Origin of the sequence: Lysobacter koreensis (assembly GCF_042677045.1) — a bacterium.
Lineage (GTDB): Bacteria > Pseudomonadota > Gammaproteobacteria > Xanthomonadales > Xanthomonadaceae > Lysobacter_K > Lysobacter_K koreensis.
Genome location: NZ_JBHTIH010000002.1, coordinates 227,255 through 281,909, shown reverse-complemented (window position 1 = coordinate 281,909; position 54,655 = coordinate 227,255). Strand labels below are relative to the sequence as shown.

The following is a 54,655-nucleotide window of genomic DNA, read 5'->3' as shown; positions in this document are numbered from 1 at the left end:
CAACGATGGTGCGACGCAGCTGCAACGGTCTCGCCCAACCCAAACCCGGGCGCGCGGCTGGCCGCTATCGTTTGCCGCCGGCCTGGGGTTCGAGTTCGGAGCCGGCTTCGACCGCGACGGACGGCACCCGCGGCGACACCGTGCCGACATCGCCGCACTGCGCGCGATGGCGCAGCGCCTGGTCGATCAACACCAGCGCCACCATCGCCTCGCAGATCGGGGTGGCGCGGATGCCGACGCACGGATCGTGGCGGCCGGTGGTGACCACTTCAACGGTGTTGCCGTGGATGTCGAGGCTGTCGACCGGCAGGCGCAGGCTCGAGGTCGGCTTGAACGCGACCGAGCAGCGCAGCTGCTGGCCGGAACTGATTCCGCCGAGGATGCCGCCGGCGTGGTTCGAGGCGAAGCCGTCAGGCGCGATATGGTCGCGGTGCTCGCTGCCCTTCTGCGCGACGACCGCGAAGCCGTCGCCGATCTCGACGCCCTTGACCGCATTGATGCTCATCAGCGCCGCGGCCAGCTCGCCATCCAGCTTGCCGTAAACCGGCTCGCCCCAGCCCGGCGGCACGCCGTCGGCGACCACGTCGACGCGCGCGCCGACCGAATCTCCGGACTTGCGCAACGCGTCCATGTAGCTTTCCAGCGCGGGTACCTGCGCAGCGTCGGGCCAGAAGAACGGGTTGTCCTCGACCACCGACAGGTCGTAGCCATGCGGCACCACTTCGCCGATCTGCGCCAGGTAGCCCTGCACGCGCACGCCGTGCTTTTCGGCCAGCCACTTCTTGGCGATCACGCCGGCGGCCACGCGCATCGTGGTCTCGCGCGCGCTGGCGCGCCCGCCGCCGCGCGGGTCGCGGATGCCGTACTTGTGCCAGTAGGTGTAGTCGGCGTGCCCCGGCCGGAACTGCTCGGCGATCTGTGCGTAATCCTTGCTGCGCGCATCCACGTTGCGGACCAGCAGCGCGATCGGGGTACCGGTGCTGACGCCTTCGTAGACGCCGCTGAGGATCTCGACCTCGTCGGCCTCGTGGCGGGCCGAGGTGTGGCGGCTCTTGCCGGTGGCGCGGCGGTCGAGGTCGTGGCGGAAATCCTCCGGCGCGATCGCGATCCCCGGCGGGCAGCCGTCAACCACACAGCCGATCGCCGGTCCGTGGCTTTCGCCGAAGGTGGTGACGCGGAACAGCTGTCCGAAGGTGTTCATCTATCCAATCAACCGCGCGCGTCGGCCAGTGCCTGGATCTTGTCGTGGTGCTCGACCAGGTCGGCACGCTCGACCACGAAGATGCCCATCTGCCCGACCTTGAACTCGACCCAGGCCAGCGGCAGTTCCGGCAGCAGCGCGACCAGCGCCTGTTCGGCCTCGCCGACCTCGCAGATCAGCACGCCGTCCTCGCTCAGGTGCTCGGGCGCGTCGCGCAGGATCCGCAGCGCCAGGTCGAGGCCATCGAAACCGGCGCGCAGGCCCAGGTCGGGCTCGTGCGCGTACTCGGGCGGAAGCGCATCGGTCTCGTCGTTGGTGACGTACGGCGGATTGGTCACGATCAGGTCGTAGACCTCGCCCTGCAGGCCGCCGAACAGGTCGGACTTGCGCAGGGTGACGTTGTCCGCGTGCAGGCGCGCCTTGTTCTCGGCGGCCAGCGCCAGCGCGTCGTCGTTGATGTCGGCGCCATCTACCTGCCAGTCCGGGTGGTAGTGACCGGTGGCGATCGCGATGCAGCCCGAGCCGGTGCACAGGTCGAGCACGCGGTGGACCTCGCGGCCGCCGAGCCACGGCTCGAAGCCCGACTCGATCAGCTCGGCGATCGGCGAACGCGGCACCAGCGCGCGGGGGTCGCTCTTGAAGCTGAGGCCGGCGAACCACGCCTCGCCGGTCAGGTACGCGGCCGGGATGCGCTCGGCGATGCGGCGCTCGAACAGGGCCAGCACGCGGGCCTTCTCGTCGCTGGTGACGCGCGAGGCGCCGTACACCGGGCTGAGATCGTGCGGCATGTGCAACGCGTGCAGCACCAGCTGGGTCGCCTCGTCGAGGGCGTTGTCGTAGCTGTGGCCAAAGGTCAACCCGGCCGCGCCGAAGCGGCTGGCGCCATGGCGGATCAGGTCGACGATGGTGAGTTGTTCGAAGATGACGGAGTCGGCAGACACGGCGGTTCCAGCACGGCGCAAGGCGGCCATTATAGGGGCCGCCCCGCCACCACGGCCTGCGGCAGGCGCGGCCGGTATCATGCGCGCACGTCGAACCCGGGATCGTCATGCTCACTCGCACCACCGCCATCATCCTTGTCGCCGCGTTGGCCGCCGCCCTCGGGCTGTGGGCGTCGCGGCACTACTTCGGCCAGGCCGGCGGCTCGGCGTGGCCGGCGACCCAGGCGGTGCAGCTGTTCGATCCGCCGCGCGAACTGCCGGCGTTCTCGCTGCGCCAGTCCGATGGCACGCCGCTGGTCCCGGGCGAGCTCAAGGGCCACTGGACGCTGGTGTTCCTCGGCTTCACCCATTGCCCCGACGTCTGCCCGACCACGCTGGCGCAGATGGCGCAGGCGCAAAAGCAGTGGGCCGCGATCCCCGAGTCGACGCGGCCGCGGCTGCTGTTCGTGTCGGTCGACCCGGAACGCGACAATCCGGACCGGATCGGCGAGTACGCGCACGCGTTCCACCGCGACACCCTGGCCGCCACCGCCGACGTGCCGGCGCTGGAGCAGTTCGCGCGTTCGCTGAGCATGGTGTTCGCCAAGGTGCCGGCCGCCGAGGGCGTGCCGGCCGACCAGTACACGCTCGACCACAGCGCCGGGATGGTGCTGCTGGATCCACGAGGGCGCATGTCGGGCGTGGTGCAGCCACCGTTCGATCCGAAGGCGATCGGCGCCGACCTGATTTCCCTGACCAAGGCGGCGACCCCGTGAGCCTGATCACCACCCTCACCTACCTGCTGCCGCACCGGGCGATGTCGTCGCTGGCGCGCAAGCTCGCCTACTCGACCCATCCGCGCACCAAGCAGTGGCTGATCGACACGGTGACGCGCAAGTTCGGCGTCGACCTGTCCGAAGCCGAGCAGCCCGACCCGACCGCGTACCCGAGCTTCAACGCGTTCTTCACCCGCGCCCTAAAGCCCGGCGCGCGCGTTGCCGAGCCGGACGCCAATGCCCTGCTGATGCCCGCCGACGGCCGCATCAGCGAGTGCGGGCACATCGGCCGCGCCGACGAGGGCGTGCTGCACGAGGACGCCAGCCATATCTTCCAGGCCAAGGGCCACGGCTTCACCACCGCCGAGCTGCTCGGCGACGAAACCGCCGCGCACGCCTTCGAGGGCGGCGTGTACGCCACCGTCTACCTGTCGCCGAAGGACTACCACCGCGTGCACATGCCGTGGACCGGCCGCCTGCGCGAGACCGTGCACGTCCCCGGCCGCCTCTTCAGCGTCGGCCCGGACGCGGTCGGTACGGTGTCGAAACTGTTCGCGCGCAACGAGCGCCTGGTCTGCCACTTCGACACCGATTTCGGGCCGATGGCGGTGGTGATGGTCGGCGCGCTGCTGGTGTCGGGCGTGGAGACGGTGTGGGGCGGCGTCGAGATCCCGCCCTACGGCGGCCCGGTCACGGTCAAGGACTACCGCGGCGAGCACATCGTGCTCGAGCGCTTCGCCGAGATGGCGCGCTTCAACTACGGCTCGACCGTGATCGTGCTGCTGCCGCGCGGCGTGGCGGAGCTGGCACCGGCGCTGTCGGCGCAGGTGGCGGTGAGGCTGGGCGAGCGGCTGGCGACGCGGATCGGCTGACGCGTCGGCGGGTTGAAACCCGCCCTGCAATCCGGCCGTCGTAGGGCGGGTTTTAACCTGCCTTCCGGATAGTGAGGAATTGTTGGGCGGGATGGGTCGCGCACCGCCCAACCCATCCGCCTTGGCAAGCCTAGTTGCGGCAGCCCGCCAACTTGAGCTGCTGCCCCGGCTGGATGGTGAAGCGCGGCGCGGCGATGCCATTGGCCTTGGCCAGCACGCCCATGTCGCACTCGAACTTCTGCGCGATCGAGGTCAGGGTCTCGCCGCCCTGCACCTGGTAGTCGCGCGTGGACAGTGGCGCGGGCTTGCCGGTCGCCACGGTGGTGGTGACGGCACCGGCGGCCGGCACGAATGTCGACACCGGCGGCTCCACCGTCTCGACCGGCCCCATCCGCACTATCGCCGACTGCGGGTCGCTGAGCACCAGCGTGCGCGCCAGCTCGGCGCGCGGCCCCTGCGTGCACCAGCGGTTGTACAGGCCGGTCATCTTGGTGGTGACGTTGAGCGCGGTGCCGGCCGGCAGGAAGCTGTCGGCCTCGTAGCGAGGATTGAGGTTGCGCAGCACGCGCATGTAGCCGTCGCGGGTGCCACCGTTGCCCATGCAGATGGTCAGCTGGTAGATCGACGACGGCTTCGTCAGGCGCAGCGTCGCCGGGCGCGCGTCGACGCGCGGGAAGCTCAGGCCGTACTCCTTCGGGTGCAGGTACAGCCACGCCGCAGCGATCACCATCGGCACGTAGTCGCGGGTTTCCGGCGGGAACTGGCTGTAGACGTCGGCATCCCAGAAATTGCGGCCGCCGCTGTCGCGGAACACGCGCGCGGCGCGGCCCTCGCCACCGTTGTAGGCCGCCAGCGACATCTCGATGTTGTTGTTGAGCGAGGCGAAGCGTTCGTTGAGGTAACTCGCCGCCGCATCGGCCGAGGCGCGCGGGTCGTAGCGGGTGTCGAAGCCGGTACCGTCCGGCCCCAGGCCGAAGCGGCGACCGGTCGCGGGCATGAACTGCATCGGCCCGACCGCGCCGGCACGCGAGCCGACGTGCACCTTGCCGTTGGATTCCTTGGCCATGATCCCGAACAGCAACGCCTCGGGCAGGCCGTTGCGCTGGAACGCCGGCGACATCAAGTGGCGCATGTACTGGTAGTTCTCGTGGCTCTGGATCAACGCCACGCGCATGTCGGTCAGCCAGCGGCGGATGCCGGCCTGCACCGCCGGGTTGTACTGCACCATCTTCACGAAACGCTGGCCGTCGGGGCTCAGCAACGCGGCGGCACCGGCAGCGGCCGGCACGTCGCTGGCCGCATCGATCGGCTCGGCCACCAGGGTGGTGTCTCCGTCGTCACCGCCTTGCGCATCGGCATCGGCTTTGAGCAGCCGCTTGAACGCCGCCAACTGCGTCGCGACCGAGCAGCCGCGCTGCTTGCCGCAGGCGGCGATGACGTCCTCCATGTCCTCCAGCGCCGAATCGGCCTGGCGCTGGCCGTCGGGGTCGGCATTGCGGACCTGCACCATCGCCTCGCGATACTTGCCCTCCGCGCTCGCCATGCGCTGGTTCAACGCGTCGACCGCAGCCTGATCGCGACGCGAGAGCGCGTTGGCATCCAACGGCGCGATCAGCAACAGCAGCAGGGCCAGCGGGGCGAAAGCTCCGGGAAAACGAGCGGATCGGGACATGGAAGGCAACGACGACGGGGGAGCTGCAGGGTAGCCCCGTCGCGCAAAAAGGGGCAAGCCGTCACGCGCAGTCGCGGCCGGCAGGTGGCGTGGCGTTCATCTGGCGAATTTCACTTTCGCGTCATCCCGAGCGCAGCGAAGGACTTGCCGTACGCCTGGCGCCCCACACGACAGTTGCCCCCACTGCGCTCGCGACCGCATGTGATGGCGCGTGCTGGAGCGGCGGAGCACGCGACAGACGTTCGCGCGCTTCCCCGCATAGAATCGGCCACACCTATCGACGGATGCAGACATGGACCCGAACGCGCTCGCGATCCTCCTCGGCAAGGCGGTCACCACGCCCGGGGCGCTGCCCGAGACGCAGGGCAAGGTGTTCCTGCAGGCCAAGCTCGGTAATCGCCACGGCCTGGTCGCCGGCGCCACCGGCACCGGCAAGACCGTGACGCTGATGACGCTGGCCGAGGGCTTCTCGCGAATCGGCGTACCGGTGTTCATGGCCGACGTGAAGGGCGACGTCGCCGGGTTGGCCGTAGCCGGCACGCCCAACGAGAAGCTGCAGGCGCGCATCGCCGAGATCGGCATCGACGACTACACCCACGAAGGCAGTCCGGCGGTGTTCTGGGACCTGTTCGGCAAGCTCGGCCACCCGGTGCGCACCACGGTCAGCGAGATCGGTCCGACCCTGCTGTCGCGCATCCTCGAGTTGAACGACACCCAAGCCGGCGTGCTCGACATCGTGTTCAAGCTCGCCGATGACCGCGGCCTGCTGCTGCTTGATCTGAAGGACCTGCGCGCCCTGCTCGCCCTGGTCGGCGAGGAGCGCAAGACCATCTCGACCGCGTACGGGCTGGTCAGCACGCCGTCGATCGGCGCGATCCAGCGCGCGCTGCTGCGGCTGGAATCGGAGGGCGGCGACGTGTTCTTCGGCGAGCCGGCGCTCGAGTTGGCCGACATCATGCGCACCACCACGAATGGCCGCGGCGTGATCAACATCCTCGCCGCCGAGACCCTGATCCTGAAGCCGCGGCTGTATTCCAGTTTCTTGTTGTGGCTGCTCTCGGAGCTGTTCGAGACGCTGCCGGAAGTGGGCGACCTCGACAAGCCCAAGCTGGTGTTCGTGTTCGACGAGGCGCACCTGCTGTTCGAGGACGCACCGCCGGCGCTGCAGCAACGCGTCGAGCAGGTGGTGCGGATCATCCGTTCCAAGGGCGTGGGCGTGTACTTCTGCTCGCAGTTCCCCGACGACGTGCCCGACGACATCCTCGGCCAACTCGGCAACCGCGTGCAGCACGCGTTGCGCGCGTTCACGCCGCGCGACCAGAAGGCAGTTCGGGTCGCGGCGGAGACCTTCGTCGCCAACCCGGCGCTGGACGTGGCCGAAGCCATCTCCAAGCTGGGCACCGGCGAGGCGCTGGTCTCGACGCTCCAGGACAAGGGCGTGCCGATGCCGGTGGAGCGCACCTTGATCGCGCCGCCGCGCTGCCGCATGGGCGCGATCACCGAAGCCGAACGCGCGCAGGTGCGTGCCGGCAGCCCGGTCGGCGCCAAGTACGACGCCACGGTCGATCGCGAGTCCGCGTCCGAAATGCTCGCCAAGAAGGTTGAAACCGTGGCCGAACAAGCCAAAGCGCCGCCGGCCAAGACGCGAGAACAGGACGACGCCGAACCAGGCGGCATCGGCCAATCGGTCAAGGACGCCGTGTTCGGCACCAAGCGCCGCCAGGGCATGGTCGAGACCATGGCCAAGCAGGCCGCGCGCACGGTCGGCAGCCAGATCGGCCGGCAGATCCTGCGCGGCGTGCTCGGCGGCATCTTCGGCGGTCGCCGCTAGACTCGCTGCTTCTCGCGAATATGTCCCCCCAACGTGTTTCCCACCTACCGGAGTCTTTACGGATGAAGTTGAAACTGCTCGCCCTCGCCTGCCTCGCCACCCTCGCCATCGCCGGCTGCAAGCCGCAGCCCCCGGCCGAACCCGCGGCCCCCGCCGCTGCCCCCGCGCCGGCCGAGGTTGCCGCGCCCGCGGTCGCCGACGCCCCAATCGAGTTCAGCCAGAAAGCGTTCGCCGGCTCCTTCAGCGGCGCCGACACCAAGCTGATGCTGGCCGCCGACGGCAGCTACCAGATCGCCGAGACCCACCAGGGCGAGAAGAAGGGCGACGGCACCTGGACCGCCGAGGAAAACGGCAAGCGCGTGCGCCTGGACCCGAACAGCAAGAGCGAGGAAGACCGCCTGTACGAGATCGTCGGCAACGACGAGATCCGCCTGCTCGGCAAGGACGGCCAGCCGGCCGCCAGCGGCCCCAGCCTGAAGCGCGACGCCGCGGCAAAGTAAGCCGACCGGCGCATCGCAGTACCGGAAAGTGGCCCGCGACCCGGGCCACTTTTTTTTGTGCCTGCCATGCCAGGCTTGATCGACGCGGCGACGCGGGATCGCGCCTTGATCGCTGCCGCGGCGTTTGGCATAAGTCCCTTCCATTCCTTCCGAATCCGCGCATGAGCCGTTGGCGCCCGCCCGCAGAACACAGCACCGCGTTGATCACGCGCGAGGGCCACGCCCGCCTGAAGGCCGAGCTCGAGGAGTTGTGGCGGGTGCGCCGCCCGGAGGTGGTCAAGGCGCTCGCCGCTGCCGCCGCCGAGGGTGACCGCTCCGAGAACGCCGAATACACCTACCGCAAGAAGCAGCTGGGCGAGATCGACCGGCGCGTGCGCTACCTCAGCAAGCGGCTGCCGGCACTGCGCGTGGTCGAGACCGCGCCGACCGACCCGGAGGCGGTGTACTTCGGCGCGCGCATCGAGGTCGAGAACCTCGCCAGCGGCGACAGCCAGCGCTACCGCATCGTCGGCCCCGACGAGACCGACGCCAGGCTGGGCTGGATCAGCATCGATTCGCCGCTGGCGCGGGCCATGCTGAAGAAGCGCCTCGACGACGAGTTCGAAGCCACCCTGCCCGGCGGCCCGCAGCGCTTCGTGATCGTCGATGTGCGCTACACCGACTGAGCGCCCGTTGATGGCGCAGGCGCGGATCCAGATACGGCGGGCGACGAGCGACGACGCAGCGGCGATAAGCGCCCTGACCTCGCGGCTGGCGCTGCGCCACATCGTTCCGGATTGCAGCGCCGCCGGTGCCGCCCGGCTGCTCGCATCGATGGACGCGGCCGCGACCGGCACACGCCTGCGCGGCGACCATCGCGCCTGGGTGGCCATCGATGCCGAGGTCCATGCGCTGGTCGCGATACTCGTGCTGCGCCCGCCGCACCACCTGTACCACCTGTTCGTCGCCGACGACTGGCAAGGGCGAGGCTTGGCGCGACGGTTGTGGGCGCAGGCGCGCACCGTGCTGCTGGCCGAAGGCGTCGGCATGGTCACGGTCAACGCCGCGCGCGGCGCGGTGCCGGCTTACAAGAAGCTGGGTTTCCACCGCCACGGGCAAGCCACTGGCGACAACGACATCCCGTCGCTGCCGATGCAGTGGCTAGCAGCAGACCACGCCGGCGGGCAGTGCCCGCGCGCGGCGGGACCCGATCAAGGCGATTGCGCGGACTGTCCGCGCTGGTCGGCCGCGGTCACCGAGCGCGCGCTGCGCTCGACATCCAGCAACCGCGTCGGGTTGGGCGCTTGTTCCATGTACACCGGCACGACCGGGCGCGACAGGCGTTCGGGGGGCGCGTACACGTAGACCTCCTCGCCGGTGTCGAGCTTGACCACGTCGCCGTGCTCGACCAGCAGTTCGCCGCGGCCGAAGTCCCAGCTGATCCGGCTGCTGTCGTGCCGCAGCGTCGGGCTGTACTGCTCGCACACCAGGTTGAACAGGCGCATGCGCTGCTGAGAGTTGTCGTATTGGTAGCGGTAGTGCGCGAGGGTCGCGGTGTCGGTGCCGGTCAGGTCGTCGACGCTGAGCACGCCGCTTTTGAACGCCAGCGTGACCGGCAGTTGCGCCGGCAGGTCCAGCGCCGCCTCGCCGATCACGCGACGACCGATCGGCACGTCGCGCTCGCCAGCGGCGATCACGCCGAGCACGCGCGAGTTTTGGTCGCCCGCCACGTAGACCGTGTCGGTGCGGCCATCGCCGGTCACGTCGGCGTCGAGACGCGCTTCGACCTGCAGGTTGCCCAGGTAGGCGAGCAGGTCAGCGTCGCTGAGCGTGCTCGTCGGTTCGCGCGCGCCGGCGTCCACCATCGGCGCCAGCACCAGGCACCACGCCACCGCCCATTTCATGCGACCTCCCGCGACGGGCGTTCGCGTCGGTCAGGCGACCTCGCCGTAGAGGTCGTGCTCGTCGCTGCCCATGATCCTTACTGACGCGAAGTCGCCGGGCTTGAGGCCAGCCTCGGCGCCGTCCTGGATCTGAACGAGGCCGTCGATTTCCGGCGCATCGGCCATCGAACGCGCGATCGCCAGCTCGCCGTCGAGCGCGTCGACCAGGCAGCGCTGCACCGTGCCGACCTTGGCTTCGAGCTTGGCGGTGGAGATCTCGGCCTGGCGCTCCATGAAGCGTGCCAGCCGCTCCTGTTTGACCTCGTCCGGCACCGGGTCGGGCAGCGCGTTGGCCTGGGCGCCATCGACCGGTGAATAGGCGAACGCGCCGACGCGGTCCAGCTGCGCCTCGTCGAGGAAGTCGAGCAGTTCCTCGAACTCGGCCTCGGTCTCGCCCGGGAAACCGACGATGAAGGTGCTGCGGATCGTGATGTCCGGGGCGATGCCGCGCCAGCGCGCGATGCGCTCCAGCGTCTTGTCGACCGCGCCGGGCCGCTTCATCAGCTTGAGCACGCGCGGGCTGGCGTGCTGGAAGGGGATATCGAGGTACGGCAGGATCTTGCCGTCCGCCATCAATGGGATGATGTCGTCGACGTGCGGGTACGGGTAGACGTAGTGCAGGCGCGTCCACAGGCCCAGCTCGCCCAGGCCTTCGCACAACGCCTTCATGCGCGTCTGGTACGCCTTGCCGCGCCATTCGCGCTCGGCGTACTTCACGTCGACGCCGTAGGCCGAGGTGTCCTGCGAGATCACCAGCAGTTCCTTGACCCCACCCATCGCGAGCTTCTCGGCCTCGCGCAGCACCTCGTCGACCGGGCGCGACACCAGGTCGCCGCGCATCGACGGGATGATGCAGAAGCTGCAGCGGTGGTTGCAGCCTTCGGAAATCTTCAGGTAGGCGTAGTGCTTCGGCGTCAGCTTGAGGCCGTAGTCGGGCAACAGGTTCACGAACGGGTCGTGGCGCGGCGGCAGCGCCGCGTGCACCGCGCTCATCACGCTGCCGTAGTCCTGCGGGCCGCTGATCGACAGCACGTCCGGGTGCGCGGCGCGGATCTGCTCGGGCTTTTTGCCGAGGCAGCCGGTGACGATGACCTTGCCGTTCTCGGCGATGGCCTCGCCGATCGCGTCCAGCGATTCGGTCACCGCCGAATCGATGAAGCCGCAGGTGTTGACCACCACCACGTCGGCAGCGTCGTACGTCTGCACGATGTCGTAGCCCTCCACGCGCAGCTGGGTGAGGATGCGCTCGGAATCGACCAGCGCCTTCGGGCAGCCGAGGCTGACGAAGCCGACTTTGGGGTTGGCAAGGGACATGAATGCGACCGTGAAAGAAGAAACCCGCCGGCGCCGCCGGAGGGGCGCGAATTATAGCCGCGGGGCTAGAATCAACTCCGGTATTCAGGTCCCCAAGCTGAACCCGCCTTCAACCTGAACGGAGCCGCGATGAGCCATTGGATCGATATCGATACCGCACACGGCCCGATCCGCGGCTGGCGCGCCGATCCCGCCGGGCCGTCGCGGGGCGCGGTGGTGGTGATCCAGGAGATCTTCGGGGTCAACGCGCACATCCGCGGCGTCACCGAGCGGTTCGCCGCGGCCGGGTTCGAGGCAGTGGCCCCGGCCCTGTTCGATCCGGTCGAGCGCGGGGTCGAACTGGGCTACGACGCCGCCGGCATCGCCCGCGGCCGCGAACTGGTCGCTGAACTGGGCTTCGAGCGCGCCACCTTCCTGGTCGGCGCAGCGGCCAAGGTGTTCCAGTCCGAAGGCCTGCGCACCGGCGCGGTCGGGTTCTGCTGGGGCGGCAGCCTCGCGTTCCTCGCCAACACCCGGCTCGGCTTGCCGGCGGTCAGCTACTACGGCGCACGCACCGTGCCGTTCCTCGACGAACCGCTGCGCGCGCCGATGCTGTTCCATTTCGGCCAGCGCGACGCCAGCATTCCGCCCGAGGCGATCGCCGCACACCGCGCAAAGCACCCGGACGCCACGATCCACCTCTACGACGCCGGCCACGGCTTCAACTGCGACCAGCGCGCCGACTTCGCGCCCGCCGCCGCCGCCCTCGCCTGGCGGCGCACCACCGACTTCCTCGCCGAGGCTTTGCAATGAGCACGCACGTGCCCAAGACCGGCTGGCACCTGCACCCGCAGCTGGCGCAGGACACCCATCCGCTCGCCCAGTTCGCGCTGTGCGAGCTGCGGCTGATGGACGATGCCAACCACCCGTGGCTGATCCTGGTGCCGCGCGTGGATGGCGCGGTCGAACTGGTCGACCTGGACGAGGACCAGCAGGCGCAGCTGACCCGCGAGGTCGCCACCACGAGTCGCGCGCTGCAGGCGGCGTTCAAGCCGTTCAAGCTCAACGTCGCCGCGCTCGGCAACCTGGTGCCGCAACTGCACGTGCACGTGATCGCGCGCTTCCAGGACGACATCGCCTGGCCGCGCCCGGTCTGGGGCATGGCCACCGCGTTGCCGTACTCGCCCGACGAACTGGTACGCCGCATCCAGCGCCTGCAGGCTGTCCTGGCGACGTGAGCGGCCACGTGCCGCCGGCTGCTATTGAGCCACTCGCGGACGACGCCTGGCTGGTGCAGCTGGGCAGCACAATCGATGACACCACGAACGCGCGCGTGCATGCGCTGGCGGCACGGCTGCGCGCAGCGCGCCCGCCGTGGCTGCGCGACCTGGTGCCGGCCTACACCAGCCTCGGCGTGTTCTTCGACCCGGACCTGATCGACCCCGACGCGGTGCGCGACGCCGTGCTGCAAGGACTCTACGCCTCGGACAGCCGCGCCGATGCCGCGGTCGCCGCCGGACGCACGATCGAAATCCCGGTCGCCTACGGCGGCGCGTTCGGTCCCGACCTGCTCGACGCGGCCGGCGAACTGGGAATCCCGTCCGACGCCCTCGTGCAGCGTCACGCCGCGGCGACCTACACGGTGGCGATGATCGGCTTCGCACCGGGGTTCCCGTACCTGTCCGGGCTCGACCCGGCCCTGGCGCTGCCGCGGCTGGCGACGCCGCGCACGCGGGTGGCCGCCGGCAGCGTCGCGATAGGCGGCGCGCAGACGGGCATCTACCCGCGCGAAAGCCCCGGCGGCTGGCGCCTGCTCGGGCGCACGCCACTGCGGCTGTTCGATCCGTTGCGCGCGGCCCCGGCGCTGTTGGCCCCCGGTGACCGCGTGCGCTTCCGGGCGATCGACGAGGCCGAGTTCATGCGCCTGTCGGAGCACGGCGCATGAGCCTGCGCGTGCTTGCGCCGGGCCCGCAGACCACGGTCCAGGACCTGGGCCGCGAAGGCTGGCGCCACCTCGGCGTGGCCCGCGCCGGGGCGCTGGATCCGCGCCTGGCGATGCTCGCCAACCGCCTGGTCGGCAATGCCGCGGCCGCCGCGGTGCTGGAAATGACCTTGCAGGGCCCGAGCCTGGAACTGGTGCAGCCGCTGCGCGTCGCGCTGTGCGGCGCGGTCGTGGCGGCGCGGTTCGAACCCGCGGCTGGCGAACCGATTCCGATTCCAAGCGGACGCCCGGTCGACCTGCCGCGCGGCATCCTGCACGTGGGCGCGTTGGCGGGCGGCGCCCGTGCTTGGCTCGCGATCGCCGGCGGAATCGACGTCGCGCCGGTGCTGGGCAGCCGCAGCACCGACCTGCGCGGCGGCTTCGGCGGGGTCGAAGGCCGTGCGCTGCAGCGCGGCGATGCGCTGCCGCTCGGCGCGGCCCCGGCCTTGGACTGCAGCGCACCACGCATTCCGGGCTGGTGGATCGACCCCGACTTCGACGTGGCCCGTGATGCGCCGATCCGCTACCGGCCCGCGTCCCACGCAGCAACCGCGCTCGCCGAGCGTCGCTGGCGCGTGGGCGCGCGCAGCAACCGGCAAGGCCTGCGGCTGGAAGGCGATGCACTCGACGCGCTGGCCGGCGACGGCATTTCCGCGGCGGTCGCGCCAGGCACGATCCAGCTACCGGCGGACGGGCAACCGATCGTGCTGCTGGCCGACGCGCAGACCGTCGGCGGCTACCCGCGGCTGGGCCACGTGATCGCCGCCGACCTGCCGCGGCTCGCGCAACTGCGACCCGGCGACGCCCTGCGTTTCCAGGCCTGCGATGCCGAAACCGCGGCCCGCGCGGCTTGCTCTTGGCGCGCACGGCTGGCCAGAATCGAACTGGCGATCGAGGAGCGGTTTACATGAATCTCCTGCAATGAATGCTTCCGTGCCCATCCGCCGCATCGACTTCAACTGCGACCTCGGCGAAGGCTGCGGCGACGATGCCGCGATCATTCCGTTCATCAGTTCCGCGAGCATCGCCTGCGGCGCCCATGCCGGCGACGACGCCAGCATGCGCGCGACCTTGCGGCTGTGCCGCGTGCACGGGGTCGCCGCCGGCGCGCACCCGGGCTACGCGGACCGCGCGCACTTCGGGCGCCGCGAAACCGCGCTGTCGCGCGACGACATCGGCGCGCTTCTCGGCGCGCAGCTCACGCGCCTGGCCGCCATCGCACGCGACGAAGGCGTGCCGCTGGTGCACGTGAAACCGCACGGCGCGCTCTACAACCTGGCCGCGCGCGAGCGCGACGTCGCCGATGCAATCGCGGCGGCGGTCGCCCGGTTCGATCCGTCGCTGGTGCTGTTCGGCCTGTCCGGCTCGCAGCTCACCGCGGCCGGCAGCGCGGCGGGGCTGCAGGTCGCACACGAGGTGTTCGCCGAGCGCGGCTACGGCAGCGACGGCCAATTGCTGGCGCGCGGCACGCCCGGCGCGGTGCTGGAGACGCTGGACGATGCGATCGCGCAGGCGCGGCAACTGGCGACCTCAAACAGCCTGACCGCGCACGACGGCAGCACGTTGCGGCTGCGCGCCGACACCCTCTGCCTGCACGGCGACCGTGCCGATGCTGCCGCGTTCGCACGCGCGCTGCGCGCCGCGCTGCAGGCCGACGCCATCCACATCCTCCCCATCGGAGCGCCTGCATGAACTACTGGCCCCTGCTCGGCGTCGCCGCGGTCGTGCTCGGCTTCGTGCTGCGCCTCAACCCGGCGATGGTGGTGGTCGCCGCCGGATTCGTCACCGGTTTCGCCGCCGGGCTCACGCCGCTGGACGTGCTCGAAGTGCTCGGCACCGCATTCACCGAGAAGCGCTACCTGCTGCTGTTCCTGCTGACCCTGCCGGTGATCGGCCTGCTCGAACGCCACGGCCTGAAGGAGCACGCGCAGGCCTGGGTCGCGCGCCTGCGCGGGGCGACGATGGGCCGGCTGCTGATCGCCTACCTGCTGATGCGCCAGTTCGCGGCCGCGCTCGGCCTGACCAGCCTGGGCGGCCACCCGCAGACGGTACGGCCATTGCTGGCGCCGATGGCCGAGGGCGCGGCCCAGACCCGCCACGGCGAGCTGCCCGAGGACGAACGCGAGCGGATCCGCGCGATGGCCGCCGGCACCGACAACGTCGGCCTGTTCTTCGGCGAGGACATCTTCATCGCGTTCGGCGCGGTGCTGCTGATCCAGGGCTTCATGAGCGAGAACGGCATCGTGCTGGAGCCACTGCAGATCGCGCTGTGGGGCATCCCGACCGCGATCTGCGCGTTTGGGATCCATGCCTTCCGCGTGCTGCGTTTCGAGCGCCAGCTCGCGCGTCGCGTGGCGGCGGGCACCGTGGACGACGCCGCGTCCGGCACGCCGAAACCATGATCAGCCTGACCTACGTCTACTGGCTGCTCGGCGCCTACCTGGCGGCCCTGGCGTGGCGCGGCTGGCGCGACCTTGGCAACCCGCGCCGGCACACCACCGCGCTGTTCTGGGGCTTGCTGGCGCCGACGCTGTTCGTCGCCGAACACCTGCCGACAAAGCTGGTCGGCGCGATCGTGGTGCTGCTGGCGTTGCTGGCCGGCCTCGGCGGCCTACGCATGGGGCGCTACGCGCAGAGCGATGCCGAGGAAAAACATGCCGAAGCCCGGCGCCTGGGCAACCGCCTGTTCTGGCCGGCGCTGCTGATCCCGGCGGTGACCCTGGTCGGCGCGCTCGGCCTCAAGCGCGTGTCGCTCGGTGGCCCGCCGCTGCTGGATCCGGCCAACGTCACCCTGGTGTCGCTGGCGATCGCCTGCGTGGTCGCGCTCGCCGCCGCGTGCCGGCTGACCCGGCAGACCCCGTGGAGCGCGGTCGAGCAATCGCGCCGGCTGGTCGATGCGATCGGCTGGGCAGCGCTGCTCCCGTTGCTGCTGGCGACGCTGGGCAGCGTGTTCGAGGCCGCCGGCGTCGGCCAGGCGGTGTCGGGCGTGGTGCGCTCGCTGATCCCGGTCGACAACGCGTTCGTGGTCGTCGCCGCCTACGCGCTGGGGATGGCGCTGTTCACGATCATCATGGGCAACGCCTTCGCCGCGTTTCCGGTGATGACCGCCGGCATCGCTTTGCCGCTGCTGGTGCAGCAGCACGGGGCCGAACCCGCGTCGCTGGCCGCGATCGGCATGCTGTCGGGCTACTGCGGCACGCTGATGACGCCGATGGCGGCGAACTTCAACCTGGTGCCGGCCGCGCTGCTCGAACTCAAGGACCCGTACGGCGTGATCCGCGCGCAATGGCCGACCGGCGCGCTGCTGCTCGCATGCAACGTGTTGCTGATGTACTGGATCGTGTTCCGATGACCGCGCGCTCGCCCAGGGCAAGCTCGCCCAAGCCGCGCCTGCCCGGCGTGCTGCTGGCCGGCTTCGAGCCGTTCGGCGGCGAAACCAGCAACCCGAGCTGGGACGCCGTGCGTGCACTGCATGGGGAACGCATCGCCTCGCACCGGGTCGCCACGTGCTGCCTGCCATGCGAGTTCGGCACCTCGCTGGTCGCCCTGCGCCAGGCGATCGCCGAACTGCAGCCGGCACTGGTGCTGTGCGTCGGCCAGGCCGGCGGCCGCGCGCAACTGTCGCTGGAACGCGTCGCGATCAACATCGACGACGCGCGCATCGCCGACAACGCCGGCGCGCGTCCGATCGACGAACCCATCGCGGCCGACGGCCCCGCGGCCTACTTCAGCGACCTGCCGATCAAGGCCATGCTCGCCGACCTGCGCGCCGCGGGGATTCCCGCCGAGGTCTCGCAGACCGCGGGCACCTATGTCTGCAACCACGTGTTCTACGGGCTGATGCACGCCCTGCACCGCTCCGGGGTGCGCGGCGGTTTCATCCACGTTCCGTTTTCGCCGGCGCAGGCCGCTTATCATCCCGGCGCGGCGAGCCTGCCGATCGACACCGTCAGCGCCGGCCTGCGTATCGCCTTGCGCAGCGCGCTGACCCACGCCACCGACCTGCGCATCGCCGCCGGCGCCGAACACTGAATCCCCCAGGAGCTCCCCATGCGCAAGCCGCTGTCCGCCTTTCTGCCCACCGCGCTGGTTTGCGCCGTCGCGTTGGCCACCCTGCTGCCCGCCGCGCCCGCGCAGGCCGGCCTGTTCGAGAAGAAGCCGGAAGACGCGGCGCTGGAAGCCGAGCGCGCCGGCATGCAGTCGGTGTCGATCTGGGTCGACGTGAGCTGGGGCTTCCGCAACCAGGGCGCGGCCAATGCGCTCAACCGCGCACACCAGTCGTTCGCCGCGCGCGGCTACCGGGTGCTGACGGTCGAGCCGTACATCGAGAACGGCGACCTGCAGGGCTTCTTTGTGACGTACCAGAGGCCGTGATGTAGCTCCCTCTCCCGTCGGGAGAGGGTTGGGGTGAGGGTTCGGCGAAGCGCCGCTCTGCAGAGCTAGCGCGCGAACGCGTTACCTTCGGTGCCAGGTTGGAGCATCGCTGCTCCGCCGTACCCTCATCCGCCCCGGCTTCAATCGAGGCCAGGGGCACCTTCTCCCGGCGGGAGAAGGAAAAAACATCAAGTCCGCGGCAACGTCACGCCCGTCTGCCCCTGGTACTTCCCGCCGCGGTCCTTGTACGAGGTCTCGCAGACTTCGTCGGACTGGAAGAACAGCATCTGCGCCACGCCCTCATTGGCGTAGATGCGCGCCGGCAGCGGCGTGGTGTTGCTGAACTCCAGGGTGACGTGGCCTTCCCATTCCGGCTCCAGCGGCGTCACGTTGACGATGATCCCGCAGCGCGCGTAGGTGCTCTTGCCCAGGCACACCACCAGCGTGTCGCGCGGGATGCGGAAGTACTCGACCGTGCGCGCCAGCGCGAACGAGTTCGGCGGGATGATGCACACGTCGTTGTCGACGTCGACGAAGCTGCCCGGATCGAAGTGCTTGGGGTCGACGATCGTCGAGTTGATGTTGGTGAAAATCTTGAACTCGCGCGAGCAGCGCACGTCGTAGCCGTAGCTCGAGGTGCCGTAGCTGACGATGCGCTGGCCGTCGGCCGCATGCTTGACCTGGCCCGGCTCGAACGGCTCGATCATGCCGTGCTCCTGCGCCATGGTGCGGATCCAGCGGTCGGATTTGATGCTCATGTGGCGGGGTCGTCCCAGCAAACGGAAGCGGCGATTCTAGCCGCTCGTCCGACACCCGGGCACCGGCCGGGCGCGCCCAACCGCAAAAGAGAAGGCCCGGCAATGCCGGGCCTTCCGTACTGCAACCGCTGCGTGGCTCAGAAGCCGCTGGCGTTGAGGCGACCGCCGGTCACGACCTTGTTCTGCAGCGACGGGGTCGGCACGGCGGAGTTCAAGATCGCCGCCTTGATGTCGGCCGCCGTGGCTCCCGGGTGCGATGACGCGTACAGCGCCGCGGCGCCGGTCACGTGCGGGGTCGCCATCGAGGTGCCGTTGTAACTGGCGTAACCCGAAATCAGGCTGCCCTTCGAGCTCTTCGGCACCGTCGACCAGATGCCCGAACCGGGTGCACCGATGTCCACGGTGACCTTGCCCCACTGCGAGAAGCTCGACAGGCCGCCGGCGCTGGTGGTCGAGGCCACCGCGATGACGTTGGCCTGCGGGTAGTTCGACGGATAGCTCGCGGTCACGTCGTTGTCGTAGGCGCTGTTGCCCGCTGCGGCGATGAACAGGATGCCGGCGGTGTTGGCGCGACCGATCGCGTCGGACAGGCCTTGCGAGAAGCCACCGCCGCCCCACGAGTTGTTGGTCGCGACGATGTTCACGCCGTGGCGGGTCTTGAGGTCGTTGAAGTAGTCGACCGCGGCGATCGCGTTGGCGGTGGTGCCGCCGCGGCGGCCGAGGAACTTGCCGCTGATCAGCTTGACGCCGCTCCAGCACACGCCGGCCACGCCCTTGCCGTTGCCGCCGACGCCGGCGATCGTGCCCGAGACGTGGGTGCCGTGGTCGTCGTTGGCGCCGCCGGAGTTGATGTTGTTGCTGCCGCCGTCGAAGTCCCAGCCGCGCACGTCGTCGACGTAGCCGTTGCCGTCGTTGTCGACGCCATCGGCCGGGTCGTACGGGTTGGTCCAGATGTTGGCCGCCAGGTCTTCGTGGCCGAAGTAGATCCCCTCGTCGATCACGCCGACGACGACGTTGCTGCAATCGGTGTGGCCACCGGCCCATGCCTCGGCTGCCTGCGAACCGTACTGGTTGGCCGGGCTGCTGGCGTCGCCGTACATGCCCCACAGCGAACCGTTGGTGTAATAGGTGTCGTTGGACGTGGCCTGGTGCTGGTAGGTCCAGTTCGGCTCGGCGTACTCGACGATCGACTGCTGGCTCAGCGCGCTGATCGTGGCGGCCAGGTCGCGGCCGGCCGGCAGGCGCAGCAGCGCCAGTTCACCGCGCTGGGCGTTGCCGCGGCGCACCGTGTCGAGTTTTTCCGCGCCCAATCCATGGCGTACTGCGGTCTGCTGCGCGGCGCTGGAGCCGTCGCGGTACTTCACCAGAAGCTCGCCACCGACGTGCGCGCGACCGGCCTTGAGGCCCGCGAGCACGAGGTCGGGACGGCCACCGGCGAACGCGGCGGACGACAGACCCAGGGTGGCGATGACGGCGCCGGCGAGCGCCGCGGTACGGATGGGGTGCTTCATCAGGAATTGCCCTCAACGAGAACATGGAAACGCGGCCGGTCGGCCGCGCCCATCGAATCTAGTTGTCGCAATCAGGTGATTGCATGCTGCGACGCAGCAGGTCGATTAAGGCGTTATTGGCCCAAGAGCGACACAGCCAGCGGTCTTGCGACCTGCGGACGGCAGGAAAGTGCGACCGCAAGCCGACGGGCGGTCAAGCGGTACGCATCGGCGGCGGCGGCTTTCGGCAGTGCCGTCACAATCGGAACACCGGCATCGCCCTGTTCACGAATCCCGACCTCCAGCGGCAGGCTGCCCAGCAGCGCGATCCCGTACTGCGACGCCATGCGCTCGCCGCCGCCCTCGCCGAACACGTGCTCGGCGTGGCCGCAGTTCGAGCACACGTGCACCGCCATGTTCTCGATCAGCCCCAGCACCGGCACCTCGACCTTCTCGAACATCTTCAGCGCCTTGCGCGCGTCCAGCGTGGCCACGTCCTGCGGCGTGGTGACGATCACCGCGCCGGCGACCGGGATCTTCTGCGCCAGCGTCAGCTGGATGTCGCCGGTGCCCGGCGGCAGGTCGACGATCAGGTAATCCAGATCGTCCCAACGCGTGTCGTTGAGCAGCTGCGTGAGCGCCGAGGTCGCCATCGGCCCGCGCCAGATCATCGGCGTGTCCTGCTCGACCAGCAGCCCGATCGACATCGCCTGGATGCCGTGCGCGCGCATCGGCTCGATCGACTTGCCGTCGGGACTGTCGGGGCGGCCGGTCAGGCCCAGCATCATCGGCACGCTCGGACCGTAGATGTCCGCATCCAGCACGCCCACGCGCGCGCCGTCGGCGGCCAGCGCCAACGCCAAGTTGACCGCGGTGGTTGACTTGCCCACCCCGCCCTTGCCCGAGCCGATCGCGATCAGGTTGCGCACGTTCGGCAGCGGCGTGACCTTGGGCTGGACCGCGTGGGTGGTGATGCGATGGCCCAGTTCCAGCCGAGCCAAGGTCAGCTGGTGCCGCGCGAGCACCGCGGCGATCGCGGCGCGGACCTCGTCGTGCATGCCGGCCACCGGGAAGCCGGCGGTGATCTCCACCGCGGCCTGCGCGTCGGCGACTGCGACCCGGATGCGGGCGGCGGAGTCGGCGAAGGTGTGCGCGGTGGCGGGGATCGCCAATGCGGCGATTTCGTCTCGGATCAACTCGTTGCGGTTCAACTCGGTCACGGCGGGCCTTGGAGTGGCGTGGGGGACGACGCGCGCATTGTCGCAGGCGTGGCAAGCGCCACGCCGACGCACATTGCCGCCGCCTGCCGCTCGCCGGCGGCGTCGAGCTCGCTGAACCGCGCACCGGCGCGACTTCCATACGCCGGAGGATGCGGTATATAAAGGCCGCAACCGCGCCGCTGAGTTCGGCCGGACCACGCCAAACCCTGGGAGGGGAACATGCGCAACAAACTGCTCGTCCTGCTGCTCGCACTGCCGCTGCTGGCCATTTCCACGGCGGCGTTCGCGCAGTCTTCGCCGGTGGGCACCTGGACCACGATCGACGACAAGACCAAGAAGCCCAAGTCCGTGGTCGAGATCTACGAGACCAGCAACGGCACGCTCGCCGGCCGCGTCAACGAGATCCTGCAGTCCGACCGCGGCCCGAACCCGGTCTGCGACAAGTGCTCGGGCGAACGCAAGAACAAGCCGGTCAAGGGCATGGTGATCCTGTGGGGCCTGAAGAAGAAAGGCAGCGGCTGGGAAGGCGGGCAGATCCTCGACCCGGCGACCGGCAAGGTCTACTCGGCCAAGGTCAGCCCCACGGCCGGCGGCAAGAAGCTCGACGTGCGCGGCTTCATGGGCTTCTCGCTGCTCGGCCGCACCCAGACCTGGGTTCGCCAGTAAGCACCGCGTTCTTCGCTGGAAGTGAAAAGGCCCGGTTCGCCGGGCCTTTTCTTTTGCCGCGGGTCGCCGCCCTTGCCGGACGCGCGCCACTCCGGCCCGTCCGCCACCGCATGCGATAATCGCCGGCCCTTCGCACCGTCGCTGCCATGTCCCGCGAGCTCGTCGTCACCTGCGCCCTGCCCTACGCCAACGGCCCGCTGCACCTGGGCCACCTGGTCGGCTACATCCAGGGCGACATCTTCGCGCGCGCGCAACGCCTGGCCGGGCACACCGCGCACTTCGTCTGCGCCGACGACACCCACGGCACGCCGATCATGCTGGCCGCGGAGAAAGCCGGCACCACGCCGGAAGCCTTCATCGCCGGCATCCAGGCCGAGCACGAGCGCGACTTCGCCAACTTCGGCGTCGCTTTCGACCACTTCGACTCGACCAACTCGCCGCGCAACCGCGCGATGACCGAGGCGATCTACGCCAAGCTCGACAACACCGGCCACATCAAGCGGCGCTCGGTCGCGCAGCTGTTCGACCCGGTCAAGGGCATGTTCCTGCCCGACCGCTACGTCAAGGGCACCTGCCCGAACTGCGGCACCGCCGACCAGTACGGCGACAACTGCGAGAACTGCGGCGCCACCTACGCGCCGACCGAGCTCAAGGAACCGCGCTCGGTGCTTAGCGGCGCGGCGCCGGAGCTGCGCGACTCGGAGCACTTCTTCTTCGAGGTCGGCGGCTTCCAGGACTTCCTGCGCGAGTGGCTGGCCGGCGACGTCGCCACGCCCGGCGTCAAGGCCAAGCTGATGGAGTGGCTGGACGCCGAGGGCGGCCTGCGCGCGTGGGACATCTCGCGCGACGCGCCCTACTTCGGCTTCGAGATCCCCGGCCACCCGGGCAAGTACCTGTACGTGTGGCTGGACGCGCCGATCGGCTACCTGAGCAGCTTTCAGGCGCTGTGCGAACGCGAAGGCCTGGATTTCTTCAGCTACCTCACTCGCGACAGCAAAGCCGAGCTGCACCATTTCATCGGCAAGGACATCGTCAACTTCCACGGCCTGTTCTGGCCGGCGGTGCTGCACGGCGCCGGCTTCCGCGCGCCGACCCGGCTGCACGTCAACGGGTATCTCACTGTCGACGGCGCCAAGATGTCGAAGTCGCGCGGCACCTTCGTCATGGCGCGCAGCTACCTCGACGCCGGCCTCGACCCCGAGGCGCTGCGCTACTACTTCGCGACCAAGACCTCCGGCGGCGTCGACGACCTCGACCTCAACCTGGCCGACTTCGTCGCGCGCGTGAACTCGGATCTGGTCGGCAAGTTCGTCAACCTCGCCAGCCGCTGCGCCGGCTTCATCGACAAGCGCTTCGGCGGACAGCTCGCCGACGCCCTGCCCGACCCCGCGATGTACGCGCGCTTCGTCGCTCAGCTCGCGCCGATCGCGCAGGCCTACGCGCGCAACGAGGCCGCGACCGCACTGCGCCTGACGATGGCGCTGGCCGACGAGGCCAACCGCTATATCGACGACACCAAGCCGTGGGTGCTGGCCAAGCAGGAAGGCGCCGACGCGCAGCTGCACGGCGTCTGCACCCAGGGCCTGAACCTGTTCCGGGTGCTGGCCGCCGCGCTCAAGCCGGTGCTGCCGCGCGTGGCCGCGCAGGCCGAGGCGTTCCTGGCCGCGCCGGTCGCGCACTGGGACGACCTGGCCGCGCCGCTGCTCGCGCACCGCATCGCCGCCTACACGCCGCTGTTCACCCGTATCGACCCCAAGCACATCGAAGCCATGACCGAAGCCAGCAAGGAATCTCTCAAGCCGACCGACGCCGCACCGGCGCCCGTCCCCCAAGGGGACTTGCTTCGCGGCGTAGGAGCGGCTTCAGCCGCGACCACGGACGTTGCGAACGCCGGCAAAAAGCTCGCGGCTGAAGCCGCTCCTACCAAAGCCGCGCCTGCAGCCAGCGGCGCCGCGACGATCGGCATCGACGACTTCGCCAAACTCGACCTGCGCGTGGGCAAGGTGCTGGCCTGCGAGTTCGTCGAAGGCTCCGACAAGCTGCTGCGCTTCGAGCTGGACGCCGGCGACCTGGGCACCCGGCAGATCTTCTCCGGCATCCGCGGCTCGTACGGCGAGCCGGACAAGCTGGTCGGCCGCTCCGTGGTGTTCATCGCCAACCTGGCCCCGCGCAAGATGCGCTTCGGCATCAGCGAGGGGATGATCCTGTCGGCCGGCTTCGACGGCGACGGCCTGCACCTGCTCGACGCCGACCCCGGCGCGCAGCCGGGCATGCCGGTCCGCTGACGTGGGGCGGGTTGCCACCTGCCATCCGCGCATCCGTGGGAGCGCCAAGCGTAGGGCGGGTTTTAACCCGCCATCCCGCCAATCCGGATCGCGAGGAACCACGGCAACGAATCTTCCCCGCGCGGCTCGGCATGCATGTATGGCGATGGCGGGTTAAAACCCGCCCTACATGACCCCTGATTCCGTCGACCTCGTCGAGCGCCTCGACCGCCTGCTGCCGCAGACGCAATGCGGCCAATGCGGCTACGCCGGCTGCCGGCCGTATGCCGAGGCAATGGCCGCCGGCGAGGCCGGCGTCGCCCACTGCCCGCCCGGCGGCGATGCGGGCGCGCGTGCGCTGGCGAAGCTGCTCGGCGTGCCGCCCATACCCTTCGACCGCAGCCGCGGCGAGCACAAGCCGGCGCAGGTCGCGCTGGTGGTCGAGGCCGACTGCATCGGCTGCACCAAGTGCATCCAGGCCTGCCCGGTCGACGCGATCATCGGCGGCTCCAAGCACATGCACGTCGTGATCGAACCGCTGTGCACCGGCTGCGAGCTGTGCGTCCCCGCCTGCCCGGTCGACTGCATCGTGCTGGTGCCACCGGCGGCCGCCGCCGGCTCGACCGCGACACGCTGAACACCATGCCGGCTGGTGCGCGATACCCGGAGTGTCGCCAGCGACTCTCCGAGTGCCGTGCGCGACTCTTTTAGTGTCGCCCGTGACTCTTTGAGAGTGGCGCGCGATACCCAGCAGTGTCGCGCGTGACTCTCAGAGTGTGGCGCGCGACTCTTTGAGAGTGGCGCGTGATACCCCGCAGTGTCGCGCGTGACTCTCCGGGAGTGGCGCTTGATGCCCGGAGTGTCGCGCGTGACTCTTTGAGAGTCGCGCGTGACTCTCGGAGAGTGGCGCGCGATACCCAGAGTGTCGTGCACGACACCTGGAGAGTCGCGCGCCAGCCCGGGAACGTCGCGCCAGTCCGCAGGAAGCCCAGCCGTGAAGCGGACCCGGCGGAACGAACTCAGGGAGCCAGGTCGCCTGCTGGGCCGCCCGTGGCGTCCAGGGCTGTCCCACGACTGACCGCGAGGCCAAGCAGGATCCAACCCGAACACAAGACTGCGTTGCCGAGCGCGCCGCCCCATAGCGGACCGAACGCCGCGCTCAGCATCGGAACCGCGAAGAAGCCGATCACGAGCAACCACGCCGCGCGGCGGTGCGGACGGCAGACCCGGATCGTGGACACCGCGAGCGCGATCCACCCCAGCGCGAACAGCCCAATGGGAATGAGCGCACCCAGGTCATAGAAGTGCAGGCCTTCCTGCTCGTCCAGCACCCGCAGCGCGTCCGGTGCACGCAATGCGAGGTCGTGCAGGATGAAGATATCCACCCATTCCCAGGCCAACAACAACGCCGAACCGACAAAGGCCATCGCGAACGCGACCGCGCCGAAACGCCCCGCGCGATTGGCCTGCAGCAGATACAGGCCCACGGAGCCGAACAGCAGCAATGCCGCTGCGAGCGCGGAAAGACTCTGGCGCCAAAGGAACGCAGAGCTCGCCGCAGTCTCGACAAAGGGACGATCAGCGCCAGCGACCAAGGGGGTCAGGGCGATGCTGATCAACAGCGTAAGCGCCCCCGCCAACATCAGGGCCAGGCCAGTCCACCGAAAAAACGATTGAGGCAGCATCCGACTTGTTCCTTGGGTGATGTTCAAGATGCGGCGAGCCGCGAAACGGCTTCGACTCGAATGAACTGTCAGCTGTGGCCTGACACATTGATGATCGTGGCCTGCATGACCGCGATGGTCTCGCGGCGCGCGCCCTGCTCGCCGATCACCTCGCCCTGGCACACCGTCAGGGTCTTGCCCGCCTTGGTCACCTTGCCGACCGCCACGAACCGGTCCGCAACCGCGGGCCGGACGAAGTTGATCTTGAACTCGACGGTAAGAACGTCCAGCCCGGCCGGCGCGACCGTCAAGGCGGCGTAACCGCAAGCGCTATCGAGCACGCTGGTGAGGACGCCGGCATGAATGTAGCCGTGCTGCTGGGACAGTTCCGGCCGCGGCAACAGCGCAATCCGCACCTCGCCTTGGGCGACCAGGATGAGCTGGGCACCCAAAGTGGCCATCAGCCCTTGAGCGGAAAAGCTGGCGGAGATGCGCTCTTGCAGGTCAGACATCGAGTTTCTCCAAACAACGTCTAGCGCCTGAACTAGACCGAGCCGCGAAGCGGCTTCGACTTGAACTGACTGCTAAGAAGCGGCAGTTGACGCATCAGGAAATTCGAAGTCTACGAACTTCGTTCCTGGGTACCGCGCCCTGGCCGCAAGCAGGAACTTGTTCTTCATCTCAACAATGGACTCGTTGGTTCTGTCTACATGGTGGATCACATCATCGGTCAGGCGCTTCAGCTTGTTATAGAGCGGCTGTCCAAGAGCCTGCTTCAGATCCTTGCTTTCGTAACTTCCACCGTCGAGAAATCCAGCAGAACTGAGTTTTGGATCGACCTCAGTAAGCAAGATCTCGGATCGTGCGTTGATCGCACGAAGCGTTTCGGTAAAGCGGCGCTCTTCAACCGAAAGCTCAAAAAGCAACTGCTGCTCCTTCGGAGAGTCCAAAAAATCCAGCGACTTGAAGTCGAATCGAAGCGCATCTAGCTCGTGGGGTAAGGTTGCGCGGATAGCAAGGTGGCGACCGGGATGTTCGCGACGAGGATCAATTTGATCCTCCTGATATAGCTTCAGCGTGTTTGCCTGCTGCATCATTGTCATCAACGCTCTATTCGCAGCTGTAATGTTTGCGCGACGAACGTCTCGAGTCCGCTCAACAGATTGCAGCTTGAAGGCGGCCCATGCCCCGCCGAATGACGCGATAAGCGTTGCAATTGGGTTTAGCCAGTCGATCATCCGCGCAATTCCATACTGTCCCCTAACGCCTGAATTGAACCGGCACGCCAAGCGCGTTCGGCTTGATAGCTAGGCCGCTTTCCAGCCTCAAAACGGCGGCTTGGCTCGCTCCAGCTCAAAGCCATTACCCCCGTATCTCGGACAATGCCCCCCGCTCTGCAAAGCTCAGATTTCGAGCAAGTTCGATGATCTCTCTCGTACTGCCTAAGCCCTGAACTAAGCCGAGCCGCGAAGCGACTTCGGCTTGAATGAACTGTCAGGCCTCACGCCGCGCAAAGCACGGGCCAGCCATTTTCGGCACGCCAGATCTGCTCGCCAAGCCTAAGAATAAAGGTTGGATTGGGACAAGCTGGCATGAACCCCTCCAGCGTGAGGTAGCTGAACTGCCAGCTGTAGTTAGCTAGTTCTGGGTAACGACCAAGTGCAAGTGCAGCAGTGCCCGGGTCTGGCAGCGTGTGCTCCCTTGCGCGAGTTCGAAGGTTTTTAGCAAACCCTGAGTAGACGTGCTTAGTGTTCCAAAAGGTTGACAGTGCTTGGCAGTGTCGACGCGAACGCGCAGCTAGGTCGTAGTTTCTTACAGGCGTGACGTGTCCTGATCGCCTCTTCGGATACTCCTGCTGCCAAAGTTCTTGGCGAGCAAGCAGCTCGATCGGTGCATTCGTGCTGATGTAGTACCAACCAGCCTTGTTTGGGACATCCGCCGTGTCAATCCACGAGGAATCATCCGGCTGCATTGATGCCGAGTTATGAGCGGTCTTGAGGAAGTCGCGGAGATACTGCATATGAGGCCTAACTATTGGTTGGCCGCCGGCGCGACGGCTTTCTCGGCCTTTAGACCGGTGCACGCCGAACACACGCGCTCGACCTTGTAACCACCCGCGCGCATCCGGTCGACCAGCCCGTCGGGGCCGAGCAGGTGCATCGCGCCGACCACCACCAGGGTGTCGTCGGTCTTCGAGCCGTCCAGCAGCGCGCGGATCTGCGGCATCCAGGCGTCGTTGCGGACGACGTTGAGCAGGCGGTAGGTCTCCGGGGTCTTGGCGAGCATCTCGCCGCGAGTCATCTCGTCGAGCTTGGCCAGGTCGCCGTCGCGCCAGGCCTGGTGCAGCTCGCTGAGCAGGCCGGGCATCTTCTGCGGTTCGTCGACGAACTCCTGCAGGGACACGATCTGCTCGGCCATCGGCGTGCTGTCGAGCGTGCGCAGCTGCACGTCGATCGTTTCCAGCCCGGAGGTCGGCTTGCCGGCGGTCGCGGCCTGTCGCATCAGGTGCTGGTCGAGGCCGTTCTCGGCGCGGAAGCCCATCGCCTGCGACACGCCCATCACCAGTGACAGGTTTACGAACCACGGCTCGTACGCATCGAGCTGCGCGATCGAACCGCCGCGCTGGGCCAGCATCGCGCTGAACTTGTCGCGCAGGTCCGGCGGCAACACGGTGCTGAGCGTGCGCGCGTCACCGTAGCCGGCCGCGAGCAGCGCCTTCTGCCCCACCGCCGGGTCGCTGATTTCCGCCGGCGGCACTTCGAACACCAGCTTGTCGGCGGCGGCGAACGCGTTGTCGATGTCCTTCGACACCGGGTAGTCGTCGGGCTTGAGCAGGTGGAACGAGCCGAGCAGGTAGACCGCGTTGTCGGCGTCGGACAGCTTCCACAGCAGCGGCAGCGGCGGCGCCTTGGCGGCGCTCGCCGCGGGCATCGCGGTGGTCGGGGTGGCGGTGCTGGTCGCGGGGTTCGGAGCCACGCTTCCGGCGTCTTGCGCCGGGGCGATCAGCGGGGCGGCGGCGAGCAGCGCCACGGCAAGTACGGACAGGCCCAGCAAGGTGGCGTTGCGCATGCGGTTCGGTCTCAGGGCTTGGACTGGAGATAGTTCTTTTCGCCGGCGGCGATCGCCAGGTCGAGGCGGTTTTCGGGAGGCGGCAACGGGCACGTCGCGAACGGGGTGAACGCGCACGGCGGGTTGTAGGACTGGTTGAAATCGAGCGCGACCCGGCCCTGCGCATCGGGCTTGGGCGCGTCGAGGAAACGGCCGGCGCCGTAGCTGCCGTGGCCGCTGGTGCGGTCGGCGAACACCAGGAACAGGCCGCCGTCGCCCTGGTCCAGCGCCTCCAGCCGGTAGGGCTTGCCGTCGCGCTCGAACTCGACCACGCCGGGGTTGGGCGTCTCGTCGGTGGTGCCGATGATGTTGGCGATCGGGATGGTCTTGCCGGCCGGGTGCGCGACGAACTTGCCGCTGAGCTTCCAGTCGGCGCCGCCGGGCCAGTAGTCGATGCCCTTGAAGCCGGTGCGGGTGGGCGCGTCGGCGTGCTTGACGCGCAGCGCATAGCGATCGCCGCGCTTGATCACGGTGGCCACGCCCTTGCCGTCGTCGAAGCCGAGCTTGCTCGGGCCGGCGGCATCGTCGTCGGCGCGCAGCGCGGTACTGCCCTTGAACGACGCGCCGTCGAGCGTGACCGCGACGCCGCGCTCGGGCACGAAGCGCAGCTTGGCGTTCTTGCGGTCGAGCATGCCCAGGTGCGCGGGACCCATCGCCAGGCGGATGCCGTTGTCGGCGTCGCTGCCCAGGTAGTGCGCGCCCGGATCAATCCAGTGCAGGCCGACCAGGCTGGTCCAGCCGTCGGGCTGGGTCAGCTCGGCGTGGCGCTCGTCGCGCCAGGGTTTCTGTGCGGCAACGAATGCCGCCTGGGCTTGGCGCGCGCTTGCGGCGGCGGCGGCCTTGGCGGCCTCGTCCTCGCCGCAGGCCGCCAGCGCGAGCAGTGCTGCCGCGCAGGCCACCATCGTCGAAACGTGTTTCTGGGTGTGGCGCATCTCAACGTCCTCGCAGGAACCAGCGATCGATTTCGGTCAGGCTGAAGCGCGCCCAAGTCGGACGGCCATGGTTGCATTGGCCCGAGCGCTCGGTGGCTTCCATCTCGCGCAGCAGGGCGTTCATTTCGTGCAGCGTCAGGCGCCGGTTCGCGCGCACCGCGCCGTGACAGGCCATGGTCGACAGCAGTTCGTCGCGCGCCGCAGCCACGCGCCGAGACTCGCCGTGTTCGCGCAGGTCGGCGAGCACGTCGCGCAGCAGCGCCTCGACGTCGCCGTGCGCAAGCAGTGCCGGCACGCTGCGCAAGGTCAGCGACTGCGCGCCGCTGCGGGTCACGTCGAAACCCAGGGTGGCGAGTGTCGCGGCCTCGCGCTCGGCGGTCTCGGCCTCGCGCTCGGACACCGCCAGCATCGCCGGCACCAGCAGCGGCTGGGTGCGCAGGCCTTCGCCGTCGTGCGCGGACTTGAGCTTCTCGTAGCCGATGCGCTCGTGCGCGGCGTGCATGTCGACCACGATCAGGCCGTCGGCGCTCTCGGCGAGGATGTAGATGCCGTGCAGCTGCGCGATCGCGTAGCCCAGCGGTGGCAGGGTGGCGTCGTCGCTCGCGGGCAAGGCGGTCGCCTGCATCGGCAGCGCCTGCGCGGGCGCGCCGTACAACTGCGCGTAACCGGCGCGGGTGTCGGCGACCTGCAGGCCGAGCGGCGCCTGCGGCGCGTTCCAGCGGTAGGCGGCGGAACCTGTTGGCGCGGCGTCGGCCGCGATCACTTGCCAGGCGTCGGCCGGGGCTGAAGCGCCTCCCACACCCTGCCCTATGGCCGTGCCAGCGCGGGTCTCGGCCAAGGCGCCCTGCAGGGTGCGGTAGACGAAATCGTGGATCAGGCGCGCGTCGCGGAACCGCACCTCGTGCTTGGCCGGGTGCACGTTGACGTCGACGCGGCGCGGGTCAAGCTCCAGGAACAGCACGTACGCCGGCTGCCGGCCGTGAAACAGCACGTCGGCATACGCCTGCTTGACCGCGTGCGCGACGCTGCGGTCGCGGATCGCGCGGCCGTTGACGTACAGGTATTGCTGGTCGGCGCTGGCGCGGTTGTACGCCGGTTGCGCGATCCAGCCGTGCAGTCGCAGCCCGGCGGCAGCGTGGTCGACATGCAGGGCGTTGCGCGCGAATTCCTCGCCGAGGGTCTCGTTGAGGCGCACGTCGGACAACAGGTCGCTCTCGCCCTTCCAGCGCTTCGACGGACGGCCGTTGTGCGACACGCGCAGCTCGACGTCAGGGCGCGCCAGTGCGAGCTGCCGCAGCCACTCCTCTATATGACCCAGCTCGGTGCGCTCGGCCTTGAGGAACTTGCGCCGCGCCGGCACGTTGAAGAACAGGTCGCGGACCTCGACGGTGGTGCCCTGCGGGTGCGGCTTGGGCGTGACCGCGCCGACCCGGCCGCCGTCGACGTCGAGCGATGCGCCGTGCGCGGCATCGCCGCGACGCGAGGTCATCGAGAAGCGGCTGACCGAAGCGATCGACGGCAGCGCCTCGCCGCGGAAGCCGAGCGTGCCGACACCCTCGAGGTCGTCGAGCGAGGCGATCTTGCTGGTGGCGTGGCGCGAGATCGCCAGCGGCAACTCGTCGCCGGGGATGCCGGCGCCGTCGTCGCGGATGCGGATCAGGCGGGAGCCGCCTTCCTCCAGGTCGATGTCGACGCGGGTGGCGCCGGCATCCAGGGCGTTCTCGACCAGTTCCTTGACCACGGACGCGGGCCGCTCGACAACTTCGCCGGCGGCGATCTGGTTGATCAGGATGTCGGGCAGCTGGCGTATCGGCACGGCGTCTGCAGCACCGCGCGGATGCCGTCGAAAAGGTCAGCGGTGATGATAGCCCGTAGCGTGCGGTGGGCTTGGGGCCGCTGCTGCCTTTGTCGAGCTGCTGCCGTTGCTTGGAAATCGGCGGGCTTGAGCCCGCCCTACGGGCTGCCGCCGCCCGCGCCGGGCGACATCTGCGCATCGGCGCGCGCGGAGTACATCGTGCCTGGCGGCGGCTGGCGCAGGAAATAGGTATTGACGCCGTCGAGCACCGCGCGTGCGAGCGCGCGCTGGTGCGCCGGATCGGTGAGGCGGCGCTCTTCGTCGGGGTTGGAGATGAAGGCGGTCTCGACCAGCATCGCCGGCATGTCCGAGGTGCGCAGCACCGCGAAGTTGGCGCGCTCGATGTGCGGCTTGTGGTTGTTGCCGACGCGCTTGAGGCCGTCGAGCACGTGCGAGGCCGCGTCTTCGGAAGCCTTCATGTGGCCGCTCTGGGTCAGGTCGAGCAGCACCGAGGCGAGCGTGTTGCTGGTGGTTTCCAGGCGCACGCCACCGATCAGGTCGGCGGCGTTTTCCTTGTCGGCCAGCCAGCGCGCGCGTTGCGAGGACGCGCCCTTGAGCGACAGCACGTACACCGACGAACCCTTGGCGTTGCGGTTTTCGGCGGCGTCGGCGTGGATCGACACGAACATGTCGGCCCTCGCCTGCCGCGCGAGGCGCGCGCGCTGCGGCAGCGGGATGAACATGTCGGTGTTGCGGGTCAGGTAGGCCTTGAGCCCGGGGGTGGCGTTGATCTGGCGGGCGAGCTCGCGCGCGATCGCCAGGGTCACGTCCTTCTCGCGGTTGCCGGCCAGGCCAACCGCGCCGGGATCCTGGCCGCCGTGGCCGGGGTCGATTGCAATCACCAGTGGACGCATGCCGCGGCCGCGCATCACGTCCTTGATGGTCTTGACCGCGCCGGACGGCGGCACGTCGGTCGCGGCCGGTGCCGGAATCGCGCTCGCCGGGGCGCCGGGCATCAGGGTGGGCTGCCCGGTGGCCACGCGAGTGGGAACGCCGGTGGCGACGCGGGTCGGCAGCGCGGTGCTGTCGGCGACAACGACCGCGGGCGGCGGCAACGTGGCGGGCACGGCGGTGCTGATCGGGTTCGCGGCGGTGTTAGCGGCGTTGTTCGTAGTATTCGCGGCCGAGCGCGCGGCGAGTTCCGAGATCAGCCGCGAGGTCGCCGCGCTGGAGGCGGCGGCCGGATCGATCGCAGGCGCGCTCGCGGTGGCGGACGGCGTCGCGGCCATCGAATCGGCGCGAGTTGCCGGCGTCGGATTCGCTGTCGCGGCAGTGACACTCTTGGTCGCGGTCGGCTCGGCACCATCGCCCGGCCATTCGAGCACCAGCCGCGGCCCCGAGCTGCCCGCCTCGATCCGCGGCTTCAGTACGGCGACGGGCTGGGCGAGGTCGAACACGATGCGGGCGGTGCCGGGCGTCGGCGAGCCGGTGCGAATCGCCTTCACCACACCGGCGGCGGCCGGCAGCTGGAAGCCACGGGCCAGGCTCGATGCCGGCAGGTCGACGACCAAGCGGTCCGGGCCGGCCAGGCTGATCAGCTTGAACTGCGCTTCCTGGTCGAGCGCGATCTCCGCGCGGGTGCCGGTGGCCCCGGTGGCGATCTGCAAGCCTTTGATTTCACTGGCGTGAGCAAGGTTCCAGGCCAGCGCCGCGAGCAACGCGGTGCCAAGCAGCAATTTCTGGAAGGTGTCGCCTTTGACTCGCATGGGCCGTAGTCAAGCACCAGCCCCCGGGGATTGCAAGCACTTTTTCCTTTGGAATCCGCAACCTGGCGTAACTTCCTGCGGAACCGTTCAGGAGAGGCCCGGAGAGCCAAGCGTGGCGGTGGCCGCGCTGATTCGGGCCAGCCATGCCTGCCCCACCTCGGTAGGCGCGGACAGCTCGACGCGCCGTCCCACGCCGTCCACCGCCAAGGCCACGAGCAGGTCGGGCGGCGGCAATCCGCCCTGCCCGCGGTCGGGCCATTCGACCAGCCACAGCCGCGCCTCGTCGCCGTCCAGGCCGAGGAACTCCAGCTCGCCGGCGTCGGCGATCCGGTACAGGTCGAGGTGCCAGGCTTCGCCGCCGCTTGCCAGCGGATAGCGCTCCACCAACGTGTAGGTTGGACTGCGGATCGCGCCGACCACGCCGAGCGCGCGCAGCAGCGCGCGCGCCAGGCTCGACTTGCCCGCGCCCAGGTCGCCTTGCAGGTGCACCACCGCGTGGTCGGGGCGCGTGTTCGCCATCGCGGCACCGAGCGCGTCGGTCGCGTCGACATCGGCCAACCACCAGGACATCAGCGACCACCTCCGGGATTGGCCAGGCGCCGCAACCACGGCATCAGGTCGCTCGGCAGCAGGCCGCGCTCGCCGCCATCGCGCGCGGCGGCATCGCCCGCCGCCGCGTGCAGCAAGGCGCCGCACACCGCGGCATCGAACGCGCGCAATCCCTGCGCGCGCAGCGCCGCGATCACCCCGCTGAGCACGTCACCCATGCCGCCCACCGCCATGCCCGGATTGCCGGCCGCGATCACGCAGGTGGTTTCGCCCGGCGCGGCGATTAGCGTGCCCGCGCCTTTGAGCACCACCACGCAGCCGTGGCGATCGCGCAGCGCGTGTACCGAGGCGTAACGGTCTTGCTGGACCTGCGCGGTGGAGATGCCGAGCAGTCGCGCGGCTTCGCCGGGATGCGGCGTGAGAATGCTGTCTGGCGGCAATGGCGCGGCGTGTACGGCGAGCAGGTTGAGCGCGTCGGCGTCGAGCAACAGCGGCTTTCCAGCAGCGAGGGCGCGCGCGAACAACGCCTGCCCCCAGCTGCCCTGGCCGAGTCCCGGGCCGACCGCGACGCAATCGGCGCGCGCCAGCCCGGCGGCCAGTGACTCGGCATCGTCGGCCTGCGCCATGGCTTCGGGCAGGCGTGCCAGCAGTGCCGCGACGTGCACCTGCCGCGTCACGACTTCGACCAACCCGGCGCCCGAGCGCAGTGCCGCCTGTGCGCACAACACGATCGCGCCGCCCGCGCCATGGTCGCCACCGATGGCCAGCACGCGCCCGTGCGAGCCCTTGTGGCTGTCGCGCGTGCGCGGCGATAGCCAGCGCGAAAGATGCGACGTGTCGACGCAGACCGCCACGGGCGCGATGCCCGCGATTGCGGCCGCTGGCAGGTCGAGCGTGGCCAGGGCGAGGCTGCCGGCATGATCGAGCGCCGTGCCGGTGCACAGCCCCATCTTGCGGGCGATGAACTCCAGCGTGTGCTGTGCATTGATCGCGACGCCCGGCGCGCTGCCGAGCCCGGCGTCCACGCCGCTGGGCACGTCCAGCGCGAACACCGGCGCCGGCTGGGCGTTGACCGCCGCGATCATCGTCGCAACGGACGAATCCGGCGCGCGCGACAGGCCGATGCCGAACAGCGCATCGACGACCACGTCCGCCGCCGGCAACTCGCCGGTAAAGGTTTCGGTGCGGCCACCGGCATCCGCGTAGCCGGCGTGCGCGCGCTGCGCCATCACGCCCCGCGGGGCATGTTCGGGCAAATGCAGTACCCGCACCTCGCGACCGGCGGAGCGCGCATGGGTCGCCAACACGTAGCCATCGCCGCCGTTGTTGCCCGGTCCGCAGACCACCAGCAGGCGCTGCGCTTTCGGCCAGCGGTCGAGCAACTCGCGCCATGCCGCCTGCCCGGCGCGCTGCATCAATGCGAACTCGTCACCGAGCAGTTGCGCCGCGCGCGCTTCGATCGCCCGCAGCGAGGCGGCGTCGAACAGCGCATTGGCCGGTGTTTCAAGGGCGGCTGACATCGCGCGATTCTATACTTGCCCGCTTCTATACTGGTTTGGCCGTGAAGCCCCTCGAACACACGCTGGTTCCCACCCCGGACTACGTCGCCCTTGCCGCGCGCATCCGAGAACTCGCGCGCGAGTTCGGCTTCCAGCGTTGCGGCATCGCCGGCATCGAACTGAGCGAAGACGCGGACCACCTGCGCGATTGGCTCGCACAGGGCCTGTACGGTTCGATGGAGTGGATGGCGCGGCACGGCGGCATGCGCGCGCGTCCGGACGAGCTGGTCCCGGGCACCTTGCGGGTGGTCTCGGTCGGCCTGGACTACGGGCGCCGCGACGACGACGAGGCCTGGATCACGCTCGCCGATGGCGAACGCGCCTATGTCGCCCGCTACGCGCTCGGCCGCGATTATCACAAGCTGATGCGCCAGCGCCTGCAGCGCCTGGCCGACCGCATCGCCGAGACCGTCGGGCCGTTCGGCCACCGCGTGTTCGTCGATTCGGCGCCGGTACTGGAGCGCGCGCTCGCGCGCAACGCCGGGCTGGGCTGGATCGGCAAGCACACCTGCCTGATCGACAAGGACGGCGGCAGCTGGTTCTTCCTCGGCGAGATCTACCTCGACCTGCCATTGCCGGTCGATGAGCCGGCGAGTGCGCACTGCGGCACCTGCACGCGCTGCATCGACATCTGCCCGACCCAGGCGATCGTCGCGCCGAATCGGCTCGATGCCCGTCGCTGCATTTCCTACCTCACGATCGAGCACGACGGCGCGATCGACGAGGAGTTGCGGCCGTTGATCGGCAACCGGATCTTCGGCTGCGACGATTGCCAGCTGGTGTGCCCGTGGAACAAGTTCGCCAAGCGCAGCGACGAGCCGGACTTCCGCGCGCGCAACGAACTGGACCGCGCGACGCTGGCGCAGCTGTTCGCGTGGGACGAGGAGGAATTCCTGCAGCGCACCGAAGGCACCGCGATCCGCCGCAGCGGCCACGAGCGCTGGCTGCGCAACATCGCGATCGCGCTGGGCAACGCGCCGACGTCGCCGGAGGTGCTTGCCGCGCTCGAATCAAGGCGCCAGTCGGACAACGGCGTGGTGCGCGAGCATGTCCAGTGGGCGCTGCAACGCCATGGTGCCCAGTGAGCCGTCGTCCCGAACGCAGTGACGGACCTGCTGCAGGACACTCGCAGGGAATTGGATTCCCCGCTCCGTTTGGGATGACGACTCAAGTCAGATGGTGCGTTGCAGGAACAGCGGCAGAAATGCCCTCATCAGGCCCGCGCGCGCAACTCATTCAATATCTCGCGGGTCACCGGATCATCCGCCGCGACCTGCCCGTCCAACGCCGGCCGCAGGCGCGTGGCGACCTGCTTGCCCAGTTCGACCCCGAACTGGTCGAACGGGTTGATGTCCCAGACCAGCGCCTGCAGGTAGACGCTGTGCTCGTACAACGCCAGCAACGCGCCTAGCGCGTGCGGGGTCAACGCATCGAGCAGGATCAGCGTGCTCGGCCGGTTGCCCGGGTAAGCGCGGTGCGGGTCGTCGCTGGCTTCACCGGTCGCGAACGCCTCGGCCTGCGCGAACAGGTTGGCGAGCAGGGCGCGGTGGTTCTCGGGATACGGATGATCCAGCGCCAGCACCCCGATCAGGTCGGATGGCACGACCTGGGTGCCCTGGTGCAACGCCTGGAAGAAGCTGTGCTGGCTATCGGTGCCTGCCCCGCCCCACCAAGTCGGCACTGTGTCGGCCGCCACCGGAGAACCGTCGACGCGCACCGACTTGCCGAGGCTTTCCATCACCAGTTGCTGCAGGTAGCTGGGCAGCAGTTTCAGGCGTTCGTCGTACGGCAGCACCGCGTGGGTGCCGAAGCCGAGTGCGTTGCGGTTCCACACCGCGGTCAACGCGTGCCATGCGGCGAGGTTCTGCGCCATCGGCGTGGCCAGCACATGGGCGTCCATCTGCGCGGCGCCCGCGAGCAAGGCTTCGAAACCGTCCATGCCGATCGCCAGCGCGATCGGCAGACCGACCGCCGACCACAGCGAATAGCGCCCACCGACCCAGTCCCACATCGGCAGGACGCGCTCGGATGGAATCGCGAAAGTGCTGGCCGCGCGCGCCACGTTCGCGGTGATCGCGTAGAGACGCGAGTCGTCGCCGAGCCACTCGCGCAGGATCGCGCCGTTGAGCAGCGTCTCCTGGGTGCCGAAGCTCTTGGAGATCAGCAGTGCGGCGGTGCGCTTCGGATCGAGCCCGGCAAGCACGCGCTGCGCGGCATGGCCGTCGACGTTGGAGAGGAAATGCACGCGGAACCGCCCCCCCTGCAAGGGTCCGAGCACATCGACCGCGAGTCGCGGTCCCAGATCCGAGCCGCCGATGCCGACGCTGACGATATCGGTGACCTCGCTGGCCGCCAGAGACTCGACCATGGCCCGCATCGCGTCGCGCGCCGCAACCGCTTGGGCGTGTGCGGCAGAGGCTGCGGGGGACGTCGACAGATCGCTGCGCAACGCGGTGTGCAGTGCCGGGCGGGCCTCGGTGGCGTTGACCGCCTCGCCGTCGACCAGGGCGCGCAGGCGCGCGGGCGCCCCGATCGCCTCGAGCATGCCGAACCCGGCCGCGAGGGCCTCGCGGTCGTAACGCTGGCGCGCGAAAGTGGCGTAGATCGGGCCGACCCGCAACGCGAAATCGCTGGCCCTGGCTGGATCGGCCTCGATCAGTTCGGCGATGCGGCTGCCAGCCAGACGCGCCGCGTGGGCGCGCAGCAGTTCGATACGGTCAGCAGCGTCCATGCCGGTCGCTTCAGGCGGCCTGGGCGGGCATGGAATGGTTGGTGTGGGTCAGCTGGTTGTGGCGGTCTACGTAGACCAGGGTCGGCTTGAACTTGGCCGCCTCGGCCTCGTCGCAGCTGCCGTAGGCGCAGATGATCAGCAGGTCGCCGGGCTGGGCGCGGTGCGCGGCGGCACCGTTGACCGAGATCACGCCACTGCCCTCTTCGCCCCGGATGGCATAGGTGATGAAGCGGTGGCCGTTGTTGACGTTGTAGATGTGGACCTGCTCGTACTCGCGGATACCGGAGATATCCAGCAAGCGCCCGTCGATCGCACACGAGCCTTCGTAGTGCAGTTCGGCGTGGGTAACGGTGGCCCGGTGGATCTTGGCCTTGAGCACATTCAGCTGCATGTCGGTCTCCGTCCGCGGACGTGCGGGCGCGAAAACCGAAGTTTAGCAGCGCATTCCGCGCTGCAACATCGGGCCGGGCAGCGTTCAGCCGGCGTCTGGCTTTGGTCCAGCCGGGCTGGCATTACCGAACCTTGCTAGCGCGAGAACTCGAGGTTGTCGATCAGCCGGGTCCGGCCCAGCCGGGCCGCGACCAGCGCGATCCGCGGTCCGCGCGCGGCGTCCTCGGCAGGCTGCAGGTCGGGACCACGGACCACCGCGTAATCGACGAGGAAGCCCGCCGCGGCCAGCTGCGCGGCGGCCTCAGCCTCCACCCCCGCCGTGGCTTTCCCCGCCTGTATCGCCTCGCGCATGGCCTGCAACGTGCGCTGGATCAGCGCCGCACGCGGGCGCTCTCCCGCGGACAGGTACTGGTTGCGCGAACTCATGGCCAATCCGTCGGCCTCGCGCAGGGTGTCACCGGCGAGCACCTCCAGCGGCAGCGCGAGGTCTTCGACCAGATAGCGAATCACCGCCAGTTGCTGGTAATCCTTGCGGCCGAACACCGCGACGTCGGGCTGGACCTGGTTGAACAGGCGGGTGACCACCGTGGCCACGCCATCGAAGTGGCCCGGCCGGTGCGCGCCCTCGAGCACTTCGGTCACGCCCGGCACGCGCACCTGCACCGCGGCCTGCGCGCCGTGCGGATACATGGTCGCGACCGAGGGCAGCCACAGCAGGTCGCCACCGGCCGCCGCCAGGCCCTCCGCGTCGGCCTCGGGCGTGCGCGGGTAGGAACCGAAGTCCTCATTGGGACCAAACTGCGTCGGGTTGACGAATACGCTGACGACGATGCGGTCGGCACGTTCGCGCGCGAGCTGCAGCAGCGAATGGTGGCCGGCGTGCAGGTTGCCCATCGTCGGCACGAAGCCGATGCGCAGGCCGGCGCGCTTCCATTGGCCGATGCGCTCGCGCAGCACGGCCAGCTCAGTGACGGTTTCGATCATGCGGTTTCCTGGATATTCGGCGCCGGCGCGACGCGGCAGCGCGCGGGCACTGCGCTAGGCGTAGGAATGTTCGGCATCCGGGAAGGTGCCATCGCGCACCGCGGCAGCGAATGCCCCGATCGCTCCCGCGATCGAACCGCCATCGGCGAGGAAATCCTTGACGAACTTCGGCCGGCGATGCCCGCTGTTGATGCCCAGCAGGTCGTGCAGCACCAGCACTTGGCCATCGCATTGCGGGCCGGCACCGATGCCGACCGTCGGGATCTCCAGGTCGGCGGTGATCGCGGCGGCGAGCGGGGTCGGCACGCATTCGAGCACCAGCAGCGAGGCGCCGGCCTGCGCGACCGCGAGTGCGTCGGCGCGCACCTGCGACGCGGCCGCATCGTCGCGCCCCTGCACCTTGTAGCCGCCCAGGCGCAGCACCGATTGCGGGGTCAAACCCAGGTGCGCGCAGACCGGGATCTCGCGCTCGACCAGGTAGCGGATCACCTCGAGCTTGTGGCCTGCGCCTTCGAGCTTGACCATGCCGGCGCCGGCCTGCAGCAGGCGGGTGGATGCCGCCAGCGCGGTTTGCGGCGAGGCATCGGCCTGGAACGGCAGGTCGGCGATCAACAGCGCGCGCGCCAGGCCGCGGGCGACGCAGGCGGTGTGGTAGGCGATGTCGTCGACCGTCACCGGCAGCGTGCTGCCGTGGCCCTGCACCACCATTCCCAGTGAATCGCCGACCAGCACCAGGTCGACGCCGCCGGCATCGAGCGCACGCGCGAAGCCGGCGTCGTAGCAGGTCAGCATCACCAGCTTGCGGCCGCCGCGCTTGGCGTCGAGCAGCGCGGGCACGGTCCAGGGCTTTTCGTTGGGGGCGGCGGCGTACATGGCGCTAGCCTATCGCTTGTATGTCCACGGTGGCCATCGCGGCCAGCAGCTCCCGGGCCGGACCGTGGCCGGGCACGACCAGGTCGGGCGCGATTTCGAGCAGCGGTACCAGCACGAAGGCGCGCTCGTGCAGGTGCGGATGCGGCACGTGCAGGCCCGGCTCGTCGATCAGCGTGTCGCCATGGAGCAGCAGGTCGAGGTCCAGGGTGCGCGGGCCCCAGCGATCGTCGCCGCTGCGGTCACGACCGGCCCCGCGTTCGATCGACAGCAGTTCGGCGAGCAGGTCCTGCGGCTCGCGGCGCGTTTCCAGCATCGCCACCGCGTTGACGAAATCCGCCTGCGCCGTCACGCCCCAGGCGGGGGTGCGATACAGGCGCGAGGCGCGCAGCAGGCGGGTACCGGCCAGGCCATCGAGCGCACGCAGCGCGGCACGCAAGGTCGCGGCGGCGTCCCCGACGTTGCCGCCGAGGCCGACGAACGCCACCGTCGCCGCTTTCACTCCGCCGCCGTGGCCGGACCGCGTCGACGCCGGCGCCGCTTGCGCGGCTCCCCGTCGATTTCCCCGGCCGGCTCGGGCTGGGCATCGAGCTGGGCGGCCAGCACGTCGCCAGGCTGGTCCTGCACGTCGCGCCAGAACGCGACGTCCTCGGCATGTTCGGGCGAAGCCGCCAGCCGCAGGCTCAGGAAATCGAATGCCGCGCGGAAGCGCGGGTGCGCGAGCAAGCGGAACACGCGCTTGCGCTGGCGCTGCGAAAAGCGCGACTGCAACAGCCAGATTTCCTGCATCGGCAGCGAGAACCGTCGCGGCAGCGCGATCGTCGACAACTGGTGCACGGTGACGCGGTCGGCGGCGCGGCGTTCGGCCTCGACCGCGTGCATGCCCCCCGCCTGCAGCGCCATCAGCGCCCGGCAGTAGGCCGGCCACAGCAGCAACGCGAACAGGAACGCCGGCGATACCGGCTCGTCGTTGGCCACGCGCTGGTCGGTGCCCCGCAGGCCCTCCAGCAGCATCCGCCGCAGCGCACCGCTGCGGTTGGACTTGAGCGCTGCCGCGGTTTCGGGCAGCAGCGCCGGCAGCAGGCCGTAACGCTCCAGGCCGAGGAAACTCTGCACGGCGTGGCCGGACAGGAACATCTTCAGGCACTCCTCGAACAGCCGCGCCGGGGCCGCTTCGGCCAGCAACGGTGCGAGCTGCGGGATCGGCGCGGCGGTCGCCGCCTCGATCTCGAAATCGAGCTTGGCCGCCAGCCGCACCGCGCGCAGCATGCGCACCGGGTCTTCGCGGTAACGCGTCTCCGGGTCGCCGATCAGGCGCATCAGCCGGTTCTGCACGTCTTCGAAGCCACCGGTGTAGTCGCGTACCGAGAAATCCTCGATCGCGTAGTACAGCGCGTTGGCGGTGAAGTCGCGGCGGATCGCGTCGTCCTCGATCGTGCCGAACACATTGTCGCGCAACAGTCGGCCGCCCTCGTGAGTCTCGCGGTCGCCGCTGCCGTCGTCTACGTTGGCGCGGAAGGTCGCGACCTCGAGGATCTCGCGCCCGAACACCACGTGCGCCAGCCGGAATCGGCGGCCAATCAGGCGGCAGTTGCGGAACAGCTGCTTGACCTGCTCCGGCGTCGCGTCGGTGGCGATGTCGAAGTCCTTGGGATGGCCGCCGACCAGCAGGTCGCGCACCGCGCCCCCGACCAGGTAGGCGCCAAAGCCGGCGTCGCGCAGGCGGTACAGCACGCGCAGCGCATTGGGGCTGATGTCCCGGCGCGAGACGTTGTGCTGGTCGCGCGGGATGACCCGGAGGATGGGATTGGCTGGGCTGTAGTCGGGCTGCATCTTGCGGGCGTCGCCGCGTTCCATGTTGATGTGGCGGAAACCATTGCCGACGGCAACAGCGCCGCATATACTAGCAGGCCGCGTTACGTTGAGAGTCCGGCGCGGACCCTGCTCCCATCGTCTAGAGGCCTAGGACGTGGCCCTCTCAAGGCTAAAACACGAGTTCGAATCTCGTTGGGAGCACCAATTTCGCGATTCATTCGCAAAAAGCCCGTGCAGCGATGCGCGGGCTTTTTTTTGCCTGCGAAGGGCACTCCCCGCTCTTGGGCGGCCATGGCGCACTCGCTACACTACTGAATGCCACCGCCTTCATCGCCCATTCCACACGGATTCCGCCATGCCCTTCGTCGTCACCGAGAGCTGCATCAAGTGCAAGTACACCGACTGCGTCGAGGTGTGCCCGGTGGACTGTTTCCACGTCGGCCCGAACTTCCTGGTGATCGATCCGGACGAGTGCATCGACTGCACCCTGTGCGAGCCCGAGTGCCCGGTCAACGCGATCTACCCCGAGGATGACGTGCCGGCCGGCCAGGAGATGTTCGTGGCCTTGAACGCCGAGCTGGCCAAGGCCTGGCCGGTCATCACCGCGCGCATCGACGCGCCGGCCGATGCGAAGGACTGGGAAGGCAAGCCCGACAAGCTGGCGTTGCTCGAACGCTGATCCACCCCCACGCACGGGCTGGATTGCACCAAGAAAAACGGGCGCTTCGGGCGCCCGTTTTCATGTTCGCGGTCGAACCGGCTCAGTTGCCGCCGATCGCCGCCTTGAGTGCGGCGATCAGCTTGGCCGGCGGCTCGCCGGTGGCCGGCAGACCGCGCGGATCGACCGCCGACACGTAGGCACCGGCGTCGGCCGCGCTGACCCGCACCAGGAAGTTGCTGCCTTCGTAGTTGACATCGAACGCACCGAGCAGCTGTGCGCGGCTGGCGACGTTGACGCCTCCGACCTTGGCCAGCGCGTCGCCGACCTTGTTGAAGACCTCGTCGCGGCTGCCCGGAGTGGTGAAGCCGATCGTCGAGCTTGCCGGCGTGGCCGCGGTGCCGGCGGCTGCAGCGGGTGCCATAGGCGCGGCGGACGCTTGGCCAGACGCCGTGACCGAACCGCTCGGCACTCCCATCGCGCCGTCGCTGCGCGGCAGGTCGAGGTCCGGCGGCACTTCCAGTGGACGGCTTTCCGCGCTCTGCGCATAGAGCTTGTCGCCCTTGCGGAACCAGCTGCAGCCACTGGCGCCGAGCAGGCCCACCACCAGCAGGCCGGCAACCGCGGCACGCGGCAAGGAAACGGGGACGGGAACGGACATGGGAATCTCCAGGTTCAGGCCGCGAGCGAATCGCGGCAGGCGTGTTCGAGTTCGAGTACGGCCGCGGCGATCGCCGCGGCCGCATCGGCATGTTGGGAGGACAGCGGCAGCAGCGGCAGCCGCAGGCCGTGGCCGATTCCCAGGCGCGACAGCAGCGCCTTGACCGGGATCGGGTTGGATTCCACGCCGAGGAAATCGTAGACCGCGGCCAGTTGCGCGTCCCAGGCCAGGGCTTCGGCGCCCTTGCCGGCGCGGGCGAGGTCGGACAAGCGCCGGAAAGACCCCGGCAACACGTTCGAGCCGACCGAGATGACGCCGTCGGCGCCGGCGAGCATCGCCCGGCACGCGGTCGGGTCGTCGCCGCTGAGCACCGCGAAGTTCTCGCTCTTGAAGGCGAGCAACGCGGCCATGCGCTCGGGCTCGCTGCGCGCTTCCTTAATGCCGATGATGCGCGGATGCGAAACCAGTTCGGCAACCGTCTCCGGAAGCAGGTCGCCGCCGGTTCGGCCCGGCACGTTGTAGAGCACGACCGGCAGCGCGCCGTCGTCGGCTATCGCGCGGTAGTGCGCCACCAAGCCGGGCTGGGTCGGTCGCACGTAGGGCGGCGTGACCACCAAGGCGGCGTCCGCGCCCAGCGCCGCGGCGCGACGGGTGTACTCGATGGTCTTGGCGGTGTTGGAGCCGCCGGTCCCGGCCAGCACCGGCACATGCCTGTCACCAGCATGCCCGGCGACGAACTCCACCGCGCTGCGCAGCAAAGTGTCGAACTCGACATCGAAAAGCGCGGCGGCCTCGCCGGTCGAGCCGGCGACCACGATCGCCTGGGTACCGCCGTCGAGTTGCAGCGCCAGCAGGCGCAGCCACGCTTCGAGATCGATCTCGCCGGACGCGTTGAACGGCGTCGCCAGCGCGGTAATGCTGCCGAAAAGTCGCAAGTGGGAAGCCTTTGCGTGGAAGTCGCGTGAAGGGCGGCAACAGGCGCCGCGCATGCACCGATGTTACTTGCGGCGTGAAAGCGCGGGCAAGTATGCTCCCCCGAAGCCAACGCTCCATGCGCGGCCGCCGTTCAGTAACCGGGGATGCGGTCACCTTGGGTGCTCGGAGTAGTCAAATCCGTAAAGTCAGGCTCCATTGCTGTACATCCCCATCTTGCAGGCGCCGCCTTGACCGATTCCGCTGCCCGGCCGTCGCCGAACGAAAACCACCTCCTGATCAACGCCTACACGACGCATCCGGAGTCGCCACTGCTGTCGGTGACGCGCCGCATCGCCGACAGCGGCTGCAACCTGGTCGACGCACGCCTGTCCACGGTCGGCCGCGACGTGTCGGTGACCGCGCTGGCGGTGGGCTCCTGGGACGCGATCGCCAAGCTCGAGGCAATGCTGACCCGGCTCGAGCGCGAGGAAGGCTTCAAGCTGATCTGGTATCGCACCGGCGCCAAGCAGGTGCAATCCAACCTGCTGCCGTACATCGTCGAGGTCGTGGCGGCGGACAAGCCGGGCATCCTGTTCCAACTGGCCGATTTCTTCGACCGCCAGGGCATCACCATCGAGAGCCTGCACTGCTCGCGCTACCGCGCCATGCAGACCGGCGCCGACATGTTCTCCGCACAGGTCACCATCGGCGTGCCGGCGAGCATGCACATCGCCGCATTGCGCGATGACTTCCTCGAGTTCTGCGACCACCTCAACCTCGACGCCATCATGGACCCGATGAAGTTCTGAAGGATGGCGAAGTGACCGCACTCGATACCGGCGACCGTATTCCCGACCTGCCGCTCGCGCTGTCCAGCGGCGCGGCCGCCCGTACCAGCGATTACGCCGGCCAGTGGCTGGCCCTGTACTTCTATCCGAAGGACAGCACCCCGGGCTGCACCACCGAAGGCCTCGATTTCAACGCGCTGCTGCCCAAGTTCAAGCGCCTTGGCGCGACGGTGCTGGGCGTATCGCGCGATTCGATCAAGTCGCACCAGAACTTCTGCGGCAAGCAGGGCTTCGGGTTCGACCTGGTCAGCGATGCAGACGAGGCCTTGTGCAACGCGTTCGGGGTGATCAAGGAAAAGACGCTGTACGGCCGCAAGCACATGGGCATCGAGCGCAGCACCTTCCTGGTCAACCCCAGCGGGGTCATCGCCCAGTCATGGCGCCCGGTGAAGGTGGCCGGCCATGCCCAAGCCGTTCTCGACGCGCTCAAGGTCGCCACCACGCAGTGACCACCCCGACGAACCGCGCTCCCACCACCCCGCCCCGCGGGAATGTGGTGGCCTGTTGCTGCGAGTTCTTCCCCGCTTTCGTCCTGCCATTTCCAGACGTTCACCCCTGTCGCACCACCACTGACCGGAGCTCGCGATGACGAGAAGCAAGCGGATCTACGTGCTCGACACCAATGTGCTGATGCACGACCCGACCGCGCTGTTCAAGTTCGAGGAACACGACGTCTACCTGCCGATGCAGGTCATCGAAGAGCTCGACAACGGCAAGAAAGGCACCACCGAGGCCAGCCGCAACGCACGCCAGGTCAGCCGCTTCCTCAATGAACTGATCGAGGTCGAGGGCACCCACAAGATCGCCGAGGGCATCACCCTCAACCGCCCCAATGGCTTGCAGCTGCGCGGCGCGGCGAGCATCGGCAAGCTGCGCTTCCAGACCGGACAGTTCGATGCCGGCAAACGCTTCAGCGCGATCATTCCCGACAACCAGATCCTCGGCGCGATCCTCGCGCTGCAGGAGGCCGAGCCGGGCGTGCCGGTGGTGTTCGTTTCCAAGGACATCAACCTGCGGATCAAGGCGGCGATCGCCGGGATCGTGTCGGAGGACTACGAGAACGATCGCGCGCTCGACGATTTCAGCCTGCTCTACACCGGCGCCACCGCGCTGCCCGAGGACTTCTGGCAGCGCCACGGCAAGGAGCTGCGCTCGTGGACCGACAAGGGCCGCACCTACTACGAGATCGCGCGCACCGACGAGGATGACTGGTACCCGAACCAGTTCCTGTACCTGCCCGGCGACGAGGAGGCCGAGCTCAAGGTCGCCAAGCTCAGCGACACCAAGGTCACGCTGCAGATCGTCGACGACTACCGCCACAACCAGCACGCGGTATGGGGCATCACCGCGCGCAACCGCGAGCAGAACTTCGCGCTCAACGCGCTGATGGACCCGGAGATCGACTTCGTCACCCTGCTTGGCACCGCCGGCACCGGCAAGACCCTGTTGGCACTCGCGGCGGGCCTGGCGCAGACGATGGACCAGCAGCGCTACCGCGAGATCATCATGACCCGGGCCACGGTCAGCGTCGGCGAGGACATCGGCTTCCTGCCCGGCACCGAGGAGGAAAAGATGACGCCGTGGATGGGCGCGCTGACCGACAACCTGGAAGTACTGACCCACAACCAGGATGGCGGCAGTTGGGGCCGCGCGGCGACCAACGACCTGCTGGCGTCGCGCATCAAGATCCGCTCGATGAACTTCATGCGTGGGCGCACGTTCCTGAGCCGCTGGCTGATCCTCGATGAGGCGCAGAACCTCACGCCGAAGCAGATGAAGACGCTGATCACCCGCGCCGGTCCCGGTACCAAGATCGTGTGCCTGGGCAACGTCGAACAGATCGACACGCCGTACCTGACCGAGACCACCTCGGGCCTGACCTACGCGGTGGACCGCTTCAAGGGCTGGGCGCACAGCGCGCACATCACCCTGCGCCGCGGCGAACGCTCGCGTCTGGCGGACTACGCCTCGGAAGTGCTGTAGCGCCAGCCGCGATCCGGGCGGGTGGGCGTGATGCCACCCGCCCCACCTCGTCCCTGCCCCCTACCTTCCCCCGTTGACGGGGGAAGGAGTAGCCATTCGATGACCGACCTCCGCCCATTGTGCGCCCTCACCATCGCCGGCTCCGACTCCGGGGGTGGCGCCGGCATCCAGGCCGACCTCAAGACCTTCGCCGCGCACCGCGTGCACGGCCTGAGCGCGCTCGCCGCCCTGACCGCACAGCACACCCGCGGTGTGACCGCGGTGCAGGTGCCACCGGTGGCGTTCCTGCGCGCGCAGGTCGACGCCTGCTTCGACGATTTCGCGATCGGCGCGGTCAAGCTGGGCATGCTCGCCAATGCCGAGGTGATCCATGCCGTCGCCGATGCGCTGGAGCACCACCGGCCCGCGCAAATCGTGCTGGACCCTGTGATGGTGGCGACCTCGGGCGCGCGCCTGCTCGAACCCGACGCGCTCGACGCCCTGCGCCAGCGCCTGCTACCGCTGGCGACCCTGCTGACCCCCAACCTGCCCGAGGCCGAACTGCTGCTGGGCCGATCGATCGGCGACCGCGCTGCGATGCACGCCGCGCTGGATGCGTTGCGACGGATCGGCGCGCGCGGCGTAATGCTCAAGGGCGGGCATCTGCCCGGCGGCGGCGACGTGGTCGACCTGGTCGCCGACGAGCATGGCGTGCATGAGATCGGCCACCCGCGCCTGCCGCTGCAGGCGCATGGCACCGGCTGCACGCTGGCGTCGGCGGTCGCGGCCAACCTGTGCCTGGGCCGCTCGCTGCACGACAGCTGCATCGCCGCGGCGGACTACGTGCACGCGGCGCTGCGCGGTGGCTACAAGCCCGGTCGCGGCAACGTGGTGGTGCTCGACCATTTCGGGGCCGCGCCGCGTGGATGAGCGCGTTTCCAGCGACGCACTGCCGCTGCAGGCGGAGGACGGACACCGCTGGCAGCTGCTCGCCCGCATTCCCGCTCAACCGCAGGCCGCGTTGCTGTGGATGCCCGCCCTGGGGGTCGCCGCGAAGCACTACCTGCCGTTTGCCGATGCGCTCGCGGCGCGCGGCACCGCCGTGTTCGTGCACGAGTGGCGCGGCAACGGCTCCAGCATTCTGCGACCGGGCCGGGCCAGCGACTGGGGCTACCGTGAACTGCTCATCCACGACCTGCCATGCAGCGAGGCCGCGATCGCCGCACGCCTGCCGCGTCTAGACCTGACCTTCGGCGGTCATAGCCTGGGCGGGCAGCTGGCGTGCTGCCGGCTGGCACTCGCCCCGAACGTGGCCCAGCACCTGTGGCTGGTCGCCAGCGGCGCGCCCTACTGGCGCGCTTTCCCGGCGCCCGTGCGTTACGGCTTGCCGCTGGCTTACCGGTTCCTGCCGTGGCTCGCCGATCGACTCGGAAGGTTGCCGGGCCGACGACTGGGCTTCGGCGGCGAGGAGTCGCGCGGGCTGATCGGCGACTGGGCGCGCAGCGCACTCAGCGGACGCTATGCCGCGGCCGGCATCGGCATCGACATCGAGGCGGCGCTGGGCGCATTGTCGGTCGACGTGCACGCCGTGGTCATGGAAAACGACTGGCTGGCGCCGGCGTCCTCGGTGCGGTTCCTGCTGTCGAAAATGCGGCATTCGCGCGCGACGGTCACCTTGCTGGGCGACCACGCCCTGCAGGCCCGTGCCGATCATTTCAGCTGGATGCAACAACCGGCGGCGCTGGCCGAATTGCTGACACGCTGACCGGCACCTTGCGACCACAGCATTGGTCGCTCGCGAATCACGCCCATTCCGGCAGACCTGGCTTCGCGCCTAGAAGCTCGCGCTGACCACCGCTTCGGGCATCGCGCGGCGACGGCGTGGCTTCGGCGCAGGCATCGGCTTTCCGGTGGAACGGTAGCCCTGCGGGTTGAGTGACTGCCAGCGCCAAGCGTCGCGGCACATGGCGTCGACATCCAGCTGCGCACGCCAACCCAGCAATTGTTCGGCCAGCGTTGGATCGGCGTAGACCTCGGCCACGTCGCCGGGTCGCCGCGCCACCACTTCGTAGGGCACCACGCGACCGGATGCGCGTTCGAACGCCCGCAGCAGCTCGAGCACGCTCACGCCACGCCCGGTGCCCAGGTTGACGGTGAGGTTGCGGTCGGCGCGCTGCAGGTACTCGAGCGCATCCACATGCGCGCGCGCGAGGTCGGTGACGTGGAGGTAGTCGCGCACGCCGGTGCCGTCGACGGTCGGGTAGTCGTCGCCGAACACCTGCAGGCGCTCGCGCTGCCCCACCGCCACCTGGCAGATGTAGGGCATCAGGTTGTTGGGGATCCCGCCTGGATCCTCGCCGATCAACCCGGACGGGTGCGCGCCGACCGGGTTGAAGTAGCGCAGGTTGCCGACCCGGAAGCCGTCGTCCGCCTGGCACAGGTCGCCCAGCATCTGCTCGGCGATCAGCTTGGTGCGGCCGTAGGGATTGCTGGCCTGCAGCCGTGCGTGCTCGGGCACCGGCACGGATTCGGGGTCGCCATAGACCGTGGCCGATGAGCTCGACACCAGCCGCCGCACCCCGGCCGCCTTCATCGCCTGCAGCAGGGCGATCGTGCCGCCGATGTTGTTGTCGAAGTAATCCAGGGGTTTGGCGCACGACTCGCCCACCGCCTTGAGGGCTGCGAAGTGCACCACCGCGTCGAACCGATAGGTAGCGAACAACGCCGCCAAGGCAGTCTTGTCGCGCAGGTCGAGGCGGTGCACGACCGGCGCGGTGCCGGTTAGCCGCTGCAGACGCCTAGGAACCGCCGGCGAGCTGTTGACGAAGCTGTCGGCGATCACCACCCGGTGCCCGCGTTCGAGCAGCTGCACGCAGGTATGGCAACCGATATAGCCGGCCCCACCGGTCACCAGGATATGCATCGCGTTCTCGAATTCCGCCCCGTTGCCTGTTACCAACGCAGAACCCGCGGTTTGCCGGTAACCGGTCGGCTTGCGGTGCCGGTTTGCCGGAAATCGCCGGGTTTCGCGTTTGCAATGGCTGGTAGGGGGCGATGACGCAGTGATCCACTGGCGTCGTCAGTGCGTTGGCTCAAAGCAGGCCGCGCTCGGTCGCCGGACTCTACGAAGGACCGACCAGAGACCCGCGACCCGATGACTGCACCGCTACCTTCCCCGGACCAGATCCGAATCGCCGTGATCGGCCTGGGCTACGTCGGGCTGCCGCTTGCCGCCGCGTTCGGCAAGCACCTGCCCACGCTGGGCTTCGACATCGACGTCGACCGGGTGGCCGAATTGGACCGGGGCCACGACCACACCCTGGAGGTCTCGGAAGCCGCGCTGCGCGGGGCCGGCCTGCTCCGCTTCGCCAGCGATCCGGCCGCCTTGGAAGGCTGCAACGTCTTCATCGTCACCGTGCCGACCCCGATCGACGAGTACAAACGCCCCGACCTGCGCCCGCTGGAGTCCGCCAGCCGCACGGTGGGACGCGCGCTGCGGCGTGGCGGCGTGGTGGTCTACGAATCGACCGTCTACCCGGGCGCGACCGAGGAGGTCTGCGTGCCGATCCTCGAACGCGAGTCGGGGCTGGCGTTCAACCATGACTTCTCCGCCGGCTACAGCCCGGAGCGCATCAATCCGGGCGACCACGAACACCGGCTGGACACGATCATGAAGGTGACCTCGGGCTCGACCCCGGAGGCCGCGGAGTTCGTCGACAGCCTGTACCGCCGGGTCATCACCGCCGGCACCCACAAGACGTCGAGCATCCGCGTCGCCGAAGGCGCCAAGGTCATCGAGAACATCCAGCGCGACGTCAACATCGCCCTGATCAACGAACTGGCGCTGATCTTCCACCGGCTGGGCATGGACACCCACGAGGTGCTCGAGGCCGCCGGCACCAAGTGGAATTTCCTGCCGTTCCGGCCCGGCCTGGTCGGCGGCCACTGCATCGGCGTGGACCCCTACTACCTGACTCACAAGGCGCAGCAGATCGGCTACCACCCGGACATGATCCTCGCCGGCCGGCGCATCAACGACGGCATGGGCAGCCACGTCGCCCGCCGCGCGATCCGCCTGATGTCGCAACGCGGCAAGCAGGCCAATGCCAGCAAGGTGCTGGTGATGGGCCTGGCGTTCAAGGAGAACTGCCCGGACCTGCGCAACACCAAGGTGGTGGACATCGTCAACGAGCTGCGCAGCTTCAACGCCCAGGTCGACGTGCACGACCCCTGGGTCAGCGCGCGGCACGCGCACGCCGAATACGGCATCGATGTGATCGAGCGGCCCAGCCCGGGTTCCTACGACGCGGTGATCCTGGCCGTGCCGCACCGCGAGTTCGTCGCCCTGGGTGCGGACGGCATCCGCGCGCTGGGCACCCCCGACATGGTGCTGTTCGACGTCAAGCGCGCCTTGCCGCGCGCCAGCGTCGACGGCTGCCTGTAGTCGTTGCCGCAACCTTCTGGCCGATCGGACGAAACCCACGATGCGAATACTGGTCACCGGCGCAGCCGGCTTCATCGGCGCCAAGCTCAGCGAACGATTGCTAGAACGCGGCGACGAGGTGTTCGGCTACGACAACCTCAACCCCTACTACGAGCCGAGCCTGAAGCAGGCGCGGCTGACGCGGCTGACGTCGCACCCGAACTTCCGCTTCGCCCAGGCCTCGCTGGAGGACCGCGACGCCTTGGATCGCGCGTTCGCGCAGTTCGCGCCGCAGCGGGTCGTCAACCTGGCGGCACAGGCCGGCGTGCGCTACTCGCTGGAAAACCCGCGCGCCTACATCGACAGCAACGTGGTCGGCTTCCTCAACGTGCTGGAGGCGTGCCGGCACTCCGGGGTCGAGCACCTGGTCTACGCCTCGTCCAGCTCGGTGTACGGCGCCAACAAGAAACTGCCGTTCGCGGTCGAGGACAGCGTCGACCACCCTGTCAGCCTGTACGCGGCCAGCAAGAAGGCCAACGAGCTGATGGCGCACACCTACAGCCACCTGTTCCAGCTGCCGACCACCGGCCTGCGCTTCTTCACCGTGTACGGGCCTTGGGGGCGGCCGGACATGGCGCTGTTCCTGTTCACGCGCAAGATCCTCGCCGGCGAGCCGATCGACGTGTTCAACCACGGCCGCCATAACCGTGACTTCACCTACATCGACGACATCGTCGAGGGCGTGATCCGCACCCTGGACCGCGTGCCCGGCGCCGACCCGGACTTCGACCCGATGATCCCGTCCCCGGCCAGCTCGTCCGCGCCCTACCGCGTCTACAACATCGGCAACCACCAGCCGGTGGAACTGCTGCGCTACATCGAGGTGCTCGAGCAATGCCTGGGGCGGAAGGCCGAACTGCGGCTGCTGCCGCTGCAGCCCGGCGACGTGCCCGATACCCATGCCGACGTCGAGGCACTGCGCCGCGATACCGGCTACAGCCCGTCGACCACGATCGAGGTCGGCATCGAGCGGTTCGTGGGCTGGTATCGCGACTACTACGGCGTGTAGCGGGACTGGCGGCGCTACGCCGCTGGCGTCACCACCGGATCGGAAACGGCTGCCTGCCGGGCAAACCCGGCCGGCACCTTGGAAACCGCACCAACGCTGCGTCACAGGTGGCTCGAAACACCCGGTCCACTGGCCGGTCAACCGCAACGGCGCCGTTTATAGAGCAGTGAAAACGGGGAAATAACCATGGCTTGCTATCGCGCAGTGCTTGCATCGCTTCTTCTTCCTTTGACGCTGGTCGCCTGCGCGACCTCCGGGGCCGGCACGGCCGGTCCGCCGCCGGCGGAGACCGCGCCCGCCGTCGAGACCTACCAGATCGGCGTCGACGACATCGTCCAGGTCTCGGTATGGCGCAACCCGGAACTGGGCATCACCGTGCCCGTGCGCCCCGACGGAATGATCTCGGTGCCGCTGGCCGGCGACGTCATGGCCGGTGGCCGCACCCCGCCGGAAGTCGCGCGCGACATCGAAACCAAGCTCTCCGCGTTTGTGCGTGAACCGCAGGTCGCGGTGATTCTCACCGAGCTGCGCAGCCACGAGTACCTGTCGCGCGTGCGTGTGACCGGCGCGGTGCGGCAGCCGATCTCGATCCCGTACCGCCAGGGCATGACCGTGCTCGACGCGGTACTGGCCGCCGGTGGCCTCACCGACTTCGCCTCGCCCGACCGCTCCGACCTGTACCGCCGCAGCGACAACGGCACGCGCAGCTATCCGGTGCGCCTGGACCGCATCCTCAACCGCGGTGACCTGACCACCAACTATCCGGTCGCCCCCGGCGACGTGATCACCATCCCCGAACGCGCCCTATGAACACCAGCCTGGTCGAATGGGCCGCCCCGGGCATCCGCGGTCCGGCGGTGGTGCCAATCCTGCCGATCGCCGCGGAGGAAGCCCGGCGCCGCCCACTGCTGATGGCGGGCGTGTTCACCGCCGTCGCGTTGTGCGCGCTGCTGGTGGGCATGCTGTTACCCAAGGCCTACACCTCCACGACCACCATCGCCATCGACGAGAACGGCGTGCCGTCGCCGTCGGCCAAGGCCAGCGCCTCCAATCCCAAGCTGCAACCGCGCGCCGCGGCCGCGCGCGAGATCGCCGTGGGCCGCAAGGTCATGCTCGACCTGCTGGCCACCGGCGGCTGGATGCAAGGCAATCCCAGCGCGGTCGAACAGCAACGCCTGATCACCGGGATCGCGCGGCGGCTGGATGTATCCAGCCCGCGCCAACTGCCCAACCTGGTACGCATCAGCTACACCGACTCCGACCCCGCACGCGCTTTCAAGGTGACCCAGCGTCTGAGCGAACTGGTGATCCGCGAGACCCTCGCCACCAAGGCGCGCGAAAGCCGCGAGGCTTACCAGTTCATCGATTCGCAGGCCGCGCAGTACCACAAGAAGCTGCTCGACTCGCAGGCGCGGCTCACCACCTACCAGTTGGCCAACCCGGATTCGCGCAAGGGCAGCGACGAGGAAGCCAACCGCCGCGTCGCTGAACTGCGGCGTTCGATCGACCTCGCCCGCCTGGACCTGGTGCAGGCGCGCGCGCAGGAGAGCACGATCAGCTCGCAGCTCGGCGGTGAGAACCCGATGGGCGTCATGCAGAGCCGCGGCAACCAGATCCAGGTGCGCTTGGCCGAACTGCAGGCCGAGCACGACCGCCTGCTGCTCAACTACACCGACCAGCACCCGGACGTGCTGCGCATCCAGAGCCAGATGCGCGACCTGCAGGCGAGCCTGCGCGACGAGTCCACGCGCTCGAGCGCGCGACTGGCAGTCACCAACACCGGCGTGCCCGGCGCCAGCGGGTTCAATCCGCTTTACAGCGAGCTCAAGAGCCGGCTGGCCGACGCACGCAGCCGCAGCGCCGCGTCGGCATCGCGCGTGGCATTGGGCGAAGGGCTGCTGAGCCAGGAACAGGCCCGCTCCGAGCGCATTACCGGGGCCGGCGGCAACCTGGAAGACCTCATGCGCAACTACGAGGTCGACCACGAGGTCTACCAAGACCTGCTCAAGCGCCGCGAGACCGCCCGCGTCGCGATGAACCTCGACGTCGCCCAGCGCGGCCTGACCTTGCGCGTGCAGGAACCGGCGGCCATCCCGGTACAGCCCGATCCGGGCCTGAGGCTGATGCACGTGGCGATCATCGGCTTGATCCTGGCCGTCGCCACGCCGTTGGCGCTGTTGTTCGGCTGGCTGCGGGTCGATCCGCGGGTGCGTTCG

General features: G+C 69.0%; 55 protein-coding genes and 1 tRNA gene (1 of these 56 only partly in view). 30 read left to right on the top strand and 26 right to left on the bottom strand.

All coding sequences use genetic code 11. The features are described from left to right. Nucleotides 1–64 precede the first annotated feature (64 nt). Both aroC and prmB read right to left on the bottom strand, forming a co-directional pair. A complete protein-coding gene (gene aroC / locus ACFQZQ_RS01490) occupies nucleotides 65–1,201 on the bottom strand; it encodes a chorismate synthase (protein WP_386810919.1) in 1,137 nt (378 codons plus the stop codon). A gap of 8 nt (nucleotides 1,202–1,209) precedes the next feature. Further along, nucleotides 1,210–2,172, bottom strand: a complete 963-nt coding sequence (gene prmB / locus ACFQZQ_RS01485) for a 50S ribosomal protein L3 N(5)-glutamine methyltransferase (RefSeq protein WP_386810918.1) — start codon at nucleotides 2,170–2,172, stop codon at nucleotides 1,210–1,212. Between the two features lie 77 nt (nucleotides 2,173–2,249). On the opposite strand from prmB, the gene ACFQZQ_RS01480 reads away from it, so the two are divergent. Next, on the top strand, nucleotides 2,250–2,897 hold the full coding sequence (locus ACFQZQ_RS01480) for an SCO family protein (protein ID WP_386810917.1): 648 nt from the start codon (nucleotides 2,250–2,252) through the stop codon (nucleotides 2,895–2,897). Further along, complete coding sequence (asd, locus tag ACFQZQ_RS01475; RefSeq protein WP_386810916.1) at nucleotides 2,894–3,769, top strand: archaetidylserine decarboxylase; 876 nt, start codon at nucleotides 2,894–2,896, stop codon at nucleotides 3,767–3,769. Before ACFQZQ_RS01480 ends, asd begins: the two co-directional genes overlap by 4 nt. A 130-nt stretch (nucleotides 3,770–3,899) precedes the next feature. Here the strand turns inward: asd and ACFQZQ_RS01470 are convergent, their stop codons facing one another. Continuing rightward, nucleotides 3,900–5,441 (bottom strand): transglycosylase SLT domain-containing protein, encoded by a 1,542-nt coding sequence (locus ACFQZQ_RS01470; RefSeq protein WP_386810915.1) that lies wholly within the window; start codon nucleotides 5,439–5,441, stop codon nucleotides 3,900–3,902. Between the two features lie 292 nt (nucleotides 5,442–5,733). Between ACFQZQ_RS01470 and ACFQZQ_RS01465 the strand changes: the two genes are divergently transcribed. The 4 genes from ACFQZQ_RS01465 (at nucleotide 5,734) to ACFQZQ_RS01450 (ending at nucleotide 9,116) form a co-directional block, all read left to right on the top strand. Continuing rightward, nucleotides 5,734–7,272 carry a helicase HerA-like domain-containing protein gene (locus ACFQZQ_RS01465; protein ID WP_386810914.1) on the top strand — a complete coding sequence of 513 codons (1,539 nt, stop codon included), beginning with the start codon at nucleotides 5,734–5,736 and terminating at the stop codon, nucleotides 7,270–7,272. 62 nt (nucleotides 7,273–7,334) lie between these two features. Further along, nucleotides 7,335–7,772, top strand: coding sequence for a copper resistance protein NlpE N-terminal domain-containing protein (locus ACFQZQ_RS01460; protein ID WP_386810913.1), 438 nt, complete (start codon nucleotides 7,335–7,337; stop codon nucleotides 7,770–7,772). 161 nt (nucleotides 7,773–7,933) lie between these two features. Next, on the top strand, nucleotides 7,934–8,437 hold the full coding sequence (gene greB / locus ACFQZQ_RS01455) for a transcription elongation factor GreB (RefSeq protein ID WP_386810912.1): 504 nt from the start codon (nucleotides 7,934–7,936) through the stop codon (nucleotides 8,435–8,437). 10 nt (nucleotides 8,438–8,447) lie between these two features. Further along, nucleotides 8,448–9,116 carry a GNAT family N-acetyltransferase gene (locus ACFQZQ_RS01450; protein WP_386810911.1) on the top strand — a complete coding sequence of 223 codons (669 nt, stop codon included), beginning with the start codon at nucleotides 8,448–8,450 and terminating at the stop codon, nucleotides 9,114–9,116. Nucleotides 9,117–9,685: 569 nt separating this feature from the next. Here ACFQZQ_RS01450 and rimO read toward each other — a convergent pair. After that, nucleotides 9,686–11,008 (bottom strand): 30S ribosomal protein S12 methylthiotransferase RimO, encoded by a 1,323-nt coding sequence (gene rimO, locus ACFQZQ_RS01445; RefSeq protein WP_386810910.1) that lies wholly within the window; start codon nucleotides 11,006–11,008, stop codon nucleotides 9,686–9,688. A gap of 129 nt (nucleotides 11,009–11,137) precedes the next feature. Here rimO and ACFQZQ_RS01440 point away from each other — a divergent pair, with 129 nt between their 5' ends. The 9 genes from ACFQZQ_RS01440 to ACFQZQ_RS01400 are packed head-to-tail and all read left to right on the top strand — an operon-like array spanning nucleotide 11,138 to nucleotide 17,342. Beyond that, nucleotides 11,138–11,800, top strand: a complete 663-nt coding sequence (locus tag ACFQZQ_RS01440) for a dienelactone hydrolase family protein (protein WP_386810909.1) — start codon at nucleotides 11,138–11,140, stop codon at nucleotides 11,798–11,800. After that, nucleotides 11,797–12,225 carry an HIT domain-containing protein gene (locus ACFQZQ_RS01435; RefSeq protein WP_386810908.1) on the top strand — a complete coding sequence of 143 codons (429 nt, stop codon included), beginning with the start codon at nucleotides 11,797–11,799 and terminating at the stop codon, nucleotides 12,223–12,225. Before ACFQZQ_RS01440 ends, ACFQZQ_RS01435 begins: the two co-directional genes overlap by 4 nt. Next, nucleotides 12,222–12,932, top strand: a complete 711-nt coding sequence (gene pxpB, locus ACFQZQ_RS01430) for a 5-oxoprolinase subunit PxpB (protein ID WP_386810907.1) — start codon at nucleotides 12,222–12,224, stop codon at nucleotides 12,930–12,932. The genes ACFQZQ_RS01435 and pxpB overlap by 4 nt, the downstream gene beginning before the upstream one ends. Beyond that, nucleotides 12,929–13,879, top strand: coding sequence for a 5-oxoprolinase subunit C family protein (locus ACFQZQ_RS01425; protein ID WP_386810906.1), 951 nt, complete (start codon nucleotides 12,929–12,931; stop codon nucleotides 13,877–13,879). Before pxpB ends, ACFQZQ_RS01425 begins: the two co-directional genes overlap by 4 nt. Before the next feature lie 10 nt (nucleotides 13,880–13,889). Beyond that, nucleotides 13,890–14,660 carry a 5-oxoprolinase subunit PxpA gene (locus tag ACFQZQ_RS01420; RefSeq protein WP_386810905.1) on the top strand — a complete coding sequence of 257 codons (771 nt, stop codon included), beginning with the start codon at nucleotides 13,890–13,892 and terminating at the stop codon, nucleotides 14,658–14,660. Beyond that, complete coding sequence (locus tag ACFQZQ_RS01415) at nucleotides 14,657–15,370, top strand: DUF969 domain-containing protein (RefSeq protein ID WP_386810904.1); 714 nt, start codon at nucleotides 14,657–14,659, stop codon at nucleotides 15,368–15,370. Before ACFQZQ_RS01420 ends, ACFQZQ_RS01415 begins: the two co-directional genes overlap by 4 nt. Beyond that, nucleotides 15,367–16,320 (top strand): DUF979 domain-containing protein, encoded by a 954-nt coding sequence (locus ACFQZQ_RS01410; protein ID WP_386810903.1) that lies wholly within the window; start codon nucleotides 15,367–15,369, stop codon nucleotides 16,318–16,320. Before ACFQZQ_RS01415 ends, ACFQZQ_RS01410 begins: the two co-directional genes overlap by 4 nt. Further along, nucleotides 16,317–17,000: a pyroglutamyl-peptidase I gene (pcp, locus tag ACFQZQ_RS01405; RefSeq protein WP_386810902.1), complete on the top strand. Its 684-nt coding sequence runs from the start codon at nucleotides 16,317–16,319 to the stop codon at nucleotides 16,998–17,000. The genes ACFQZQ_RS01410 and pcp overlap by 4 nt, the downstream gene beginning before the upstream one ends. An 18-nt stretch (nucleotides 17,001–17,018) precedes the next feature. Then, the gene (locus ACFQZQ_RS01400) at nucleotides 17,019–17,342 is read left to right on the top strand and encodes a hypothetical protein (protein WP_386810901.1); all 324 of its coding nucleotides are present in this window, start codon (nucleotides 17,019–17,021) and stop codon (nucleotides 17,340–17,342) included. 188 nt (nucleotides 17,343–17,530) lie between these two features. Here ACFQZQ_RS01400 and dcd read toward each other — a convergent pair whose 3' ends face one another. The 3 genes from dcd to apbC form a co-directional block, all read right to left on the bottom strand. Continuing rightward, entirely contained in the window at nucleotides 17,531–18,100 is a 570-nt protein-coding gene (dcd, locus tag ACFQZQ_RS01395) for a dCTP deaminase (RefSeq protein WP_386810900.1), read from the bottom strand. A gap of 137 nt (nucleotides 18,101–18,237) precedes the next feature. Continuing rightward, nucleotides 18,238–19,611: a S8 family serine peptidase gene (locus ACFQZQ_RS01390; RefSeq protein ID WP_386810899.1), complete on the bottom strand. Its 1,374-nt coding sequence runs from the start codon at nucleotides 19,609–19,611 to the stop codon at nucleotides 18,238–18,240. A 113-nt stretch (nucleotides 19,612–19,724) separates the two neighbouring features. Next, entirely contained in the window at nucleotides 19,725–20,786 is a 1,062-nt protein-coding gene (apbC, locus tag ACFQZQ_RS01385) for an iron-sulfur cluster carrier protein ApbC (protein WP_449284327.1), read from the bottom strand. A gap of 243 nt (nucleotides 20,787–21,029) precedes the next feature. Between apbC and ACFQZQ_RS01380 the strand changes: the two genes are divergently transcribed. The 3 genes from ACFQZQ_RS01380 to rnfB all read left to right on the top strand — a co-directional run bounded on the left by ACFQZQ_RS01380 (nucleotide 21,030) and on the right by rnfB (nucleotide 24,377). Next, complete coding sequence (locus tag ACFQZQ_RS01380) at nucleotides 21,030–21,476, top strand: DUF2147 domain-containing protein (protein WP_386810898.1); 447 nt, start codon at nucleotides 21,030–21,032, stop codon at nucleotides 21,474–21,476. A 146-nt stretch (nucleotides 21,477–21,622) separates the two neighbouring features. Next, nucleotides 21,623–23,761 carry a methionine--tRNA ligase gene (metG, locus tag ACFQZQ_RS01375; protein WP_386810897.1) on the top strand — a complete coding sequence of 713 codons (2,139 nt, stop codon included), beginning with the start codon at nucleotides 21,623–21,625 and terminating at the stop codon, nucleotides 23,759–23,761. A gap of 169 nt (nucleotides 23,762–23,930) precedes the next feature. Further along, nucleotides 23,931–24,377 (top strand): Rnf electron transport complex subunit RnfB, encoded by a 447-nt coding sequence (gene rnfB, locus ACFQZQ_RS01370; protein WP_386810896.1) that lies wholly within the window; start codon nucleotides 23,931–23,933, stop codon nucleotides 24,375–24,377. 382 nt (nucleotides 24,378–24,759) lie between these two features. Here the strand turns inward: rnfB and ACFQZQ_RS01365 are convergent, their stop codons facing one another. The 10 genes from ACFQZQ_RS01365 to ACFQZQ_RS01320 form a co-directional block, all read right to left on the bottom strand. Next, nucleotides 24,760–25,452, bottom strand: a complete 693-nt coding sequence (locus ACFQZQ_RS01365) for a hypothetical protein (RefSeq protein ID WP_386810895.1) — start codon at nucleotides 25,450–25,452, stop codon at nucleotides 24,760–24,762. 41 nt (nucleotides 25,453–25,493) lie between these two features. After that, nucleotides 25,494–25,916, bottom strand: coding sequence for a PaaI family thioesterase (locus tag ACFQZQ_RS01360; protein WP_386810894.1), 423 nt, complete (start codon nucleotides 25,914–25,916; stop codon nucleotides 25,494–25,496). A 72-nt stretch (nucleotides 25,917–25,988) separates the two neighbouring features. Continuing rightward, nucleotides 25,989–26,642 (bottom strand): hypothetical protein, encoded by a 654-nt coding sequence (locus ACFQZQ_RS01355; protein ID WP_386810893.1) that lies wholly within the window; start codon nucleotides 26,640–26,642, stop codon nucleotides 25,989–25,991. Nucleotides 26,643–26,905: 263 nt separating this feature from the next. After that, nucleotides 26,906–27,424, bottom strand: coding sequence for a hypothetical protein (locus ACFQZQ_RS01350; protein WP_386810892.1), 519 nt, complete (start codon nucleotides 27,422–27,424; stop codon nucleotides 26,906–26,908). Between the two features lie 11 nt (nucleotides 27,425–27,435). Further along, nucleotides 27,436–28,473: a TraB/GumN family protein gene (locus tag ACFQZQ_RS01345; protein ID WP_386810891.1), complete on the bottom strand. Its 1,038-nt coding sequence runs from the start codon at nucleotides 28,471–28,473 to the stop codon at nucleotides 27,436–27,438. An 11-nt stretch (nucleotides 28,474–28,484) separates the two neighbouring features. Then, nucleotides 28,485–29,444, bottom strand: a complete 960-nt coding sequence (locus ACFQZQ_RS01340) for a DUF1684 domain-containing protein (protein ID WP_386810890.1) — start codon at nucleotides 29,442–29,444, stop codon at nucleotides 28,485–28,487. Nucleotide 29,445: 1 nt separating this feature from the next. Further along, nucleotides 29,446–31,260, bottom strand: coding sequence for a DNA mismatch repair endonuclease MutL (mutL, locus tag ACFQZQ_RS01335; protein ID WP_386810889.1), 1,815 nt, complete (start codon nucleotides 31,258–31,260; stop codon nucleotides 29,446–29,448). Between the two features lie 137 nt (nucleotides 31,261–31,397). Then, a complete protein-coding gene (locus tag ACFQZQ_RS01330; RefSeq protein WP_386810888.1) occupies nucleotides 31,398–33,005 on the bottom strand; it encodes an N-acetylmuramoyl-L-alanine amidase in 1,608 nt (535 codons plus the stop codon). 87 nt (nucleotides 33,006–33,092) lie between these two features. Then, nucleotides 33,093–33,575, bottom strand: coding sequence for a tRNA (adenosine(37)-N6)-threonylcarbamoyltransferase complex ATPase subunit type 1 TsaE (gene tsaE, locus ACFQZQ_RS01325; protein WP_386810887.1), 483 nt, complete (start codon nucleotides 33,573–33,575; stop codon nucleotides 33,093–33,095). Beyond that, nucleotides 33,575–35,074, bottom strand: a complete 1,500-nt coding sequence (locus tag ACFQZQ_RS01320; RefSeq protein ID WP_386810886.1) for an NAD(P)H-hydrate dehydratase — start codon at nucleotides 35,072–35,074, stop codon at nucleotides 33,575–33,577. The genes tsaE and ACFQZQ_RS01320 overlap by 1 nt, the downstream gene beginning before the upstream one ends. A gap of 62 nt (nucleotides 35,075–35,136) precedes the next feature. Between ACFQZQ_RS01320 and queG the strand changes: the two genes are divergently transcribed. Next, nucleotides 35,137–36,198 carry a tRNA epoxyqueuosine(34) reductase QueG gene (gene queG, locus ACFQZQ_RS01315; RefSeq protein ID WP_386811624.1) on the top strand — a complete coding sequence of 354 codons (1,062 nt, stop codon included), beginning with the start codon at nucleotides 35,137–35,139 and terminating at the stop codon, nucleotides 36,196–36,198. Nucleotides 36,199–36,326: 128 nt separating this feature from the next. Here queG and pgi read toward each other — a convergent pair whose 3' ends face one another. The 6 genes from pgi to pcnB all read right to left on the bottom strand — a co-directional run bounded on the left by pgi (nucleotide 36,327) and on the right by pcnB (nucleotide 41,945). Beyond that, complete coding sequence (pgi, locus tag ACFQZQ_RS01310; protein ID WP_386810885.1) at nucleotides 36,327–37,844, bottom strand: glucose-6-phosphate isomerase; 1,518 nt, start codon at nucleotides 37,842–37,844, stop codon at nucleotides 36,327–36,329. A gap of 10 nt (nucleotides 37,845–37,854) precedes the next feature. Beyond that, the gene (gene panD / locus ACFQZQ_RS01305; RefSeq protein ID WP_386810884.1) at nucleotides 37,855–38,235 is read right to left on the bottom strand and encodes an aspartate 1-decarboxylase; all 381 of its coding nucleotides are present in this window, start codon (nucleotides 38,233–38,235) and stop codon (nucleotides 37,855–37,857) included. 134 nt (nucleotides 38,236–38,369) lie between these two features. Further along, the gene (gene panC / locus ACFQZQ_RS01300) at nucleotides 38,370–39,218 is read right to left on the bottom strand and encodes a pantoate--beta-alanine ligase (protein WP_386810883.1); all 849 of its coding nucleotides are present in this window, start codon (nucleotides 39,216–39,218) and stop codon (nucleotides 38,370–38,372) included. A gap of 54 nt (nucleotides 39,219–39,272) precedes the next feature. Further along, on the bottom strand, nucleotides 39,273–40,091 hold the full coding sequence (gene panB / locus ACFQZQ_RS01295; RefSeq protein ID WP_386810882.1) for a 3-methyl-2-oxobutanoate hydroxymethyltransferase: 819 nt from the start codon (nucleotides 40,089–40,091) through the stop codon (nucleotides 39,273–39,275). Nucleotides 40,092–40,095: 4 nt separating this feature from the next. Beyond that, complete coding sequence (gene folK / locus ACFQZQ_RS01290; RefSeq protein WP_386810881.1) at nucleotides 40,096–40,590, bottom strand: 2-amino-4-hydroxy-6-hydroxymethyldihydropteridine diphosphokinase; 495 nt, start codon at nucleotides 40,588–40,590, stop codon at nucleotides 40,096–40,098. Further along, a complete protein-coding gene (pcnB, locus tag ACFQZQ_RS01285; RefSeq protein WP_386810880.1) occupies nucleotides 40,587–41,945 on the bottom strand; it encodes a polynucleotide adenylyltransferase PcnB in 1,359 nt (452 codons plus the stop codon). Before pcnB ends, folK begins: the two co-directional genes overlap by 4 nt. Before the next feature lie 86 nt (nucleotides 41,946–42,031). Between pcnB and ACFQZQ_RS01280 the strand changes: the two genes are divergently transcribed. Together ACFQZQ_RS01280 and fdxA are read left to right on the top strand one after the other, a co-directional pair. Beyond that, nucleotides 42,032–42,107, top strand: a tRNA-Glu gene (locus ACFQZQ_RS01280). Between the two features lie 151 nt (nucleotides 42,108–42,258). Further along, on the top strand, nucleotides 42,259–42,582 hold the full coding sequence (gene fdxA, locus ACFQZQ_RS01275) for a ferredoxin FdxA (protein WP_386810879.1): 324 nt from the start codon (nucleotides 42,259–42,261) through the stop codon (nucleotides 42,580–42,582). 82 nt (nucleotides 42,583–42,664) lie between these two features. On the opposite strand, the gene ACFQZQ_RS01270 is transcribed toward fdxA, so the two are convergent. After that, a complete protein-coding gene (locus ACFQZQ_RS01270; RefSeq protein ID WP_386810878.1) occupies nucleotides 42,665–43,222 on the bottom strand; it encodes a hypothetical protein in 558 nt (185 codons plus the stop codon). A gap of 14 nt (nucleotides 43,223–43,236) precedes the next feature. Continuing rightward, a complete protein-coding gene (dapA, locus tag ACFQZQ_RS01265) occupies nucleotides 43,237–44,157 on the bottom strand; it encodes a 4-hydroxy-tetrahydrodipicolinate synthase (protein ID WP_386810877.1) in 921 nt (306 codons plus the stop codon). A 228-nt stretch (nucleotides 44,158–44,385) separates the two neighbouring features. On the opposite strand from dapA, the gene ACFQZQ_RS01260 reads away from it, so the two are divergent. The 5 genes from ACFQZQ_RS01260 (at nucleotide 44,386) to ACFQZQ_RS01240 (ending at nucleotide 48,712) form a co-directional block, all read left to right on the top strand. Continuing rightward, on the top strand, nucleotides 44,386–44,946 hold the full coding sequence (locus tag ACFQZQ_RS01260; protein ID WP_386810876.1) for a glycine cleavage system protein R: 561 nt from the start codon (nucleotides 44,386–44,388) through the stop codon (nucleotides 44,944–44,946). Further along, entirely contained in the window at nucleotides 44,943–45,434 is a 492-nt protein-coding gene (locus ACFQZQ_RS01255) for a peroxiredoxin (RefSeq protein WP_386811623.1), read from the top strand. Before ACFQZQ_RS01260 ends, ACFQZQ_RS01255 begins: the two co-directional genes overlap by 4 nt. Nucleotides 45,435–45,570: 136 nt before the next feature. Continuing rightward, the gene (locus ACFQZQ_RS01250) at nucleotides 45,571–46,968 is read left to right on the top strand and encodes a PhoH family protein (RefSeq protein WP_386810875.1); all 1,398 of its coding nucleotides are present in this window, start codon (nucleotides 45,571–45,573) and stop codon (nucleotides 46,966–46,968) included. 99 nt (nucleotides 46,969–47,067) lie between these two features. Continuing rightward, nucleotides 47,068–47,877, top strand: a complete 810-nt coding sequence (thiD, locus tag ACFQZQ_RS01245) for a bifunctional hydroxymethylpyrimidine kinase/phosphomethylpyrimidine kinase (RefSeq protein WP_386810874.1) — start codon at nucleotides 47,068–47,070, stop codon at nucleotides 47,875–47,877. Next, nucleotides 47,870–48,712: an alpha/beta hydrolase family protein gene (locus tag ACFQZQ_RS01240; RefSeq protein ID WP_386810873.1), complete on the top strand. Its 843-nt coding sequence runs from the start codon at nucleotides 47,870–47,872 to the stop codon at nucleotides 48,710–48,712. Before thiD ends, ACFQZQ_RS01240 begins: the two co-directional genes overlap by 8 nt. A gap of 69 nt (nucleotides 48,713–48,781) precedes the next feature. Here ACFQZQ_RS01240 and galE read toward each other — a convergent pair whose 3' ends face one another. Then, on the bottom strand, nucleotides 48,782–49,870 hold the full coding sequence (gene galE, locus ACFQZQ_RS01235) for a UDP-glucose 4-epimerase GalE (RefSeq protein WP_386810872.1): 1,089 nt from the start codon (nucleotides 49,868–49,870) through the stop codon (nucleotides 48,782–48,784). A gap of 231 nt (nucleotides 49,871–50,101) precedes the next feature. Here galE and ACFQZQ_RS01230 point away from each other — a divergent pair, with 231 nt between their 5' ends. The 4 genes from ACFQZQ_RS01230 to ACFQZQ_RS01215 all read left to right on the top strand — a co-directional run. Next, nucleotides 50,102–51,391: a nucleotide sugar dehydrogenase gene (locus tag ACFQZQ_RS01230; protein WP_386810871.1), complete on the top strand. Its 1,290-nt coding sequence runs from the start codon at nucleotides 50,102–50,104 to the stop codon at nucleotides 51,389–51,391. A gap of 40 nt (nucleotides 51,392–51,431) precedes the next feature. Further along, on the top strand, nucleotides 51,432–52,439 hold the full coding sequence (locus ACFQZQ_RS01225; RefSeq protein WP_386810870.1) for an NAD-dependent epimerase: 1,008 nt from the start codon (nucleotides 51,432–51,434) through the stop codon (nucleotides 52,437–52,439). A gap of 186 nt (nucleotides 52,440–52,625) precedes the next feature. Further along, entirely contained in the window at nucleotides 52,626–53,249 is a 624-nt protein-coding gene (locus tag ACFQZQ_RS01220) for an XrtA/PEP-CTERM system exopolysaccharide export protein (RefSeq protein ID WP_386810869.1), read from the top strand. Then, nucleotides 53,246–54,655, top strand: the 5' portion of a protein-coding gene (locus ACFQZQ_RS01215) for an XrtA system polysaccharide chain length determinant (protein ID WP_386810868.1). Its footprint extends 177 nt past the window's final position; the window shows 1,410 of its 1,587 coding nt (coding positions 1–1,410); it begins with the start codon at nucleotides 53,246–53,248; its stop codon lies beyond the right edge, outside the window. Before ACFQZQ_RS01220 ends, ACFQZQ_RS01215 begins: the two co-directional genes overlap by 4 nt.

What these genes read in the sequence shown, in the direction of transcription:
- aroC (WP_386810919.1), bottom strand. Translation starts at nt 1,201, where the DNA reads ATGAACACCTTCGGACAGCTGTTCCGCGTCACCACCTTCGGCGAAAGC.
- prmB (WP_386810918.1), bottom strand. Translation starts at nt 2,172, where the DNA reads ATGGCCGCCTTGCGCCGTGCTGGAACCGCCGTGTCTGCCGACTCCGTC.
- ACFQZQ_RS01480 (WP_386810917.1), top strand. Translation starts at nt 2,250, where the DNA reads ATGCTCACTCGCACCACCGCCATCATCCTTGTCGCCGCGTTGGCCGCC.
- ACFQZQ_RS01470 (WP_386810915.1), bottom strand. Translation starts at nt 5,441, where the DNA reads ATGTCCCGATCCGCTCGTTTTCCCGGAGCTTTCGCCCCGCTGGCCCTG.
- ACFQZQ_RS01465 (WP_386810914.1), top strand. Translation starts at nt 5,734, where the DNA reads ATGGACCCGAACGCGCTCGCGATCCTCCTCGGCAAGGCGGTCACCACG.
- ACFQZQ_RS01460 (WP_386810913.1), top strand. Translation starts at nt 7,335, where the DNA reads ATGAAGTTGAAACTGCTCGCCCTCGCCTGCCTCGCCACCCTCGCCATC.
- greB (WP_386810912.1), top strand. Translation starts at nt 7,934, where the DNA reads ATGAGCCGTTGGCGCCCGCCCGCAGAACACAGCACCGCGTTGATCACG.
- ACFQZQ_RS01450 (WP_386810911.1), top strand. Translation starts at nt 8,448, where the DNA reads ATGGCGCAGGCGCGGATCCAGATACGGCGGGCGACGAGCGACGACGCA.
- rimO (WP_386810910.1), bottom strand. Translation starts at nt 11,008, where the DNA reads ATGTCCCTTGCCAACCCCAAAGTCGGCTTCGTCAGCCTCGGCTGCCCG.
- ACFQZQ_RS01440 (WP_386810909.1), top strand. Translation starts at nt 11,138, where the DNA reads ATGAGCCATTGGATCGATATCGATACCGCACACGGCCCGATCCGCGGC.
- ACFQZQ_RS01435 (WP_386810908.1), top strand. Translation starts at nt 11,797, where the DNA reads ATGAGCACGCACGTGCCCAAGACCGGCTGGCACCTGCACCCGCAGCTG.
- ACFQZQ_RS01425 (WP_386810906.1), top strand. Translation starts at nt 12,929, where the DNA reads ATGAGCCTGCGCGTGCTTGCGCCGGGCCCGCAGACCACGGTCCAGGAC.
- ACFQZQ_RS01420 (WP_386810905.1), top strand. Translation starts at nt 13,890, where the DNA reads ATGAATGCTTCCGTGCCCATCCGCCGCATCGACTTCAACTGCGACCTC.
- ACFQZQ_RS01415 (WP_386810904.1), top strand. Translation starts at nt 14,657, where the DNA reads ATGAACTACTGGCCCCTGCTCGGCGTCGCCGCGGTCGTGCTCGGCTTC.
- ACFQZQ_RS01410 (WP_386810903.1), top strand. Translation starts at nt 15,367, where the DNA reads ATGATCAGCCTGACCTACGTCTACTGGCTGCTCGGCGCCTACCTGGCG.
- pcp (WP_386810902.1), top strand. Translation starts at nt 16,317, where the DNA reads ATGACCGCGCGCTCGCCCAGGGCAAGCTCGCCCAAGCCGCGCCTGCCC.
- ACFQZQ_RS01400 (WP_386810901.1), top strand. Translation starts at nt 17,019, where the DNA reads ATGCGCAAGCCGCTGTCCGCCTTTCTGCCCACCGCGCTGGTTTGCGCC.
- dcd (WP_386810900.1), bottom strand. Translation starts at nt 18,100, where the DNA reads ATGAGCATCAAATCCGACCGCTGGATCCGCACCATGGCGCAGGAGCAC.
- ACFQZQ_RS01390 (WP_386810899.1), bottom strand. Translation starts at nt 19,611, where the DNA reads ATGAAGCACCCCATCCGTACCGCGGCGCTCGCCGGCGCCGTCATCGCC.
- ACFQZQ_RS01380 (WP_386810898.1), top strand. Translation starts at nt 21,030, where the DNA reads ATGCGCAACAAACTGCTCGTCCTGCTGCTCGCACTGCCGCTGCTGGCC.
- metG (WP_386810897.1), top strand. Translation starts at nt 21,623, where the DNA reads ATGTCCCGCGAGCTCGTCGTCACCTGCGCCCTGCCCTACGCCAACGGC.
- rnfB (WP_386810896.1), top strand. Translation starts at nt 23,931, where the DNA reads ATGACCCCTGATTCCGTCGACCTCGTCGAGCGCCTCGACCGCCTGCTG.
- ACFQZQ_RS01360 (WP_386810894.1), bottom strand. Translation starts at nt 25,916, where the DNA reads ATGTCTGACCTGCAAGAGCGCATCTCCGCCAGCTTTTCCGCTCAAGGG.
- ACFQZQ_RS01355 (WP_386810893.1), bottom strand. Translation starts at nt 26,642, where the DNA reads ATGATCGACTGGCTAAACCCAATTGCAACGCTTATCGCGTCATTCGGC.
- ACFQZQ_RS01350 (WP_386810892.1), bottom strand. Translation starts at nt 27,424, where the DNA reads ATGCAGTATCTCCGCGACTTCCTCAAGACCGCTCATAACTCGGCATCA.
- ACFQZQ_RS01345 (WP_386810891.1), bottom strand. Translation starts at nt 28,473, where the DNA reads ATGCGCAACGCCACCTTGCTGGGCCTGTCCGTACTTGCCGTGGCGCTG.
- ACFQZQ_RS01340 (WP_386810890.1), bottom strand. Translation starts at nt 29,444, where the DNA reads ATGCGCCACACCCAGAAACACGTTTCGACGATGGTGGCCTGCGCGGCA.
- ACFQZQ_RS01330 (WP_386810888.1), bottom strand. Translation starts at nt 33,005, where the DNA reads ATGCGAGTCAAAGGCGACACCTTCCAGAAATTGCTGCTTGGCACCGCG.
- tsaE (WP_386810887.1), bottom strand. Translation starts at nt 33,575, where the DNA reads ATGTCCTGGTGGTTGGCCGATGTCGACGCGACCGACGCGCTCGGTGCC.
- ACFQZQ_RS01320 (WP_386810886.1), bottom strand. Translation starts at nt 35,074, where the DNA reads ATGTCAGCCGCCCTTGAAACACCGGCCAATGCGCTGTTCGACGCCGCC.
- pgi (WP_386810885.1), bottom strand. Translation starts at nt 37,844, where the DNA reads ATGGACGCTGCTGACCGTATCGAACTGCTGCGCGCCCACGCGGCGCGT.
- panD (WP_386810884.1), bottom strand. Translation starts at nt 38,235, where the DNA reads ATGCAGCTGAATGTGCTCAAGGCCAAGATCCACCGGGCCACCGTTACC.
- panC (WP_386810883.1), bottom strand. Translation starts at nt 39,218, where the DNA reads ATGATCGAAACCGTCACTGAGCTGGCCGTGCTGCGCGAGCGCATCGGC.
- panB (WP_386810882.1), bottom strand. Translation starts at nt 40,091, where the DNA reads ATGTACGCCGCCGCCCCCAACGAAAAGCCCTGGACCGTGCCCGCGCTG.
- pcnB (WP_386810880.1), bottom strand. Translation starts at nt 41,945, where the DNA reads ATGGAACGCGGCGACGCCCGCAAGATGCAGCCCGACTACAGCCCAGCC.
- fdxA (WP_386810879.1), top strand. Translation starts at nt 42,259, where the DNA reads ATGCCCTTCGTCGTCACCGAGAGCTGCATCAAGTGCAAGTACACCGAC.
- ACFQZQ_RS01270 (WP_386810878.1), bottom strand. Translation starts at nt 43,222, where the DNA reads ATGTCCGTTCCCGTCCCCGTTTCCTTGCCGCGTGCCGCGGTTGCCGGC.
- ACFQZQ_RS01250 (WP_386810875.1), top strand. Translation starts at nt 45,571, where the DNA reads ATGACGAGAAGCAAGCGGATCTACGTGCTCGACACCAATGTGCTGATG.
- thiD (WP_386810874.1), top strand. Translation starts at nt 47,068, where the DNA reads ATGACCGACCTCCGCCCATTGTGCGCCCTCACCATCGCCGGCTCCGAC.
- galE (WP_386810872.1), bottom strand. Translation starts at nt 49,870, where the DNA reads ATGCATATCCTGGTGACCGGTGGGGCCGGCTATATCGGTTGCCATACC.
- ACFQZQ_RS01230 (WP_386810871.1), top strand. Translation starts at nt 50,102, where the DNA reads ATGACTGCACCGCTACCTTCCCCGGACCAGATCCGAATCGCCGTGATC.
- ACFQZQ_RS01225 (WP_386810870.1), top strand. Translation starts at nt 51,432, where the DNA reads ATGCGAATACTGGTCACCGGCGCAGCCGGCTTCATCGGCGCCAAGCTC.
- ACFQZQ_RS01220 (WP_386810869.1), top strand. Translation starts at nt 52,626, where the DNA reads ATGGCTTGCTATCGCGCAGTGCTTGCATCGCTTCTTCTTCCTTTGACG.